Source organism: Sphaerotilus uruguayifluvii, assembly GCF_013294065.1.
Lineage (GTDB): Bacteria > Pseudomonadota > Gammaproteobacteria > Burkholderiales > Burkholderiaceae_C > Sphaerotilus > Sphaerotilus uruguayifluvii.
This window is the reverse complement of the sequence record NZ_JABSNM010000018.1, coordinates 56,353-102,679: the sequence shown is the minus strand read 5'-3', so window position 1 is coordinate 102,679 and position 46,327 is coordinate 56,353. Positions and strand designations below refer to the sequence as shown.

36 protein-coding genes, 1 tRNA gene and 1 pseudogene (1 of these 38 cut by a window edge) are annotated in these 46,327 nt (G+C 71.8%); 21 read left to right on the top strand and 17 right to left on the bottom strand.

Going from position 1 to position 46,327, the window contains the following annotated elements; all coding sequences use genetic code 11:
• Together HNQ01_RS17545 and HNQ01_RS17540 are read left to right on the top strand one after the other, a co-directional pair.
• Positions 1–84, top strand: a pseudogene (locus tag HNQ01_RS17545) (IS5/IS1182 family transposase); the annotation flags it as partial.
• Between the two features lie 488 nt (positions 85–572).
• The gene (locus tag HNQ01_RS17540) at positions 573–1,226 is read left to right on the top strand and encodes a hypothetical protein (protein WP_173806720.1); all 654 of its coding nucleotides are present in this window, start codon (positions 573–575) and stop codon (positions 1,224–1,226) included.
• Positions 1,227–1,232: 6 nt separating this feature from the next.
• Here the strand turns inward: HNQ01_RS17540 and HNQ01_RS17535 are convergent, their stop codons facing one another.
• Positions 1,233–1,898 (bottom strand): response regulator transcription factor, encoded by a 666-nt coding sequence (locus tag HNQ01_RS17535; protein WP_173806718.1) that lies wholly within the window; start codon positions 1,896–1,898, stop codon positions 1,233–1,235.
• Between the two features lie 164 nt (positions 1,899–2,062).
• Here HNQ01_RS17535 and surE point away from each other — a divergent pair, with 164 nt between their 5' ends.
• From surE to HNQ01_RS17510, 5 genes are all read left to right on the top strand, one after another.
• Positions 2,063–2,818: a 5'/3'-nucleotidase SurE gene (gene surE, locus HNQ01_RS17530; RefSeq protein WP_173806716.1), complete on the top strand. Its 756-nt coding sequence runs from the start codon at positions 2,063–2,065 to the stop codon at positions 2,816–2,818.
• A 5-nt stretch (positions 2,819–2,823) separates the two neighbouring features.
• Positions 2,824–3,780, top strand: a complete 957-nt coding sequence (locus HNQ01_RS17525; RefSeq protein WP_173806714.1) for a protein-L-isoaspartate(D-aspartate) O-methyltransferase — start codon at positions 2,824–2,826, stop codon at positions 3,778–3,780.
• A 61-nt stretch (positions 3,781–3,841) separates the two neighbouring features.
• A complete protein-coding gene (locus HNQ01_RS17520; RefSeq protein WP_173806713.1) occupies positions 3,842–4,753 on the top strand; it encodes a peptidoglycan DD-metalloendopeptidase family protein in 912 nt (303 codons plus the stop codon).
• Positions 4,754–4,856: 103 nt separating this feature from the next.
• Positions 4,857–6,317: a 23S rRNA (uracil(1939)-C(5))-methyltransferase RlmD gene (rlmD, locus tag HNQ01_RS17515; RefSeq protein WP_173806712.1), complete on the top strand. Its 1,461-nt coding sequence runs from the start codon at positions 4,857–4,859 to the stop codon at positions 6,315–6,317.
• A gap of 44 nt (positions 6,318–6,361) precedes the next feature.
• On the top strand, positions 6,362–7,246 hold the full coding sequence (locus tag HNQ01_RS17510; RefSeq protein ID WP_173806711.1) for a transglutaminase-like domain-containing protein: 885 nt from the start codon (positions 6,362–6,364) through the stop codon (positions 7,244–7,246).
• A 21-nt stretch (positions 7,247–7,267) separates the two neighbouring features.
• On the opposite strand, the gene HNQ01_RS17505 is transcribed toward HNQ01_RS17510, so the two are convergent.
• The 4 genes from HNQ01_RS17505 to map form a co-directional block, all read right to left on the bottom strand.
• The gene (locus HNQ01_RS17505; protein WP_173806710.1) at positions 7,268–7,642 is read right to left on the bottom strand and encodes a VOC family protein; all 375 of its coding nucleotides are present in this window, start codon (positions 7,640–7,642) and stop codon (positions 7,268–7,270) included.
• A 69-nt stretch (positions 7,643–7,711) separates the two neighbouring features.
• Positions 7,712–8,437: a helix-turn-helix transcriptional regulator gene (locus HNQ01_RS17500; RefSeq protein ID WP_173806709.1), complete on the bottom strand. Its 726-nt coding sequence runs from the start codon at positions 8,435–8,437 to the stop codon at positions 7,712–7,714.
• 20 nt (positions 8,438–8,457) lie between these two features.
• Entirely contained in the window at positions 8,458–11,106 is a 2,649-nt protein-coding gene (locus HNQ01_RS17495) for a [protein-PII] uridylyltransferase (RefSeq protein ID WP_473964406.1), read from the bottom strand.
• A 59-nt stretch (positions 11,107–11,165) separates the two neighbouring features.
• Entirely contained in the window at positions 11,166–11,978 is an 813-nt protein-coding gene (gene map / locus HNQ01_RS17490; protein WP_173806708.1) for a type I methionyl aminopeptidase, read from the bottom strand.
• 75 nt (positions 11,979–12,053) lie between these two features.
• On the opposite strand from map, the gene HNQ01_RS17485 reads away from it, so the two are divergent.
• Positions 12,054–13,187 carry an NAD(P)/FAD-dependent oxidoreductase gene (locus HNQ01_RS17485; protein ID WP_173806707.1) on the top strand — a complete coding sequence of 378 codons (1,134 nt, stop codon included), beginning with the start codon at positions 12,054–12,056 and terminating at the stop codon, positions 13,185–13,187.
• A gap of 107 nt (positions 13,188–13,294) precedes the next feature.
• Positions 13,295–17,311: a phosphoribosylformylglycinamidine synthase gene (purL, locus tag HNQ01_RS17480; RefSeq protein WP_173806706.1), complete on the top strand. Its 4,017-nt coding sequence runs from the start codon at positions 13,295–13,297 to the stop codon at positions 17,309–17,311.
• A gap of 168 nt (positions 17,312–17,479) precedes the next feature.
• Here purL and HNQ01_RS17475 read toward each other — a convergent pair whose 3' ends face one another.
• Both HNQ01_RS17475 and HNQ01_RS17470 read right to left on the bottom strand, forming a co-directional pair.
• Positions 17,480–18,112: a TetR/AcrR family transcriptional regulator gene (locus tag HNQ01_RS17475; RefSeq protein WP_173806705.1), complete on the bottom strand. Its 633-nt coding sequence runs from the start codon at positions 18,110–18,112 to the stop codon at positions 17,480–17,482.
• A gap of 255 nt (positions 18,113–18,367) precedes the next feature.
• Complete coding sequence (locus HNQ01_RS17470) at positions 18,368–19,981, bottom strand: pseudouridine synthase (RefSeq protein ID WP_353621731.1); 1,614 nt, start codon at positions 19,979–19,981, stop codon at positions 18,368–18,370.
• On the opposite strand from HNQ01_RS17470, the gene HNQ01_RS17465 reads away from it, so the two are divergent.
• The gene (locus tag HNQ01_RS17465) at positions 19,902–20,729 is read left to right on the top strand and encodes an undecaprenyl-diphosphate phosphatase (protein ID WP_173806703.1); all 828 of its coding nucleotides are present in this window, start codon (positions 19,902–19,904) and stop codon (positions 20,727–20,729) included. The two genes, HNQ01_RS17470 and HNQ01_RS17465, sit on opposite strands and share 80 nt — an antisense overlap.
• Positions 20,730–20,785: 56 nt before the next feature.
• Here HNQ01_RS17465 and trmB read toward each other — a convergent pair whose 3' ends face one another.
• Complete coding sequence (gene trmB, locus HNQ01_RS17460) at positions 20,786–21,535, bottom strand: tRNA (guanosine(46)-N7)-methyltransferase TrmB (RefSeq protein ID WP_173806702.1); 750 nt, start codon at positions 21,533–21,535, stop codon at positions 20,786–20,788.
• 143 nt (positions 21,536–21,678) lie between these two features.
• On the opposite strand from trmB, the gene dacB reads away from it, so the two are divergent.
• From dacB to HNQ01_RS17445, 3 genes are all read left to right on the top strand, one after another.
• Positions 21,679–23,253, top strand: a complete 1,575-nt coding sequence (dacB, locus tag HNQ01_RS17455) for a D-alanyl-D-alanine carboxypeptidase/D-alanyl-D-alanine endopeptidase (RefSeq protein ID WP_173806701.1) — start codon at positions 21,679–21,681, stop codon at positions 23,251–23,253.
• Positions 23,254–23,292: 39 nt separating this feature from the next.
• Positions 23,293–23,366, top strand: a tRNA-Gly gene (locus HNQ01_RS17450).
• 64 nt (positions 23,367–23,430) lie between these two features.
• Positions 23,431–24,489, top strand: a complete 1,059-nt coding sequence (locus tag HNQ01_RS17445; RefSeq protein ID WP_173806700.1) for a transporter — start codon at positions 23,431–23,433, stop codon at positions 24,487–24,489.
• 18 nt (positions 24,490–24,507) lie between these two features.
• Here the strand turns inward: HNQ01_RS17445 and HNQ01_RS17440 are convergent, their stop codons facing one another.
• The 3 genes from HNQ01_RS17440 to HNQ01_RS17430 all read right to left on the bottom strand — a co-directional run bounded on the left by HNQ01_RS17440 (position 24,508) and on the right by HNQ01_RS17430 (position 27,071).
• Positions 24,508–25,017 carry a copper chaperone PCu(A)C gene (locus tag HNQ01_RS17440; protein ID WP_173806699.1) on the bottom strand — a complete coding sequence of 170 codons (510 nt, stop codon included), beginning with the start codon at positions 25,015–25,017 and terminating at the stop codon, positions 24,508–24,510.
• Positions 25,018–25,115: 98 nt separating this feature from the next.
• Positions 25,116–25,499 carry a hypothetical protein gene (locus HNQ01_RS17435; protein WP_173806698.1) on the bottom strand — a complete coding sequence of 128 codons (384 nt, stop codon included), beginning with the start codon at positions 25,497–25,499 and terminating at the stop codon, positions 25,116–25,118.
• Between the two features lie 54 nt (positions 25,500–25,553).
• Positions 25,554–27,071 (bottom strand): methyl-accepting chemotaxis protein, encoded by a 1,518-nt coding sequence (locus HNQ01_RS17430; RefSeq protein ID WP_173806697.1) that lies wholly within the window; start codon positions 27,069–27,071, stop codon positions 25,554–25,556.
• Positions 27,072–27,413: 342 nt separating this feature from the next.
• On the opposite strand from HNQ01_RS17430, the gene HNQ01_RS17425 reads away from it, so the two are divergent.
• Genes HNQ01_RS17425 through HNQ01_RS17415 form a run of 3 tightly spaced genes read left to right on the top strand, consistent with a single transcriptional unit; the run spans position 27,414 to position 30,638 of the window.
• Complete coding sequence (locus HNQ01_RS17425) at positions 27,414–28,817, top strand: (Fe-S)-binding protein (RefSeq protein WP_173806696.1); 1,404 nt, start codon at positions 27,414–27,416, stop codon at positions 28,815–28,817.
• Complete coding sequence (locus tag HNQ01_RS17420; RefSeq protein ID WP_173806695.1) at positions 28,804–30,345, top strand: protein adenylyltransferase SelO family protein; 1,542 nt, start codon at positions 28,804–28,806, stop codon at positions 30,343–30,345. The genes HNQ01_RS17425 and HNQ01_RS17420 overlap by 14 nt, the downstream gene beginning before the upstream one ends.
• 26 nt (positions 30,346–30,371) lie before the next feature.
• Positions 30,372–30,638, top strand: a complete 267-nt coding sequence (locus HNQ01_RS17415; RefSeq protein WP_173806694.1) for a hypothetical protein — start codon at positions 30,372–30,374, stop codon at positions 30,636–30,638.
• 19 nt (positions 30,639–30,657) lie between these two features.
• Here HNQ01_RS17415 and prmB read toward each other — a convergent pair whose 3' ends face one another.
• The 5 genes from prmB to dapC form a co-directional block, all read right to left on the bottom strand.
• Positions 30,658–31,569, bottom strand: a complete 912-nt coding sequence (gene prmB, locus HNQ01_RS17410; protein ID WP_173806693.1) for a 50S ribosomal protein L3 N(5)-glutamine methyltransferase — start codon at positions 31,567–31,569, stop codon at positions 30,658–30,660.
• Complete coding sequence (dapE, locus tag HNQ01_RS17405) at positions 31,566–32,717, bottom strand: succinyl-diaminopimelate desuccinylase (protein ID WP_173806692.1); 1,152 nt, start codon at positions 32,715–32,717, stop codon at positions 31,566–31,568. Before dapE ends, prmB begins: the two co-directional genes overlap by 4 nt.
• 35 nt (positions 32,718–32,752) lie before the next feature.
• The gene (locus HNQ01_RS17400; RefSeq protein WP_173806691.1) at positions 32,753–34,012 is read right to left on the bottom strand and encodes a PilT/PilU family type 4a pilus ATPase; all 1,260 of its coding nucleotides are present in this window, start codon (positions 34,010–34,012) and stop codon (positions 32,753–32,755) included.
• A gap of 64 nt (positions 34,013–34,076) precedes the next feature.
• The gene (gene dapD, locus HNQ01_RS17395; protein WP_173806690.1) at positions 34,077–34,916 is read right to left on the bottom strand and encodes a 2,3,4,5-tetrahydropyridine-2,6-dicarboxylate N-succinyltransferase; all 840 of its coding nucleotides are present in this window, start codon (positions 34,914–34,916) and stop codon (positions 34,077–34,079) included.
• A 67-nt stretch (positions 34,917–34,983) separates the two neighbouring features.
• Entirely contained in the window at positions 34,984–36,204 is a 1,221-nt protein-coding gene (gene dapC, locus HNQ01_RS17390; protein WP_173806689.1) for a succinyldiaminopimelate transaminase, read from the bottom strand.
• 134 nt (positions 36,205–36,338) lie between these two features.
• Between dapC and smc the strand changes: the two genes are divergently transcribed.
• The 5 genes from smc (at position 36,339) to HNQ01_RS17365 (ending at position 45,437) form a co-directional block, all read left to right on the top strand.
• Positions 36,339–39,869 (top strand): chromosome segregation protein SMC, encoded by a 3,531-nt coding sequence (gene smc, locus HNQ01_RS17385; protein ID WP_173806688.1) that lies wholly within the window; start codon positions 36,339–36,341, stop codon positions 39,867–39,869.
• Between the two features lie 63 nt (positions 39,870–39,932).
• Positions 39,933–41,147 (top strand): cell division protein ZipA C-terminal FtsZ-binding domain-containing protein, encoded by a 1,215-nt coding sequence (locus HNQ01_RS17380; protein ID WP_173806687.1) that lies wholly within the window; start codon positions 39,933–39,935, stop codon positions 41,145–41,147.
• Positions 41,148–41,196: 49 nt separating this feature from the next.
• Entirely contained in the window at positions 41,197–43,356 is a 2,160-nt protein-coding gene (ligA, locus tag HNQ01_RS17375) for an NAD-dependent DNA ligase LigA (RefSeq protein WP_173806686.1), read from the top strand.
• Positions 43,357–43,561: 205 nt separating this feature from the next.
• Positions 43,562–44,092, top strand: coding sequence for a hypothetical protein (locus HNQ01_RS17370; protein ID WP_173806685.1), 531 nt, complete (start codon positions 43,562–43,564; stop codon positions 44,090–44,092).
• Positions 44,093–44,111: 19 nt separating this feature from the next.
• Complete coding sequence (locus HNQ01_RS17365; RefSeq protein WP_173806684.1) at positions 44,112–45,437, top strand: hypothetical protein; 1,326 nt, start codon at positions 44,112–44,114, stop codon at positions 45,435–45,437.
• Positions 45,438–45,549: 112 nt separating this feature from the next.
• Here HNQ01_RS17365 and HNQ01_RS17360 read toward each other — a convergent pair whose 3' ends face one another.
• Positions 45,550–46,327: the 3' portion of a glucokinase gene (locus tag HNQ01_RS17360; RefSeq protein ID WP_173806683.1), read on the bottom strand. Its footprint extends 194 nt past the window's final position; only the last 778 of its 972 coding nucleotides appear in the window; its start codon lies beyond the right edge, outside the window; the stop codon is at positions 45,550–45,552.

The following is a 46,327-nucleotide window of genomic DNA, read 5'->3' as shown; positions in this document are numbered from 1 at the left end:
TGGAAGAACTGCGAGCGCTGGCTCAACACCAGCCTGCAGTTCGTCCATCTCGCCTTTCTGGCCTTGCTCCTCAGGAGATCGTGAACACGCTCTCAAGGTCGGAGATCGACGACATCGTCGCAGGCATCGGCCGATTGGTCGCAGGCCTGCGGAGCGCCATCGGCGCACCGCCGGAACGGCCGTAGCTTGCTGCGAGGTCACGGCTGCCCGCCATGGTCGAAGGGCCGGCCCCAGGCCGTGAGAGCGTCATTGCGATTGACGAGCAAGACCGCGAGAATGTCGTTGCTGACGGTCTCAAGACGTCCCATGCGGACAAGGGGAACAGACGGGGGAACAGCGCAGTTTCTCTCGTCAGTTTTCTTAATGAGATCAACAGCTTAGGTCGCCGTTTTGGATCCCATCAGCCACCCCACCGATAGAGATTGAAAAAGGCCCGGTCCGATGACCGGGCCTTTTTCATTTCTGTCGCCTCAGGCCGGTCAGGCCGGCGACGCTGTCACGATTCGTCACGGGTGCACAAGCCGGGGTTCATCTGGCCCCGTGACGATGGCATTCCTTGAGGAGGAATTTCCGTGAACAAGCGTTTCCCCGTGCTGCGCTCCATGACCGTCGTGGCCGCGCTGGCGGCGTCGGTGCTGCAGGCCGGCTGCATCAGTCCCCGATCCTTCGTCGATCCGACGATCCCGAAAGTCTCGTACGAGGCGGTCAGGCCGCGTCCCTCGCCGCTGGCCCTGAAGCTGGAGACCGAATTCCAGCGCAACGGCCAGGGCATGCCCCGCGTCACTCCGACGCTGCGCCTCGACGTCGAGCGGGTGCTGCTCAAGAGCGGGCTGGTCGCGCCGCAGGACCACGATGTCCCGGGCGGCACGATTCGCGTCGTCGTCAACAACCTCGCCGACCAGGGCGCGGCGGCGGCCAAGGGCTTCGGCACCGGCCTGACCTTCGGTCTGGTCGGCACGACCGTCACCGACCGCTACGAGATGACGGTCACCGTCACCCGCGCCGGCCGCAGCACGCAGAGCACGCTGGTGCGCCATGCGCTGCACACCGCGATCGGCAACACCACGCTGCCCGAAGGCATCGAGACGATGACGACCGGCGAGGCCTTCTCGCGGGTGGTCGAGCAGATGCTGCTGCGCTGCCTGAGCGACCTGCAGAAGTCCGGCCAGCTCGCCGCGCGTCCGGCGCCGCACGACGGGCTGGCGCTGCCGGCCCGCGCCGGCTGAGCCGGCTCAGCCGAGCTCGCCGCTGCCGAAGGCGGTCGGTGACAGCGCGCTGGCGAGTGCGAGCTTGCGGTAGGCGCCGCGGATCTGCTCGCTGACGGCCAGCCACTTCACGCCCATCAGCCGAGCGATCTCCTTGAGCGTGAAGCCCTTGCTGAGCTGCAGCAGCACCTCGCTCTCGCGCGGGCTGAGCGCGCGCGGATCGTCCTCGGGCAGGTCCATCGCGCGCAGGAAGGCGTGCATGCGCCGCGCCATCGACGGCGACAGCGGCGGCTGGCCGCGCACGATGCGCTGCAGCTCCTCCACCAGCACCTCGAAGCGGTCTTCCTTGAGCAGGTAGCCGCTGGCGCCGCACTGCAGCGCCGGGAAGAGGTGGTCGTCGTCCGAGTGCAGCGTCGTGGCGATGCGGATCGCCGGATAGGACGAGAGCTGCGCCAGCAGCGCCAGGCCGGCCTGCTCGGGCTGCTCCAGGTCGCACAGCACCAGCCGGAAGGCGTCGGGGCCGACCGGCGGCGGCTCGTGGGCCAGCGGGTCCGCGCCCAGCGCCCGGCGCGCCGAGCCCAGGTCATGCGCCTCGACGAAGACCAGCTCGTCGCTGAAGCTCTCGCGCACGACGCGCATCAGGAAGCTTCGGGCGACGGCGTTGTCCTCGACGATCAGCACGCGGATGGGCATGGGAAACGGTTCCTGGCAGGGGAGCGCGGGCAAGATGCGCCGCAGCATGTCATGAGGGCATTATCGTTGCTGGCACCGGGCCCGAGGCGTTCCCCGGATCCCCCGGGCCCGGGTCGGCGCCCCCGGATGCGCGGGTGGGCGCGCCGGTGCCTACAATGGCCCGCATGCGAATACTGGTGGCCAATGATGATGGATACCTTGCGCCGGGGCTGCACGCGCTGGCCGAGGTCTGCCGAAGCTTCGGCGAGGTCGACGTGGTGGCGCCCGAGCAGAACGCCAGCGGGACCTCCAATTCGCTGTCGCTGCACCGGCCGCTGTCGGCCTGGCGGGCCGACAGCGGCGTGCGGGTGGTCAACGGCACGCCCTCCGACTGCGTGCATGTCGCGCTGACCGGCCTGCTCGAGCACCGTCCGGACCTGATCGTGTCGGGCATCAACAACGGTCCGAACCTGGGCGACGACACGATCTACTCCGGCACCGTCGCGGCGGCCACCGAGGGCTATCTGTTCGGCGTGCCGGCGATCGCCTTCTCGCAGGCCGAGCATGGCTGGCGCCATCTCGACGCGGCGGCCGAGACCGCGCGACGGATCATCGCCGAGGTGCTGGCGCGGCCGCCCTCGGCCGGCTCGTGGCTGCTCAACGTCAACATTCCGGCGCGGCCGGACGCGGCCGACCTGCCGCGCCAGGTCACCCGGCTGGGCCGGCGCCACGCCAGCGAGCCGGTGGTGCGCCAGTTCAGCCCGCGCGGCGACCCGATCTACTGGATCGGTGCGCAGGGCGAGGTGCGCGAGGCGGGCGAGGGCACCGATTTCCATGCGGTGGCCGCCGGCATCGTCTCGATCACGCCGCTGCAGATCGACCTGACCGATCACGCCGGCCTGCCGGGCTGGCAGCGCTGGCTCGGCGCCGCGGCGGGCTGACGGCGATGGGCGACGGCGACGAGGACGCCTCCCGCCCGCGCTCCGGCCGCTGGCCGCTGCGCCTGGACCGGGCACGGCCGTCCGAGCGCCGGCTGGTCGAGCCCGGCACCGATTCGGCCATCCGCCATGAACGCCTGCAGGGCACGCCCAGCGTCGCCTTCCCGGTGCGACGTGCCGGCGCAGGCGAGCCGCCCCCGGCGCCCACGCTGGCGCAGGCGCGCATGCTGCGGCCGCAGCGGCCGCTGTCGGACGCGGCGCGCGAGACGCTGCAGGCTAGCCGCGCGCCGGTGGCCGGCGGCGACTCCGCGCCGCTGCGCCAGCACATGGTCGAGCGGCTGCGCCAGGCGGGCTGCCGCGACGAGGCGGTGCTCGCGGTGATGGCGCAGGTGCCGCGCCACCGCTTCGTCGACGCGGCGCTGCAGGTGCAGGCCTACGAGGACACCAGCCTGCCGATCGGCCTGGGCCAGACCATCTCCAAGCCCTCGGTGGTGGCGCGCATGATCGAGCTGATGCGCGCGCGCGCCGGCGGGCCAGGGCTGCGGCGGGTGCTGGAGATCGGCAGCGGCTGCGGCTACCAGGCGGCGGTGCTGGCCGGGCTGGCGGAGCGGGTGGTGTCGGTCGAGCGGCTGCGCGGCCTGCACGAGCGCGCGGCGGCCAACCTCGCGCCGCTGGCGCTGGCCCATCTGCAGCTGGTCTTCGGCGACGGCCGGCTCGGGCATGCGCCGGCGGCGCCCTTCGACGGCATCATCGCCGCCGCCGGGGGCCATGACCTGCCGCCGGCCTGGATCGAGCAGCTCGCGCGCGGGGGGCGGCTGGTCGCGCCGGTGCATGACGCGGTGCTGAAGTCGCAGGTGCTGATCGTCGTCGACCGGCTCGCCGATGGCAGCATCGTGCAGAGAGTGCACGAGCCGGTGCGCTTCGTCCCCTTAGAATCCGGGATCAGCGAATTCGGACACTCCTGAGGTGAGGCTCCAAGCCCGTCCGGACTCCTCCTCTGTGGCTGCGGGCCCTTCTCCACACTCCATGACGACTCCATATTCCCAGGTTCCGGGCATCAGGGTGCTGCTCGGAAGCGCCATCGCGCTGGCTCTGACCGGCTGCGCCTCCCACCTGCGTCCGCCGGCGCCGCTCGAGAACCGGACGCCTTCATCGTCCGCGGCCAGGCCGGCCGAGCCCGAGCGCCTGCCGCCCGGCCACGAGAACGCCGGCAAGCCGGGCTACTACACCGTCAAGCCCGGCGACACGCTGATCCGGATCGGCCTGGAGACCGGCCAGAACTGGAGAGACCTGAGCCGCTGGAACCAGCTCGAGAATGCCGACCGCATCGAGGTGGGCCAGGTGCTGCGGGTCGTGTCGCCGAGCCAGGATCCGACGCAGGCCGCCTCGCGCCCGGTGGTGACGCCGCGCATCGAGCCCAAGCCGATCGCTCCGCCGCCGCCGGCCCCGGCCGCCGGCGCGACCGCCGCCAGCGGCGCGGCCTCCGCCGCATCGGCGCCGGCGGCGACGCCCGCCCCGCCGCCGCCGCCGGCGCCGCCCGCTCCGGCCCCGCAGGGCCGTGACGGCGACGACGACGTCAACTGGATGTGGCCGGCGCAGGGCTCGATCGTCTCGAGCTTCGAGGACACCCGCAACAAGGGCGTCGCGATCGCCGGCAAGGAAGGCGATCCGGTCTACGCCGCCGCCGACGGCCGGGTGGTCTACGCCGGCTCGGGCCTGCGCGGCTACGGCAACCTGATCATCATCAAGCACAACGACACGCTGCTGACCGCCTACGCGCACAACAAGACGCTGCTGGTGCGCGAGGACCAGGTGGTGCGCCGCGGCCAGAAGATCGCCGAGATGGGCTCGAGCGACACCGATCGCGTCAAGCTGCACTTCGAGGTCCGTCGCAAGGGCAAGCCGGTCGATCCGACCAAGGTGCTGCCGTCGCGCTGAGCCCGGCCGCCTCCGTCGCCGCCTTTTCTCCCTTCCGACCGCCGCTCCGGCATCCGCATGCCGGTCGCGGCGGTCGCGCTTTCATTTCCCCGCAATTCCTCCCATGACCGACATCAACGAATGGCTGAAGGTCGATGCGCTCGACCTCGAGGCCCAGGGCGTGGCCCGCAACAGCGAAGGCAAGGTCGTCTTCATCGAGGGCGCGCTGCCCGGCGAGACGGTGCGCGTGAAGACCGGCCGCCGCAAGAACAACTGGGAGCAGGCCGAGCTGGTCGAGATCGGCCGCGAGAGCTCGCAGCGCGTGACGCCGGCCTGCCCGCACTTCGGCCTGCACGCCGGCGCCTGCGGCGGGTGCAAGATGCAGCACTTCGACGCGGCGGCGCAGGTCGCGGTCAAGCAGCGCACGCTGGAGGACAACCTCTGGCACCTCGGCAAGGTGCGCCCGGAGCGGGTGATGCGCCCGATCGAGGGCCCGACCTGGGGCTACCGCTACCGCGCGCGGCTGTCGGTGCGCCATGTGGTCAAGAAGGGCACGGTGCTGGTGGGCTTCCACGAGCGCAAGTCGCGCTACATCGCCGACATGAGCGAATGCCGCATCCTGCCGCCGCACATCAGCGCGATGCTGCTGCCGCTGCGCGAGCTGGTGATGTCGATGGACGCGCGCGAGACGCTGCCGCAGATCGAGCTGGCGCTGGGCGAATCGCCCGAGGGCCTGGTCAATGCGCTGGTGCTGCGCCATCTGGAGCCGCTGGGCGCGGCCGACCTGCAGCGCCTGCGCGACTTCGCCGCCCTGCACCGCGTGCAGTGGTGGCTGCAGCCCAAGGGCCCGGACACGGTGCACCTGCTCGACGCCGGCGAGGGCGCCGGGCCGCAGCTCGCCTACACGCTGCCCGAGTTCGGCGTGACCATGCCCTTCAAGCCGACCGACTTCACCCAGGTCAACCACCACATCAACCGGGTGCTGGTGGCGCGCGCGCTCAAGCTGCTGGACGCCCAGCCCGACGAGCGAGTGATCGACTGGTTCTGCGGCCTGGGCAACTTCACGCTGCCGATCGCCACCCAGGTGCGCGAGGTGCTGGGCATCGAGGGCAGCGAGGCGCTGGTGCAGCGCTCGCGCGAGAACGCGATCGTCAACCAGCGCGACAACGCCACCTTCGCCGCGCGCAACCTGTTCGAGCTGTCGGCGCAGGACCTGGCCGCCTACGGCTCGGCCGCGCGCTGGCTGGTCGATCCGCCGCGCGAGGGCGCGTTCGCGCTGGCCAAGGCCCTGGCCGAGGTGCGCCAGAACCCGATCGCGGGCTACGAGCCGCCGGCGCGCATCGTCTACGTCAGCTGCAACCCCTCGACGCTGGCACGCGACGCCGGGCTGCTGATGCACCAGGCCGGCTACCGCTGCGCCGCCGCGGGCGTGGTCAACATGTTCCCGCACACCGCGCACGTCGAGTCGATCGCGGTGTTCGAGCGCATCGACGGCTGGACGCTGCCGGCGCCGGTGCCGGTCGAGGCCGAGCCGGAGGGCGCCGTTCCCGAAGGCGTCGCGTCCGAGACGGCCGGTCCGGCATGAGCATCGTTCTTGCTTGATCCGGCGGACCCTTCACGGAAAGATTCATGATCCGCCTGCGGCTGTCCCTCGAGCTCGACTACCTCGTCCTGTCGCCGACCTGCGACTTCGTCTTCAACATCCACGCCGCGCACACCAGCCGCCAGACGGTGCGCGAGGAGGCGCTGACGCTCGACCCGTGCCAGCGCGCCGAGGTGCAGCTCGATCCGGTGCACGGCAGCCGCTTCATGCGCCTGCACGCCGCGGCCGGGCCGCTCAAGGTGGCCTACCAGGCCACGGTCGACATCCGCCACCACATGGAGGATCCGGCCAGGATCGGCGAGGTGCCGGTGTCGCGGCTGCCGGTGCATGTGCTGCCCTACGTCTACCCGAGCCGCTACTGCCAGTCCGACCGGCTGCTGCGGCTGGCCTTCGCCGAGTTCGGTCACCTGCCGCCGGGCTACGCGCGGGTGCAGGCGATCCGCGACTGGGTGCACCGCCGCGTGGCCTTCCAGTCCAGCAGCACCGACTCGACCACCTCGGCGCTGGACACGCTGGTCGAGCGGGTGGGCGTGTGCCGCGACTTCGCGCACCTGATGATCGCGCTGTGCCGTGCGATGAACATTCCGGCGCGCTTCGCCACCGGCATCGACTACGGCGCCGACCCGGCGCTGGGGCCGACCGACTTCCACGCCTATGTCGAGGTCTATCTCGGCGACCGCTGGTACATCTTCGATCCGTCGGGCACGGCCATTCCGATGGGCTTCGTGCGCTTCGGCACCGGGCGCGACGCGGCGGATGCGGCCTTCGCGACCATCTTCGGCGGCGTGCAGTCGCCGCCGCTGCCGCCGCGCCTGCGCATCGAGGCGCTGACCGGCGAGCCGGATCTGGCGCTGCCGGTGCACTGCACCCAGGCGCTGTCGACCGACGACGGCCCGCCGGACCGGCGCTGAGCCGGGCCTGGGCCCGGGCGGTCAGCCCGCCGGCGAGAACACCCTCAGCCGGTGGCCGTCCGGATCGCTGGCGGTGAAGGTTAGGCCGAAGTCCATGCGCGTCGGCGCCTGCAGCATGGCCCGGCCGCGCGCGCACCAGTCGGCATGGCAGGCGAGCACGGCCGCGTCGCTCTCGAGCGCGAAGCCCAGCTCCGAGCCGCCGGGCAGCGTGGCCGGCGGCTGCACGCCGGCGGCGCTCCACAGGCCCAGCCGCAGGCCCGAGTCCAGCGCGAACATCGCGAAGGTCGGCGAGGCCTCGACCGGCGCCCGGCCGAGCAGGTCGGCGTAGAAGGCGGCGCTGGCGGCAGCGTCGCGGACATGGAGGATGACGAAGGCGGGATCGGTGACGAAGGACATCGCGGGGCTCCGGGTGGGCGGGTCGACCGGTGCAGGACCGGCATGTCTCCATCGTCGGGGCGCGGCGTGTCAGATCCTGTCAGCAGCGATGCCTTCCTGCTCGCGCCAGAGCTTCAGCAGCGCCTGGCGCCGGCGCGGGTAGCGCTCGGGCAGCAGCTCCGCCGCGCTCATGCGGTCGGTGCGGAAATGGCGGATCCCGCCCCGCAGCTCGCACCAGGCCACCGCCACCTGCACCCGGTCGAAGAAGCCCAGTGCGAACGGCCAGAGCGTGCGTTCGCTGTCCCGGCCGGCGGCGTCGCGGTAGCGCAGGTGCAGCTTGCGTTCGGTGCGGATGGCCTGGCGCAGCAGCGTCAGCATGGCCGGGTCGGCGGCGGGCGCCCCGGGCGCTTCGGGCGCTTCGGGCGCGGGGCCGGCCGGGCCGACCAGCAGCGCGCTGCTGTCGAGCTCGTGGCGCAGCGGCGCCGGCAGCACCGCGGCGATGCGCGCCAGCGCGTCGCGTGCGGCCGCGCCCAGGCGCGGATCGCCGCGCTCGGCCACCCAGCGCGTGCCCAGCGACAGCGCCTCCAGCTCCTCGACGGTGAACATCAGCGGCGGCAGCAGGAAGCCCTCGCGAAGCAGGTAGCCCAGGCCGGGCGCGCCGTCGATGCGCGCGCCCTGCGCCTGCAGCGTGGCGATGTCGCGGTAGAGCGTGCGCAGGCTGATGCCCAGTCCGGCCGCCAGCTCGGCCCCGCTGACCGGATGGCGGTGGCTGCGCAGCCGCTGCAGCAGGTCGAGCAGGCGGGCCGCGCGGGTCATCGGGGCGGGCGCCGGGCGGCTCAGCCCAGCGCGTCGAGCAGTTCCGTCTCGAACTCGATCTGGCTGCGGTTGTGCTGCAGCACCGCGCCGTCGACCAGGAAGGTGTCCTCGACGCGCTCGCCCAGCGTGCTGATCTTGGCCAGCTGCAGGTTGACCTGGTGGCGCGCCAGCACCCGCGCGACGCTGTAGAGCAGGCCGGAGCGGTCGCTGGCCGACACCGACAGCACCCAGCGCTGCGCGCGCTCGTCCGGGCGCAGCTGCACCCGCGGCGTGATCGGGAAGGACTTGACCCGGCGCGACAGCCGCCCGCGGCCCGGTTCGGGCAGCGGGCCCTCCTCGGTGAGCGTGGCCATCAGCTGGTGCTCGACCAGCGCGATCAGGTCGCGGTAGGCCTGGTCGAAGAAGGGCGTGATGACCTGGAAGGTGTCGAGCGCGTAGCCGGCACGGGTGGTGTGCACCCGGGCGTCGAGAATGCTGAACTGCGCCGCGTCGAAGTAGCCGCAGATGCGCGCGAACAGGTCCTGGCTGTCGGGCGCGTAGACCAGCACCTGCAGGCCTTCGCCCACCGGCGACAGCCGCGCGCTGACCAGCGGCGCGGGACTGTCGACCCGGCGGTTCAGCGCCCGCGCGTGCCAGGCGATCTCGTTGCTGTCGTGGCGGGCGAAGTAGTTGAGGTCGAGCGTCTTCCACAGCGCTTCCTCGGCGCCGGGCAGCATCGAGTGCAGCGCGAGCAGCTGGCGGGATTCCTGCTTGCGCAGCTCGATCTCGGCATCCATCTGCGGCTTGGCGCCGCCCAGCGCGCGCAGCGTGGCGCGGAACAGGTCCTCGAGCAGCTTGCCCTTCCAGGCGTTCCAGACCTTCGGGCTGGTGCCGCGGATGTCGGCCACCGTCAGCAGATAGAGCGCGGTGAGCCGGCGCGGGTCCTTGACATGGCGGGCGAAGGCGTCGATCACGTCCGGATCCGACAGGTCCTCCTTCTGCGCGACCCGCGACATCGTCAGGTGCTCCTTGACCAGGAACTCGACGAGCCGGGCGTCCTCCCGGTCGATGCCGTGGTCGCGGCAGAAGCGCCGCACCTCGACCGCGCCGAGCTCGGAGTGGTCGCCGCCGCGGCCCTTGGCCACGTCATGGAACAGCGCCGCGACATACAGCAGCCACGGCTTGTCCCAGTGCGCCGCCAGCTGCGAGCAGAACGGGTACTCGTGCGTGTGCTCGGCGATGAAGAAGCGGCGCACGTTGCGCAGCACCATCATGATGTGCTGGTCCACGGTGTAGACGTGGAACAGGTCGTGCTGCATCTGGCCGACGATCTTGCGGAACACCCACAGGTAGCGCCCGAGCACCGAGGTGTCGTTCATCAGCCGGAAGACATGCGTCTGGCCCTGCGGCTGCTGCAGGATCTCCATGAAGGTGGCGCGGTTGACCGGATCGGCGCGGAACTTCGCGTCCATCAGCTCGCGCGCGTTGTAGAGCGCGCGCAGCGTGCGTGCCGACAGGCCCTTGCAGCCGGGGCTGCGCTGGAAGGCCAGGAAGGTCTGCAGGATGGCGTGCGGGTCGCGCTGGTAGAGGTCGTCGCTGGCGACCTCGATCAGGCCGCCGCGGTCGAAGAAGCGCGCGTCGATCGGGCGCATCGGCGCGTCGCGCGAGCCGGCGACATGCTCCTCGATGCCCAGCATCAGGATCTGGTTGAGCTGCACCACCGCCTTGGCGGCCCAGTAGTAGCGGTGCATCAGCGCCTCGCTGGCGCGGCGCTCCGGCGTCGAGACCCAGCCGAAGCTCTCGGCCACCGCGGTCTGCAGGTCGAAGACCAGACGGTCCTCGCGCCGTCCGGCGATGGTGTGCAGCCGCGCGCGGATCAGCCGCAGCACGCCCTCGTTGCGCTGCAGCTGCGTCGCCTCGAAGCGCGTGATCAGGCCCTTCTTGGCCAGCTCGGCCCAGGAGCGGCCCAGGCCCGCGCCCTGCGAGACCCAGCGCACCACCTGCAGGTCGCGCAGGCCGCCCGGGCTCTCCTTGCAGTTGGGCTCGAGCGAATACGGCGTGTTCTCGTACTTGACGTGGCGCTGCTGCATCTCCAGCGACTTCGCGCGCAGGAAGGTCGCCGGATCGAGCACGTCGGCGGTCCAGCGCCGGAACTGGTCGAAGAGCCGGCGCGCGCCGCACAGGAAGCGCGCCTCCAGCAGCGCGGTCTGCACCGTCACGTCGGCCTGCGCCTCGGCGACGCACTCGTCGACGGTGCGCACGCTCGAGCCGATCTCCAGGCCGATGTCCCAGCAGGCGGTGATGAAGGCCTCGATGCCGGCGCGGCGCGGGTCGGGCGGCGCGGCCGGATCGTGCGCGGCGCCGTGCGGCTCGGCCATGTCCTCGGGCAGCAGCACCAGCACGTCCACGTCGGAGTACGGGAAGAGCTCGCCGCGGCCGTAGCCGCCGACGGCCACCAGCGCGGCGCCGCGCGGCAGCTCGCCCTGGTGCCAGAGCTGGGTGATGACGCCGTCCACATGCTGGCTGAGCTGGCGCACCAGCTGCGAGGCCGCTGGCACCGTGGCCGGGCCGTCGCGGAACTGGCGGATCAGCGCCTGCTTGCCGTCGCGCATCAGCCGGCGCAGCTCGGCCACCGGCAGCACATGCACGTCCTGGCGGCGCTCGCCGAGGCCGGCGGGCGGGGCGGACACCGGTCGGTTCGGGGCGGAGGGCTTCGGCGGCAGCACGGGGGGCGCGGTCACCGCGGGCCTCAGCAGCGCGTCGTCGTGATGAACGGCGGCAGCGGCGGGCTGCCGTCCGACAGCGTCAGCACCTCGTAGCCGGTCTCGGTGACGACGACGGTGTGCTCCCACTGGGCGGAGAGCGAGCGGTCCTTGGTGACGATGGTCCAGCCGTCGCCGCCTTCCTTGATCTCGCGCCGGCCGGCGTTGACCATCGGCTCGATGGTGAAGATCATGCCGGGCTTGAGCTCGTCGAGCGTGCCGGGGCGGCCGTAGTGCAGGATCTGCGGCTCCTCGTGGAACTTGCGCCCGATGCCGTGGCCGCAGAACTCGCGCACCACCGACAGGCCCTGGTTCTCGACGAAGGTCTGGATCGCGTGGCCGATGTCGCCCAGGCGTGCGCCGGGCCGGACCTTCTCGATGCCCTTCCACATGGCGTCGTAGGTGAGGGCGCACAGGCGCTTCGCGGCGATCGAGCCCTCGCCGACGACGAACATGCGGCTGGTGTCGCCGTGCCAGCCGTCCTTGATGACGGTGATGTCGAGGTTGACGATGTCGCCGCTCTTCAGCGGCTTGTCGCTCGGGATGCCGTGGCAGATCACCTGGTTCACCGAGGTGCAGATCGACTTCGGGTAGGGCTTGTAGCCCGGCGGCTGGTAGTTCAGCGGCGCGGGAATGGCCTTCTGCACGTTCACGATGTGGTCGTGAGCGATGCGGTCGAGCTCGTTGGTGGTCACGCCGGGACGAACGTGCGGCGTGAGGATGTCCAGGACTTCAGAGGCGAGGCGGCAGGCCGTGCGCATCGCCTCGATGTCTGCGGCGGTCTTGATCGTGATCGACATGGTGGGCGATTATCGCACCCGGTCGGAAAACGGGTTCGAGCCCGGGTCGGGACCCGGCCGGCATGGAGCGCACGGATGGACAGCATGGATACCCTGGTGATCGGCGCCGGCGTGGTCGGCCTGGCGGTGGCGCGCGCGCTGGCGCAGGCCGGCCGCGAGGTGGTCGTCGCCGAGGCGCGCGAGGCCTTCGGCACCGTCACCAGCGCGCGCAGCAGCGAGGTGATCCACGCCGGGCTCTATTACCCGACCGGTTCGCTCAAGGCGCGGCTGTGCGTGCGCGGGCGCGAGCTGCTCTATGCCTTCTGCGCCGAGCGCGGCATCGCGCACCGGCGCTGCGGCAAGCTGATCGTCGCCACCGCCGAGGCGCAGCTCGGCCGGCTCGACGCGCTGCAGGCCCAGGCGCAGGCCAACGGCGTGCACGACCTGCAGCGCCTGAGCGCCGCGCAGGCGTGCGCGATGGAGCCCGCGCTGGCCTGCGTGGCCGCGCTGTGGTCGCCCTCGACCGGCATCGTCGACAGCCACGGCCTGATGCTGGCGCTGCTGGCCGACGCCGAGGCCGCCGGCGCGGTGCTGGCGCTGAAGTCGCCGGTGCAGGCCATCGAAGCGATCGACGCCGGCCGCGGCGGCCACCGGGTGACGATCGCCGGCGAGACGCTGCAGGTGCGCCGGCTGGTCAATGCCGCCGGGCTGGCGGCGCCCGATCTGGCCGCGCGTCTGCAGGGGCGCCCGCCGGGCGCGCCGCGGCCGCCCGAGGCGCATTTCTGCAAGGGCAGCTATTTCACCTTCGCCGGCGGCGCACCGTTCTCGCGGCTGGTCTACCCGGTGCCGGAGGCCGCCGGCCTGGGCGTGCATGTCACGCTGGACCTGGGCGGGCAGATGCGCTTCGGCCCGGACGTCGAGTGGCTGGACATCGCGTCCGAGGCGCAGATCGACTACCGGGTCGATGCGCGCCGCCAGGCCGGCATGGCCGAGGCGATCCGGCGCTACTGGCCGGGTCTGCCCGAGGGCGCGCTGCAGCCCGGCCACGCCGGCGTGCGGCCGAAGATCTCGGGGCCGCAGGCGCCGTCGGCCGACTTCCGCATCGACACCGAGGCGGTGCACGGCCTGCACGGGCTGGTCGAGCTGCTGGGCATCGAGTCGCCCGGGCTGACCGCCTCGCTGGCGATCGGCGAACAGGTCGCGGCCGCACTGGGCGACGCACTCCACTAGAATCCCGGACTTGTCTCACGGTCCGGCTGCCGCCGCACCCGCGCTGGCCGCGGCACCGCCCAGCCCGCCGACCCCACCGCATCAACAGCCCTTCGGGACTCACACGCGTGTCTTCCTCCTCCCCCAAGCACCTCCAGCATTTCGAGGGCGGCAACGCCCTTTCCGCCTTCCGCGCCCAGGCGCTGCTGCCGCGCCTGCAGGCCGTCAGCGCCCGCATCGTCGGCGTGTCGGCCCGCCATGTGCACTGGGTCTGGAGCGATGCCGCGCTCGACGCGGCCGCCACCGACAAGCTCGCCGCGCTGCTGACCTATGGCGACGCCGCCGAGACCTCGGCCGAGGGCGAGCTGGTGGTGGTGATGCCGCGCCTGGGCACCGTGTCGCCGTGGGCCTCCAAGGCCACCGACATCGCCCACAACTGCGGCCTGGACATCCACCGCGTCGAGCGGGTCACCGAGTTCCGCCTGCAGCTCAAGTCCGGCCTGATCGACGCGCTCAAGGGCGGCGCCAGGCCGCTCTCGCGCGAGGAGCTGCAGGCCTGCGCCATGCTGCTGCATGACCGCATGACCGAGTCGGTCGCCTTCGAGCGCGAGGCCGGCCGCCACCTGTTCGACGCCCAGACGGCCGAGCCGCTGGCCCATGTCGACGTGATCGGCCAGGGCCGCGCGGCGCTGGAAGTCGCCAACAAGGACTTCGGCCTGGCGCTGTCGGACGACGAGATCGACTACCTGGTGAAGGCCTTCACCGAGCTCAGGCGCAACCCCAGCGACGTCGAGCTGATGATGTTCGCGCAGGCCAACTCCGAGCACTGCCGCCACAAGATCTTCAACGCCGACTTCACCATCGACGGCGAGCGCCAGCCGCTGTCGATGTTCGGCATGATCCGCAACACGGAAAAGCTCGCGCCGCAGTCGACCGTCGTCGCCTACAGCGACAACGCCGCGGTGATGGAAGGCGGCCCGGTCGAGCGCTGGCTGCCGCAGGGCTACACCAACGCGCCGCAGTACGGCGCGCGCGCCGAGACCGCGCATGTGCTGATGAAGGTCGAGACGCACAACCACCCGACCGCCATCTCGCCGTTCCCGGGCGCCTCCACCGGCGCCGGCGGCGAGATCCGCGACGAGGGCGCGACCGGCCGCGGCTCCAAGCCCAAGGCGGGTCTCACCGGCTTCCATGTCTCCAACCTGAACCTGCCCGGCACGAACGAGCCGTGGGAGAACGATGCCGTCGGCAAGCCCGAGCACATCGCGAGTCCCCTGCAGATCATGACCGAGGGCCCGCTGGGGGGCGCGGCGTTCAACAACGAGTTCGGCCGCCCGAACCTGGCCGGCTACTTCCGCGTCTTCGAGCAGACGGTGGCGGGCGTGCGCCGCGGCTACCACAAGCCGATCATGATCGCCGGCGGCCTGGGCACGATCAGCGACGGCCAGACGCACAAGCTGCCCTTCGGCGCCGGCACGCTGCTGATCCAGCTCGGCGGCCCGGGCATGCGCATCGGCATGGGCGGCGGCGCCGCCTCGTCGATGGCTGCGGGCACCAACACCGCCGCGCTCGACTTCGATTCGGTGCAGCGCGGCAACCCCGAGATCCAGCGCCGCGCGCAGGAGGTCATCAACCACTGCTGGGCGCTGGGCGAGACGAATCCGATCGTCGCGATCCATGACGTCGGCGCGGGCGGCATCTCCAACGCCTTCCCCGAGCTGGTCGACGGCGCCGGCAAGGGCGCGACCTTCGACATCCGCAAGGTGCCGCTGGAGGAGACCGGCCTGGCGCCCAAGGAGATCTGGTGCAACGAGAGCCAGGAGCGCTATGTCCTGGCGGTCAATCCGGACCTGCTGCCGCTGTTCGACGAGATGTGCCGCCGCGAGCGCGCGCCCTACGCGGTGGTGGGCATCGCCACCGACGACCGCGAGCTGATCCTCGAGGACGGTCCCGGCGGCGAGCGCCCGATCGACATGCCGATGGACGTGCTGCTGGGCAAGCCGCCCAAGATGCACCGTGACGTCACCCGCGTCGCGCGCACCGAGCAGCCGCTGAACCTCACCGGCGTGGAGCTCGACGAGGTGGCGCTGAGCGTGCTGCGTCACCCGACGGTGGCCTCCAAGCGCTTCCTGATCACCATCGGCGACCGCACCGTGGGCGGCATGAGCCACCGCGACCAGATGGTGGGCCCCTGGCAGGTGCCGGTGGCCGACTGCGCGGTCACGCTGGCCGACTACGCCGGCTTCCGCGGTGAGGCGATGTCGATGGGCGAGCGCACCCCGCTGGCCTCGCTCGACGCGCCGGCCTCCGGCCGCATGGCGGTGGCGGAAAGCATCACCAACCTGCTGGCCGCGCCGATCGAGCTGTCGCGCGTGAAGCTCTCGGCCAACTGGATGGCCGCCTGCGGCGAGGCCGGCGAGGACGCCGCGCTCTACGACACCGTCAAGGCGGTGGGCATGGAGCTGTGCCCGGCGCTGGGCATCGGCATCCCGGTCGGCAAGGATTCGCTGTCGATGCGCACCAGGTGGAGCGACGGCGGCGAAACGAAGCAGGTCGTGGCGCCGGTCTCGCTGGTCGTCACCGCCTTCGTCACGCTCGACGACGTGCGCGGCACGCTGACGCCGCAGCTCAGGACCGACACCCCGGCCGGCCTGGACACCACGCTGATCCTGATCGACCTGGGCCAGGGCCGGAACCGCATGGGCGGCTCGATGCTGGCGCAGGTGCTGGGCCAGTTCGGCGATACCGTGCCGGACGTGGACGATCCGGCCCAGCTCAAGGCGCTGGTGGCGGTGGTCAACGAGCTGCGCGCGGCCGGCAAGCTGCTGGCCTACCACGACCGCAGCGACGGCGGCCTGTGGGCGGCAGCCTGCGAGATGGCCTTCGCCGGTCACGTCGGCGTGAGCCTGAACGTCGACCTGCTGGTCACCGAAGGCGACGGCATCAGCGACAGCCGCGCCGACATGGGTGACTCGAAGAACTGGGCCACCCAGGTCGGCGAGCGCCGCAACGAGCTGACGCTGAAAGCCCTGTTCAACGAGGAACTCGGCGTCGTGCTGCAGGTCGCCACCGCCGACCGCGACGACGTGATCCGCACGCTGCGCGCCCATGGCCTGAGCCGCCACAGCCATGTCGTCGGCAAGACCAACGACCGCCGCGCGGTCGAGGTCTGGCGCGATGCCAAGACGGTCTTCAGCGCGCCGCTGCAGCAGCTGCACCAGGCCTGGGACGAGGTGAGCTGGCGCATCAGTGCGCAGCGCGACAACCCGGTCTGCGCCGACAGCGAGCACGCCGCCGCAGGCGCGCCGGACGACACCGGCCTGCATGTGGCGCTGAGCTTCGACGCGAGCGAGGACGTCGCCGCGCCCTTCATCGCCAAGACCCGCCCGAAGGTGGCGATCCTGCGCGAGCAGGGTGTCAACTCGCATGTCGAGATGAGCTACGCGATGGCGCAGGCCGGCTTCGACACCTTCGACGTGCACATGAGCGACCTGCAGGCGGGGCGCGCTCGTCTGGAGCAGTTCCACGGTCTGGTCGCCTGCGGCGGCTTCTCGTATGGCGACACGCTCGGCGCCGGCGAGGGCTGGGCGCGCTCGGTGCTGTTCAACCCGCTGCTGGCGGAGCAGTTCTCGGTCTTCTTCCAGCGCCAGGACACCTTCGCGCTGGGCGTGTGCAACGGCTGCCAGATGATGGCCGCGCTCAGCCCGATCATTCCGGGCGCGCAGGACTGGCCGAAGTTCACCCGCAACAAGAGCGAGCAGTTCGAGGCCCGCCTGTCGCAGGTCGAGATCCTCGAGAGCCCGTCGATCTTCTTCCAGGGCATGGCCGGCAGCCGCCTGCCGATCGCCGTCGCCCATGGCGAAGGCTTCGCGGACTTCTCGCAGCGCGGCGATGCGGCCAAGGTGCATCGCGCGATGCGCTTCGTCGACTCGGCCGGCCGTCCGACCGAGGCCTATCCGGCCAACCCGAACGGCAGCCCGGACGGTCTGACCTCGGTCACCACCGCCGACGGCCGCTTCACCGTGCTGATGCCGCACCCGGAGCGCGTCTTCCGCAACGTGCAGCTGAGCTGGACCTCGGGCGACGTGTCGGCGCGCAGCCCGTGGGCGCGCATGTTCGGCAACGCGCGTCGCTGGGTCGGCTGATGGCGGACGACGACCGGCGGGCCGCCGGTCGTCGATGCCGGATCAGCGACGGATGAACAAAGGGGCCGGCCACCTTGCGGTGCCGGCCCCTTGTTCGTTCGGTGGGGTGGGGGAGAAAGCTCTGGGGAACGGGAGCACATCCGGCCGGAGCCGGCGGAGACGGGCGGTTCAGCGCTCCGGGACGAGCGGCTGGGCCTGCGGATCGGCGGCCGGCGCGCGGTTGGCGGAGATCGCGGCGCGCACGACCTGGGCGGCCTCGTCGGCGCATTCGGGCAGCTGCTCGACGCGATCCTGCTCGATGGCCTGCAGCACGATCTCGGTCAGCGCGCCGACGATCGCGTTGGCCTGCCAGGCGGCGGCATCCGCGTCCGGCTGGCTCGGCAGGTCGGCGATCAGCTCGGCGAGCTGGCGGTGCACCTTGCGGCGCGCCTGCAGGCCTTCCGGGCCGACCGCGAGCACGTCGATGAACAGCGTGCGCATCAGCAGCGGATTGGCCGCGAGGTGGCCGAAGTAGGCCTTGACCGCCTGGTCGACCCGGGTCGTCCAGTCCTGCGACGGCTCGATGGCCCGGGTCAGCGTGTTGAGACTGCGCTGGCTGGCGTTCTCGTACAGCGCGATCAGGCACTCCTGCTTCGTGCGGAAGTGTTCATAGAAGGTGCGCTTCGAGACACGGGCCGCCGTCGCGATGTCGGCGATCGTCGTGTCGGCATAGCCCTTGGTGGCGACGCAGCGCGCCATGCCCTCGAGCAGGCGAGTGCGGTGGTCGAGTGAAGAAGAAATTATGGCTGTTTGGTCGATCATGAGGCTTCCCCTCTGCCGAATCGTACTTTAGCTTTCCTGCTTGAAAGCAGCAAAACTGATAAAAAAGGGTACTTTCCATTACCGGAGACTAACGGTACTACCGGATCAATAGCCATGTCAGCCGGTGTGACGAACTTGGCGTCAGGAAGTCTCGAGTCTCCGCGGCGGCAGGTGACGGCGATGAGGGGAAGTGGTACGAATCTTTCCCGTTTATTTGTATTTGTTTCCAGATACTGCAAAACAATCGGGTACCAATCAGGCGAAATATTCATCCCGGCGAAGGTAACGCCACTGACCGGGTGGCAGATGGCCGAGCGGCACGCTGCCGATGCGCACCCGCTTCAGGCCGACGACCTTCAGGCCGACTGCCTCGCACATGCGCCGGATCTGTCGTTTCCTGCCTTCGCGCAGCACGAAACGCAGCTGATCCTCGTTCTGCCAGCTGACCTTGCAGGGACGCAGCGCGTGGCCGTCCAGGCTCAGGCCGTGGTTCAGCAGTGCCAGATCGCCGTCGGGAAGGCGCTCGCCGCGGGTGTATTCGACCCGGACCAGATATTCCTTCTCGACATCGGATTCGTCGCCGATGAGCTGGCGCGCGACGCGGCCGTCCTGGGTCAGGACCAGAAGTCCGACCGAATCGATGTCCAGGCGTCCGGCCGGCGCGAGATTGCGCAGATGGCCCGGATGCCAGCGGATGCCTGAACGATCCTCCTGCCACTGGTTTTCCGGTCGAATCAGCAGGGCCGCCGGTTCATATCCATCCTCGGCCTGACCGCTGACATAACCCACCGGCTTGTTCAGCAGGATGGTCACGCGCCGAGCCTGTTCCTGATGCGCGCGCTCGTCGACCTCGATGCGGTCGCCGGGCTGCACGCGCTGGCCGAGCACCGCCGGCGTGCCGTTGACGCGCACCCAGCCGGCATCGATCCATTCGTCGGCCTCGCGGCGCGAGGCCAGACCGAGCGCGGTCATGCGCTTGGACAGGCGCTCGCCGTCGGCCGTGGCCGCCGGCGTGACCGGAGTCGGCCGCTGCGGCGATCCGGGCGCGGCGGCCGCGGTCTCGCTCATCCGGCGCGCCAGCTGGGCGTTCGCGACGCTGCGCAGCGGCCGTGCCGGGGCAGCGTCGTGCCGGTCGGCAGGGCGCGGGGCGCGCTCGCCTTCGCGGCGATCGTTGCGGTCGGCCCGATCGGGGCGACCGGTGCGCTCGGCGATCTGGCGCGCGACATGCGGGTTGTTGACGCTGCGCAGCGGCTGACCCTCCCGCGGCGCGGCAGGATCGCGGCGTTCGTCGGGGCGGCCGCGCATGGGCGGATCGTCGCGTCGCGCGTCACGGCGCTGCGGATGGGCCTGCTGCGGCCGATCCGGCCAGCGGGCCTGCTGGCGCTCGTCCTGGCGGACCTGCTGCCGGCCCGGGCGGCGATCCTGGCGGTCGCGCTCGCCGGGACGGCCCTCGTCGCGCTCGCGCCGGGCGTCAGGGCGCGCGGCGCGCGGGGGCGGGGCCAGTTCCTGGGCCTGGCGTGCGCGCTGTTCCTGGGCCTCGGCCAGCGTCGGGCGCTGGCGCAGCCCGCTGCTGCGCAGCGGCTTGTGGCGGGGGCTGGAGTCGGCGCCGGCGCCGGGTTTCTTTTTCAGAGTGAGCGTGACCATGTGGTGTTTCGGGGCTGGCGACCGAAGCGGGGCCGAAGGATCCGGCCACGGGCGTGTGCTATCTTGGTCGCGGTATTGAACATCAGAGTGATGCCCCGTCAATCGGGGCATTTGCTTGTCCGGGACTCGAGAAAGGAAAGATTTCGTGGATATGCTGATGCTGGCAAAAGCTGCCGTGATGGGGATCGTCGAGGGGCTCACCGAGTTCCTGCCGATCTCGAGCACCGGTCACCTGATCCTGACAGGCGCCCTGCTGGGCGGCTTCGAGGACGACAAGAGCAAGGTCTTCGAGATCGCGATCCAGACCGGCGCGATCTTCGCGGTGATCCTGGTGTACTGGCAGCGACTGTCGAGCACCGTGGCGAACCTGGGCAGCAGCCGCGATGCACGCCGCTTCGTGCTGAACGTGCTGATCGGCTTCCTGCCGGCGGTGGTGCTGGGTCTGGCCTTCGGCAAGGTCATCAAGGCGCACCTGTTCATTCCGGTGGTCGTCGCGTCGGCCTTCATCGTCGGCGGCCTGATCATCCTGTGGGCCGAGCGCCGGCCCGCCAGCGCGGTGCGTGTGCGATCGGTCGACGACATGACGCCGATGGACGCGCTGAAGGTCGGCCTGGTGCAGTGCTTCGCGATGATTCCGGGCACCAGCCGTTCGGGCTCGACCATCATCGGCGGCATGCTGATGGGCCTGTCGCGCCAGGCGGCGACCGACTTCAGCTTCTTCCTCGGCATCCCGACGCTGATCGGCGCGGGCGCCTACAGCCTGCTGAAGGAGCGCGACAAGCTCTCGATGGCCGATGCGCCGATGTTCCTCGTCGGTCTGGTGTTCTCCTTCATCGCGGCCTGGCTGTGCGTGCGCTGGCTGCTGCGCTATGTCGCGACGCACAACTTCGTGCCCTTCGCCTGGTACCGGATCGCCTTCGGTCTGCTGATCCTGGTCACCGCCTACACCGGCGTCATCAGCTGGCATGACTGATCCGGCCTGATCCCGTTTCCGGTCGTGCCCGGTCGTCGCCGGCCCGCGCGACCGGATCAGGCGGCGTCGCCCGCGCGGCGCCGGAACACCAGATCCCAGACGCCGTGGCCGAGCTTCAGGCCGCGGTTCTCGAACTTGGTCAGCGGCCGGTAGTCCGGCTTCGGGGCATAGCCCTCGGCGGTGTTGGCCAGCTGCGGTTCGGCCGACAGCACCTCCAGCATCTGCTCGGCATAGGGCTGCCAGTCGGTGGCGCAGTGCAGGTAGCCGCCCGGCGCCAGCCGGGTGACCAGACGGGCGACGAACTCCGGCTGGATCAGCCGGCGCTTGTTGTGCTTCTTCTTGTGCCACGGATCGGGAAAGAAGATGTGCACGCCGGCGAGCTGGCCCGGCGCGATCATGTGCTCGAGCACCTCGACCGCGTCGTGCTGCACGATGCGCAGATTGCCCAGCCCGCGCTCGTCGATCAGCTTGAGCAGCGCGCCCACGCCGGGCGTGTGCACCTCGACGCCGAGAAAGTCGGTGTCCTGGCGGTTGGCGGCGATCTCCGCGGTGGCCCCGCCCATGCCGAAGCCGATCTCCAGCACCAGCGGCGCGCTGCGGCCCCAGACGGCCGCGGCGTCGAGCGGCTCGGCGCGGTAGGGCAGGCAGAAGCGCGGGCCGAGCTCCTCGAGCGCGCGGATCTGGCCGGTGCCCATGCGACCGGCGCGCACCACGAAGCTGCGGATCGCGCGGCGCGGCGCACCGTCGGTGCGGGTCTCGTCGGCATCGGCGCCGGTCGGTTCGGAAGGGGGCAGGGACTCGTTCATGGAAGACAGGGCGCCGCGTGCGACACTTCGGCGCGTGAATATTTCAAGATGAAACCCTGGAAACAGGGGTTGTCGACACTGGACAAGCCGAATCCGGCGATATTGGCCTGTCCCAGGTCATGTCGGCCGGCTAGGCTCACAGGATGCGCGATTCTGCACCAAGCCCGGACCGGCCCGGGCACGACGCTGCCGCCGGACTTCTCGACCGTCGACGCTGCCTGGGCCGGCTGGCTGGCCTGGCGCTGCTGGGCGGCGTTGTCCCGGCCCGGGCGGCGAAGGTGCGCCGGCCGGCCCGGGAGACCGTCGCGGCGGGCCTGCCGGCGCCGGTCGACCTGCTGCCGGCGCCGCTGCGCCAGGTGCTCGAGGCCAGCGGCCTGCCGCCGGAGAGCTTCGGCCTGCATGCGCAGCCGCTCGACGGCGGCGAGGCGCTGCTGTCCTGGCAGGCCGCGCGGCCCTTCGTGCTGGCCTCGACCTCGAAGCTGCTGACCTCGATGGCGGCGCTGGACCTGCTCGGTCCGGCCTACTGCTGGCGCACCCGCGCCTACCTGAGCGGCCCGCTGACGCAGGGTCGCCTGCTCGGCGACCTGGTGATCCGCGGCGGCGGCGACGCGACGCTGACCAGCGCCGACCTGCTGCAGTGGTTCCGCGAGATGCAGGCGCAGGGGCTGCGCGAGGTCTGGGGCGACATCGTGCTCAACCGCGAGGCCTTCCGGCTGCGTCCGGAGGACCTCGCGACCACGCCGGAGCCGACGCCCGAGCGGCCGCATCATGTCCGGCCCGATGCGCTGGCGCTCGACGCCGGGGTGGTGCGGGTGGCGCTGCGCAGCGACGCGGGCGGGCGCACCGACATCGAGGTCACGCCGCCGCTGCACGACGTGCGGCTGGTCAACGGCCTGGGGCGCGGCGGCGGCTGCGCGGCCAGCGCGGCGCTGCGCGATGACGGATCGACCCTGCAGCCGCAGATCCACGTCAGCGGCCAGTGGTCGCCGCGCTGCGGCGCGCAGCAGATCCGCTTCGCGCCGGTCAGCATGCGCGATCTGGGCGCGCGTGCGATCGAGGGCCTGTGGCTGCAGGCCGGCGGCGTGCTGCGCGGCCGGGTCGTCGAGCATGACGGCGGCACGCCGACGCCGTGGCGTGCCACCGAGGCCGGCGCCGCTGCGGCGCCGTTCGCCGAGCACCTGTCGGCGCCGCTGTCGGTGCAGCTGCGCGAGATGAACAAGCGCAGCGACAACCTGATCGCGCGGCATCTGATGCTGAGCCTGTCGCCGGACTTCCCCGAGGCCGCGGCCACCGCCGAGGCGGCGCGGCTGCGCATGCGCGAGTGGCTGCGCCGGCGCGGCGGCGTGCGCGACGAGATGGTCGGCCTGGACACCGGCTCGGGCCTGTCGCGGCTCGAGCGCGCGACGCCGCAGGCCTTCGTGCACCTGCTGCAGCGCGCCGCGCGCGGGCCGAACTGGAAGCTGCTGCAGCGCACGCTGCCGGTGGCCGGCGTCGACGGCACGCTCGAGGGGCGCATGCGCGGCACCGCCGCCGAGGGCCGCGCCTGGCTGAAGACCGGCACGCTGCTCGACACGCGGGCGCTGGCCGGCTGCGTGCAGACCCGCAGCGGGCGCATGGTCGCGGTCACGCTGCTGGCCAACCACCCGGACTCCGGCCTGATCGCCGCGGCGGTGCCGGCCCTCGACGCCTGCGTCGAGTGGATCGCGCATCTGGCATAATCATGCGCTGCAGCGTGCTCCAGCCATGCCGGAGCCGAGGCGGGTGTAGTTCAATGGCAGAACGGCAGCTTCCCAAGCTTCATACGAGGGTTCGATTCCCTTCACCCGCTCCATGAACCCGATCCGACGCCCCGAAGGCACGCGCCTGTCGGGGCGTCGTCCTTTCCAGACTGCACCATGAGCCTTGCCGTTTCCGAGCTGCCGATCCACGCCCGCTCCTACGGTGGCGACGAGCACGGGCTGGTCTACGGCTACCTGTTCCGCCCCGAGTCCGAGCCGCTGCCGCTGGCCTCGGCCGAAGCTGCGCTGGCGGCGATCGCGCGCGGCCGAGCCGCGCAGGACGAGGCCGGCGCCGTCGTCTGGCTGCACTTCAACCTGGGCAATGCCCGCGCCGAGGCCTGGCTGCGGGCGCATGCGGCGCTGAACGAGGACTTCTTCGACGCGCTGCACCAGGGCTCGCGCGCGACCCGCATCGAGCGCGACGGCGAGGCCTTCTTCGCGGTCATCAACGACGTGACCTTCGACTTCACCTTCGAGGTCAGCGACGTCGCGACGCTGTGGATGAGCGTGGCCGAGCATCTGGTCATCACCGCGCGGCGCCAGCCGCTGCGCTCGGTCGACCGGCTGAAGAACTCGATCGGCCGGCATGTGCGCATCGAGTCGAGCACCGCGCTGCTGCACCATCTGCTGCGCGACCAGGCCGACGAACTGCAGAAGATCATCCGCCAGTCGACCGAGCGCATCGACGACATCGAGGAAGAAATGATCACCGGCGTGCACGGCAAGCACAAGGCGGAGCTGGCGCGCATGCGCCGGCTGATGGTGCGGCTGCGCCGGCTGCTGACCCCGGAGCCGGGCGCGCTGGCGCGCACGCTGGCGCGCCCGCCCGCCTGGGTCGGCCGGGAGGACCGCGACGACCTGCTGCAGGCCAGCGACGAGTTCTCGCTGGTGCTGCGCGACATCTCCTCGCTGCAGGAGCGCATCAAGCTGATGCAGGACGAGGACTCGGCCAAGGTGGCCGAGGAGAACAACCGCACGCTGTTCGTGCTGACGATGGTCACGGTGCTGGCGCTGCCGATCAACATCGTCGCCGGACTGCTCGGCATGAACGTCGGCGGCATCCCGCTGGCCGAGCATCCGCACGGCTTCTGGGTCGTGGTCGGCGTGATCACGCTGTGCACGGTGGCGCTGGCGCTCTACGCCACGCACCGCATCCGCTCGCCGCAGGGGCGCTGACGCGCCCCGGGCGGGGGGTCAGTGCTGGTGCTGATGCATCGGCGCGGCCGGCGAGGCCGCCGCGGCGTTCATCGCCCGCGCCTCGGCGCTGACCTCGACGCTGCTGCGCTTGCCGTCGCGGCCCTCGACCACCAGCGTCAGCGGCACCTTGTCGCCGGCGTTCACCGGCTTGACCACGTCGATCAGCATGACGTGATAGCTGCCCGGCTTGAGCTCCAGCGGCTTGCCCGGAACGAGGTCGAGGCCGGAGACGGCCTTCATCATCATCCGGTCGCCGTCCATGCGCATCTCGTGGATCTCGACGATCTTCGCGGCGTCGGACTTCACTTCCACCAGCCGCACCGGCTCGGTGCTGGTGATCTGCATGAAGGCGCCGGTGGCCTTCTGCTGCGCGACGGTGGCGCGCACCCAGGGTTCCTTGACGCTGACCTGGGCCTGGACGGCCAGGCTGGCGAGGGTCAGCACGGACAGCGCGGCGGCGCGCAGCAGCGGCAGGGAGGACAGGGGGCGCAGGGAGGAAGAGGACATGATGGTTCCTTCGGCGGACAGGGACAGGCCGGGCGCGCACGGGCACGGCACGGGAGGTCGGGACGTCGGCAGGCCTCCGGGGAGGCCGCAGGGCGGGCTCAGGCCAGGCCAGGAGGCGCCCGGGCGGGCAGGGGGGGGTGATGGGCCGCGGGGTCGGGCACGAAGTCGACGCGCAGCACCGCCGCCGGGGGCGGCTCGAGGTGGCGGAAGTCGGCCTGGCGGTCCGGTCCTGGCAGCAGCGCGCCGGGCGCCGGGGCGAGGCAGGCGGGGCAGTGGACTTCCGCGGCGTCGCCATGGGGGCGGGCCCCTTCGTCGTCATGCGCCGGTGTCCGGGCCGTCACGCAGAGATCGGCCAGCATCACCATGCGCACCGGGTCGGCCGCGGCGATCGCCCGCGACACGGTCGGCGCGATCGCGCCGGCCATCAGCAGGACGATCACCATGCCGACCAGGCGGGAGAGGTGATGGCGCCAGAAGGACATGTCCCGATGATAGCGGGCTGCCGCGGCGACACGAGGGCGAACCTCGTCGCCGGCTCAGGCGAGCCGGAAGCGGCTGACCGAATCGGCCAGCCGGCGCGCCTCCTCGTCCAGGCTGGCGGTGGCCTGGCTGGACTGCTCGGCCAGCGCGACGTTGGCGTCGCCCGCCTTCGCCAGCGACTCCACCGCCTCGCCGAGCTGGGCGATGCCGGAGGTCTGCGCGAAGGTGGTTTCCCAGATGTCCTTGACGAGCCGGTTCATCGCCTCGACCTGTTCGGCCATCTCGCGGATGGCCTGGCCGGTGCCGGCGGCCAGCGTGGTGCCGCAGCCGACCTGGCGGGTGCTGTCGGCCGCCAGCGTACGGATCTCGCGCGCGGCCAGCGAGGAGCGCTGCGCCAGCATGCGCACCTCGGTGGCGACGACGGCGAAGCCGCGCCCCTGCTCGCCGGCCCGCGCCGCCTCGACGGCCGCGTTCAGGGCCAGCAGGTTGGTCTGGAAGGCGATCGACTCGATGACCTCGACGATCTCGCTGACCCGGGTCGAGGAGGCCGCGATGCCCTCCATCGTCGCGCTCATCCGGTCCATCGCCTGGCGGCCGCGCTGCGCGGCCTGCTCGACGCTCTCGACCAGGCCGGCGGCCTGCTCGGCCGCCTGCGCGCTGCGGCCGATCATGCCGGTGACCTCGACGAGGTTGCTGCGCACATGGCCGAGCTCGTCGAGGTGGCCGGTGGTGCGGCCCTTCAGGTCGAGATTGCCGGCGTGGATCTGCGCGCAGGCGCTGGCCATGCGCAGGCTGCCCTGGCGCAGCTCGGCCACCATCTCGCCGAGCTGGTGGCACATGCGGTCGAGCGACTGCAGCAGCCGCGCCGGCTCGTCGCGGCCCTGGGCCTCGATGCGGCGGCTCAGGTCGCCGGCGGCGACCGACTCGGCCAGCTCGACCGCCTGGCCCAGCGGACGCACCACCGAGCGGGTCAGCCGCCAGCTCAGCAGGCCCAGTCCGAGCACCGACAGGCCGAGCAGCGCGAGCTGGATCTGCCGGCCGCGGGCCGCGGTGGCGTCGAACTCGGCCATCGAGCGGGCCCCGAGCTCGTTGCCCTGCACGACGGTCATGTCGACCGCGGCGCGGTGCTTGAGGTAGAGCGCATGCGCGGCCCCGAGCTGCTGGCGTGCGGCCTCCGGATCGCCGCCGGCCAGCGCCGCGAGCAGGGTGCGGGCGGTGCTGATGAATTCGCCGGCCGCACGGTGCTGCTCGCCGAGCAGCTCGCGCTCCAGCCCGAAGGGCGGATGGGTCTGCCACCAGTCGACCCGGGCCTGGTATTCCTTCGCGAGCCGCTCGAGCTCGCCTTGCGCATCGTCGGCATCGAGCCGGCCCTCCAGCGCCTGAGACAGCAGCAGCCGCATCTCGATCAGGTACATCGGCGGCGGCAGGATGTCGGCGACCACATCCTTGGCGACGAAGGCCCGCTCGCTGGCTTCGGACAGGCGTGCCTCGCTCCACAGCCCGGTCAGCGCACAGGCGGAGACGGCGGCGATGCCGATCGCGGCCATCGCGATCTGACGGGTCCGGACGGACATGCGGTTCAGTAGCGTCATCGGTGTACTGCGTGTGGATTCGTTTCCATTCCGGCGGCGCGGCCGGAATGCCCCGGGGAACTGTGCGGGCAACTGTGCAGGAAGACCGGTCGCGGGCAGGTCCGGAAATGATCGGTTTCCGTCCCGTTCCGACACATCCTGAAACCGGATGATTTCTTCTGGTGCATGGCACGCTCCCTGCTGCAAGGCGGTCATGTCGTGCTGCTGTCCGGGGCTTTCGATGCCTTTCCTGCCGTGCCTGTGTCCCGTCTGTCCGCGCCAGGCCGGGGGCGGCGTCGGTTTTGTCGTCAAGCCGACAGAGCGGGGCGCCCGATGAGCGAGGCGATGAAGACCGAGCTGGACTGGTCGGCCTGGGAGGGCTACGGCCAGGGCGATGCGTATGCGGCGGTGCCGCGTCAGGGCGGAGGCTTCGGCCGGGCGGCGGCGCTGTGCATCGGCAGCCGGCAGTGCCAGAAGGCGCGTGGCCAGGCCGGAGACAAGGGCGTGATGTGTCCGAGCTTTCGCATCACCGGCGAGGATCGCCACAGCACCCGGGGCCGCGCGGCGCTGCTGCGCGAGCTGCTCGACGCGCCGGGCGAGACGGTGCGGCTCGACGATCCGGCGCTGCAGGAGGCGATGTCGCTGTGCGTGGCCTGCAAGGGCTGCAAGCGCGAATGCCCGAACGGCGTCGACATGGCGGCGCTGCGCGCCGAGGTGCTGGCGCAGCGCTGGCGCCGCGAGTCGCCGCCGTGGCGCACGCGGCTGATGGCGTCGGTGCCGCGCTGGCTGCCGTGGCTGCGGTGGCTGCGCCCGCTGCTGGCCTGGCGCAACCGCAGTGCGTGGCTGGCGCGCCGGCTCGAGCGCCTGGGGGGCGTGGCGGCGGCGCGCTCGCTGCCGCTGCCGGCCACGCGCTCCTTCGACCGGCTCGAGCCGCGGACCACGATCGGGCTGCCGGACGACGCGCCGGCGCTGCGCGAGGTGGTGCTGCTGGTCGACTGCTTCAGCAACCATCTGGAGCCGCAGGTCGCGCAGGACGCGCTGCGGGTGCTGCAGGCCGCCGGTGTCCGGGTGCACCGGGTGCGGGCGCCGGCGGGCGGGCCGGCCCTGTGCTGCGGCCGGCCGGCCTGGTCGGCCGGTCGCATCGATCAGGCGCGCGACCAGGCGCGCCGGCTGCTCGAGGCGCTGGCGCCGCATCTGGCCGCCGGGCGCAGCGTCGTCGGCCTGGAGCCCTCGTGCCTGACGATGCTGCGCGACGAGTTCCTGCAGATGGGCCTGCCGGCCGATGCGGTGCAGGCGCTGTCGGGGCGGGCCCTGCTGCTCGAGGAGTTCCTGGTGCGGGTCTTCGACGGCCGCGGCGCGGTGCCGCCGTGGCAGCCGCTGGCGGCGACGGTCCATGTGCACGGCCACTGCCACCAGAAGGCCTTCGGCACGCTCAAGCACATGCGCCGCCTGCTCGGCCAGGTGCCGCAGCTGCGCGTCGACTGGATCGAGTCGAGCTGCTGCGGCATGGCCGGCGGCTTCGGCTACGAGGCCGAGCACCATGCGGCGTCGGTGGCGATGGGCGAGCTGGCGCTGCTGCCGGCGGTGCGCGCTGCGCCGGCCGAGGACCTGATCCTGGCCAGCGGCACCAGCTGCCGCCACCAGATCGCCGACGGCAGCGGCCGCCGGTCGCTGCATCTGGCGCAGCTGCTGGCGCGTGCGCTGCCCGGTGCGGCGCCGGATGCGGAGCCGCGCGGTGGCGCACGCTGAGCCGCTGCTGCCGGCCGGGCTGGTGCAGCCGGCCGTGCCGCTGCCGCTGCCCGCGCCGCGCTGGCTGTGGGCGAACGCGCCGCTGGCGGCGGTGCTCGGGCTGGAGCGCCTGGGCTGGCCCGGTGGCGAGCACGGCGCCTTTGCGCAGGCGCTGGCGGGCGCGGCGCCGTGGCCGGGCGGGCTGGAGTCGCCGCAGGCCAGCGCCTACGCCGGTCACCAGTTCGGCCGCTTCAGCGCACGGCTCGGCGACGGGCGGGTGATGACGGTGGCGGTGCTCGACGCGCCGGCCGCCGGCGGCCGGATCGAGCTGCAGCTCAAGGGCGCCGGACCGACGCCGTTCGCGCGCGGCCATGACGGGCGTGCGGTGCTGCGCTCGGCCCTGCGCGAGGCGCTGGCCTGCGAGGCGCTGCATGGCCTGGGCGTGCCGACGACCCGCGCGCTGGCGCTGCTGGCCTCGCCGCTGCAGGTCGAGCGCGACGGCGTGGCCGAGCCGGTCGCGGTGCTGGCGCGCAGCGCGCCGGACTTCACCCGCTTCGGCCATTTCGAGTTCCTCGCCCGGTCCGACGCGGCCGGCCTGGAGGCGCCCGAGCGGATCGCCGCGCTGCAGGCGCTGGCCGACCGCATGATCGAGCGCCACCATCCGGCGCTGGCCGGCCGTCCCGAGCGGCATGCGGCCTGGCTGCACGCGCTGGCGCGGCGTCATGCCGAGCTGGTGGCACGCTGGCAGGTGCTGGGCTTCTGCCATGGCGTGCTCAACACCGACAACTGCTCGGTGCTCGGGCTGACGCTGGACTACGGCCCGTTCGGCTTCCTGGAACGCTTCCGGCCGGAGCATGTCTGCAACGCCTCCGACACCGAAGGCCGCTACCGCTGGTCGGCGCAGCCGGCGGTGATGCGCTGGAACCTGCAGCGGCTGCTGCAGGCCTGCGCGCCGCTGCTGGGGGCGACGCCGCCGGCCCGGGAGGCGGCAGGCGCGGCCATCGAGGCGAGCTTCGACCGCGCGCTGGCGCAGGCGCTGCGCCGGGGCTGGGCGGCCCGGCTGGGATTGCGCGCCGCCGCGGACGAGACGCCGCGGCAGGTGGCGCAGCGCGACGATCTGGTGCTGCGCGCGCTGGCGCTGCTGCAGCGCTCGCGCGCCGACTTCACGCTGTCGTGGTGTGCGCTGGCCGACGCGATGCAGGCCGGAGAACGGCTCGAACGGCTGCCGCCGGCGCATCCCGGCGCCGCGCCGCCGCCCGATCCGGACGGCCTGCTGCGCGAGGCGCTGCTGGCCTGGCAGGCCGACTGGCAGGCGCTGGCGGCCGCGCAGGGCGGGCCGGACCGGGCGCTGCTCGAGCGGTCGAATCCGCGCGTCGTGCTGCGCAACGCCCTGGCGCAGACGGCGATCGACGCCGCCACGGCGGGCGACGTCGCGCCGCTGCAGCGGCTGATGACGCGGCTGGCCCGCCCCTTCGAGCGCGATCGCGACGACGAGCGCGACTTCGGCCCGGCGCAGGCCGCGGCGCCGGAGATCGGCTGCTCGGCCTGAACCTGCGCATTCCAGGAGCCGAGAACATGGTGATTCCCCCCGATCCGCACGAGCTGGTCGTCGCCGAGATGATCACGCACGAGCATGTCTGGCACGGCGCCGGCGCGACCTGCGACGAGGCGCGCGAGGCGCTGCTGTCGGCCTGGGCACGCCACCGCGCCGGCGTGCTGCGCCAGCATCCGCAGCTGGCCGCCAGCCTGCCCGAGGCCGCGGCGATGCCGACGCACTTCCGCATCCGCTACCGCGCCTACTGCCGAGGCGGGGGCTGGCGCGACGACGAGCGGCTGGTCTGACGCCTGCCCCGGGCGCCGCTCAGCCCGCGCCCAGCAGCGCCGCGCGCGTCAGCAGCAGCACCTGATCGTGGCCGGCGCTGGTTTCCAGCCAGATCGCCTCGAGCTGCGGGAAGGCGGCCTCGAAGTGCTCGCGCTCGTTGCCGATCTCCAGCACCAGCACCGCGTCGGGCGACATGCGTGCGGGCGCGTCCTTCAGCAGCTGGCGCACGAAGTCCATGCCGTCGCTCCCCCCGGCCAGCGCGATCTGCGGCTCGGCCAGGTACTCGGGCGGCAGCGCCGCCATCGACGCGGCGTTGACATAGGGCGGGTTGCACAGGATCAGGTCGTAGGGGCCGGCCAGCGCAGGCGAGCCCAGGCCGTCGCTCTCGACCAGGCGGATGCGCCCGGCCAGCTCGTGTCGGTCGACGTTGAGACGCGCCACCGCCAGCGCGTCCGGGGAGATGTCGGCGGCGTCGACCTCGATGTCGGGGAAGGCCATCGCCGACAGCACCGCCAGGCTGCCGTTGCCGGTGCACAGGTCCAGCACCCGGCGGGTGTCGGGCGAGAGCCAGGCGTCGAGCTCGGCGCCCAGCTCGGCGTCGGCCAGCAGCTCGGCGATGAAGGAGCGCGGCACGATGACGCGCTCGTCGACATGGAAGGGCACGCCCTGCAGCCAGGCCTCGCCGGTCAGGTAGGCGGCCGGGCGGCGGCTGTCGATGCGGCGCTGCACCAGCGCCTCGACCTGCGCGGCGGCCTCGGGAGGCACCGCGTCGTCCGCGACCTCGTCGAGCGCGTCGAGCGGGTGGCCGAGCTGCCACAGCACCAGCCAGGCGGCCTCGTCGAAGGCATTGGTCGTGCCGTGGCCGAAGCTCACGCCGGCGGCGTCGAGCCGCGCGGCCATCGCCTCGACGAGCTGCAGCGTGGTGGAAGACGGAGAAAGGGTCGAAGTCATGCGAGCAGGCGCTCCAGCGTGCGCAGGTAGATGTCCTTGAGCGGGCCGAGCGCGGAGAGTTCGCAGTTCTCGTCGATCTTGTGGATGGTGGCGTTGACCGGTCCGAACTCGACCACCTGCGGGCAGATGCGCGCGATGAAGCGGCCGTCGGAGGTGCCGCCGCTGGTGGAGAGTTCGGTCTCCAGGCCGGTGACGTCGCGGATCGCGCCGGCCAGCGCCTCGACCAGCGGGCCCGGCCGGGTCAGGAAGGGCCGACCGCTCAGGCTCCAGTCGAGCCGGTAGTCCAGGCCGTGGCGGTCGAGCACCTCGTGCACCCGCGCCTGCAGGCCCTCGGGCGTCGACTCGGTCGAGAAGCGGAAGTTGAAGTCGGCCACCAGCTCGCCGGGAATGACGTTGGTGGCGCCGGTGCCGGCGTTCAGGTTGGAGATCTGCCAGCTCGTCGGCGGGAAGTGGTCGTTGCCCTGGTCCCAGACGAGGCTGGCCAGCTCGGCCAGCGCCGGCATCGCCAGGTGGATCGGGTTCTTCGCCAGATGCGGATAGGCGATGTGGCCCTGCACGCCGCGCACCGTCAGCCGGCCCGACATCGAGCCTCGCCGGCCGTTCTTGACCATGTCGCCCAGGTGCTCGACCGAGGTCGGCTCGCCGACGATGCAGGCGTCGAGCCGCTCGCCGCGGGCCTCCAGCCAGTCGCAGACCTTGACCGTGCCGTCGCGCGCGGGGCCCTCCTCGTCGCTGGTGAGCAGGAAGGCGATCGCGCCGCGGTGGTCGGGGTGGGCGGCGACGAACTCGCGCACCGCCTCGACCATCGCCGCCAGCGAGGTCTTCATGTCGGCGCTGCCCCGGCCCCAGAGGCGGCCGTCGCGGTGCGTCGGCACGAAGGGGTCGGAACTCCACAGTTCGACCGGGCCGGTGGGCACCACATCGGTGTGGCCGGCGAAGACCAGCGTCGGGCCGTCGCCGCCGGTCCCGGAGCGCCTGGCCCAGAGGTTGCTGACGCGGAAGTCGTCCGGGCCGAAGGGCAGGTCGTGGCAGTCGAAGCCGAGCGGGCGCAGCTCGGCGGCGATCAGCGCCTGGCAGCCGGCGTCGTCGGGCGTGACCGAGCGGCGGGCGATGAGCTGCTCGAGCAGCGTGAGGGTGGGCAGGTGCATGGAAAGGCGGGGGCGGGGCCGGGCAGCGCGGGCCTTCAGCGCTGCTTGGCGGGGAAGGGCTGAGGGGTGAGCGCGGCGGCGTGGCGGCCGGGCGCGTTCACGCCGGACATCGGCACGCTGTCGGCCATCGAGCCGCGCGGCGCGGGCATGACCTCGAGCTCGATCTCGGTGAAGGACGGACCGTCCTCGGCCTCGGGCTCCTCCTCGGCGGCGCGGCGCGAGGCGGCGCTCTCGTTCTGCAGCCGCCACAGCAGGTTGGTCGGCGAGTCGGCGTTGGCGACGCCCTCGTCGCGGGTGACCAGGCCCTCGCCGATCAGGCGCGCGATGTCCTGCTCGAAGGTCTGCGAGCCCTCGGCCATCAGGCGGTCCATCGCGTCCTTGATGCCGGAGAGATTGCCCTGCTCGATCATCTCGGAGACGAGCTGGGTGTTGAGCAGCACCTCGACGGCCGGGATGCGGCCGCCCTGGGTCGAGCGCAGCAGCCGCTGCGAGACGACCGCGCGCAGGCCCGCGGCCAGGTCCGACTGCAGCGCCGGGCGCGCCTCGGGCGAGTAGAAGGACAGGATGCGGCCCAGCGCGTGGTGGCTGTTGTTGGCGTGCATCGTCGACAGCACCAGGTGGCCGGAGAGCGCATAGGACAGCGCCGCGCTCATCGTCTCGCGGTCGCGGATCTCGCCGATGAAGATGCAGTCCGGCGCCTGGCGCATCGCGTTCTTCAGGCCGATCTGCAGCGACTGCACGTCGCGGCCGACCTCGCGCTGGTTCACCACCGACTTGTGGTTGGTGAACAGGAACTCGATCGGGTCCTCGATGGTCAGGATGTGCCCGGCGACCTGGCGGTTGCGGTGCTGGATCATCGAGGCCATCGTGGTGCTCTTGCCGGTGCCGGTGGCGCCGACCATCAGCACCAGGCCGCGCTTGGCCAGCGAGAGCGTGGCCAGCACGTCGGGCAGGTGCAGCGTCTCCAGCGCCGGGATCTCGGTCGGCATGAAGCGGAACACGCCGGCGATGGTGCCGCGCTGCTTGAAGGCCGACAGGCGGAAGGTGCCCAGCCCGGCGATCGGCACGCCGACGTTGAGCTCGCCGGTCTCGTCGAGCTCCTCGAGCTGGCCGGAGCCGAGCACCTCGGCCAGCAGCTGGCGCGGCTGGTTCGGACCCAGCGGCTCCTGCGTGAGCTGCAGGATCTGGCCGTGGATCTTGATCAGCACCGGCATGTTGGCCGACAGGAACACGTCGGAGGCGCGTTTCTCGGCCATCAGCCGCAGGATGCGCTCCATGTTGCGCGTGCCGTTCATCGTCTTCTTCCCCCTTCGTGTTCCGGTGCGGCGCGGTCGACCGCGTGGTCGATCGCTCGGGCGATCAGTCGCGCAGCAGGTCGTTGATGCTGGTCTTCGAGCGGGTCTGCGCGTCGACGCGCTTGACGATGATCGCGGCGTACATGCTGTAGTCGGCGCCGTTGGCGGCCTTCTTCGGCAGGTTGCCGCTGACCACCACCGAGCCCGAGGGCACGCGGCCGTAGGAGATCTCGCCGGTGGCACGGTCGAAGATCGGGGTCGACTGGCCCAGGTACACGCCCATGCCCAGCACCGAGTGCTCCTCGACGATCACGCCCTCGACCACTTCGGAGCGCGCGCCGATGAAGCAGTTGTCCTCGATGATGGTCGGGTTGGCCTGCAGCGGCTCGAGCACGCCGCCGATGCCGACGCCGCCCGACAGGTGGACGTTCTTGCCGATCTGCGCGCAGGAGCCCACCGTGGCCCAGGTGTCGACCATGCTGCCGGCGTCCACATAGGCGCCGATGTTGACGTAGGACGGCATCAGGATCGCGCCGGGCGCGACGAAGCTGCCGCGGCGGGCGACGGCCGGCGGCACCACGCGCACGCCGGTGGCGCGCAGCTGCTCCTCCGACAGGCCGCCGAACTTGGTCGGCACCTTGTCGAAGAAGGTCAGGGCGCCTTCGCCCATCGGCACGTTGTCGTTCAGGCGGAAGCTCAGCAGCACCGCCTTCTTCAGCCACTGGTGCACGGTCCACTGGCCGACGCCCTCGCGGCTGGCCACGCGCAGGCGGCCGGCGTCGAGCTCGTTGATGGCGTGGGCGACGGCCTCGCGGATCTCGGCCGGGGCGGCGGCGACGGACAGGTTCGCGCGGTCTTCCCAGGCGGCTTCGATGACGGATTGCAGTTGGCTCAGGTCGGACATGGGGATCTCTCGGAGGGGATTCGAAGGAAGGGGAAGGGCGCGGCGGCGCCCGGGTCGGAACGCAGGGTCAGGCCGCGGTGTTGGCCCGGATGAAGGCGGCGATGCGGTGCGCAGCCTCCAGGCACTCGTCGACGCCGGCCACCAGCGCCATGCGCACCCGGCCGGCGCCGGGATTGATGCCGTGCGCCTCGCGGGCGAGGTAGCTGCCCGGCAGCACCGCGACATTGTATTGAGCCAGCAGCTCGCGGGTGAACGCGGTGTCGCTGCCGCCGCAGACGGCCTCGGGCACCTTGGCCCAGAGGTAGAAGCTCGCATCGGGCAGCGCCACGTCCATCACCTCGGCCAGCACCGGCGTGACCTGCGCGAACTTGCGCCGGTACATCTCGCGGTTCTCGACCACATGCGCCTCGTCGTCCCAGGCGGTGATGCTGGCCTGCTGCACCGTGGTGCTCATCGCGCTGCCGTGGTAGGTGCGGTAGAGCAGGAAGGCCTTCAGCAGCGCCGGGTCGCCGGCGACGAAGCCCGAGCGCAGGCCCGGCACGTTCGAGCGCTTGGACAGGCTGGTCAGCACCACCAGGCGCTCGAGGCCGCGGCCCAGGCGCCTGGCGGCCTGCAGCGCGCCCAGCGGCGGCTCGTCGCGGAAGTAGATCTCGGAGTAGCACTCGTCGGAGGCGATGACGAAGCCGTGGCGGTCGGACAGCGCGAAGAGCTGTTCCCATTCCTCCATCGGCACCACCGCGCCGGTCGGGTTGCCGGGCGAGCAGACATAGAGCAGCTGCGTGCGCGACCAGGTCTCGTCGTCGATCTGCGACCAGTCGGCGGCGAAGTTGCGCACCGGATCGCTGTTGGCGAAGACCGGCGTGGCACCCGACAGGTAGGCCGCGCCCTCGTAGATCTGATAGAAGGGATTCGGGCAGACGACGACCGGGCCGCCGCGCTCGAGGTCGCGGCTCGGGTCGATGACGGTCTGCGCCAGCGAGAACAGCGCCTCGCGCGAGCCGTTGACCGGCAGGATCTCGGTGTCGGCGTCGAGCGTGACGCCGTAGCGGCGCTCGATCCAGCCGGCGCAGGCGCGGCGCATCGCCGGCAGGCCGGCGGTGGCCGGATAGGCGGCCAGGCCGTCGAGCGAGCTGGTCAGCGCGAGCTTCAGGAACTCCGGCGTCGGATGCTTGGGCTCGCCGATGCCCAGGCTGATCGGCGCGAGATCCGGGTTCGGTCGGACATCCTTGGTCAGCGCGCGCAGGCGCTCGAAGGGATAGGGCTGAAGACGCGTGAGCAGGGGGTTCATGGGTGCCGGATTATCCGGTATCCGGCCTGTGTCCGGCTCGCGCCCGGCCCGGTCAGGGCCCGGTGCTATCATCGCGCCCGCCCCGTGATCGATGGTTGCGGGAAAATCACTTTCAGATCAAAGACTTGCGGCCGATGCGCCTGAATTCGATCAAGCTCGCGGGCTTCAAGTCCTTTGCCGATCCGACCCATTTCCAGCTGCCCGGGCAGCTGGTGGGCGTGGTCGGCCCCAACGGCTGCGGCAAGTCCAACATCATGGATGCGGTGCGCTGGGTGCTGGGCGAGAGCAAGGCCAGCGAGCTGCGCGGCGAGTCGATGCAGGACGTGATCTTCAACGGCTCGGGCAATCGCAAGCCCGCCGCCCGCGCCAGCGTCGAGCTGATCTTCGACAACGCCAGCGCGCGCGCCGGCGGCCAGTGGAACCAGTACGCCGAGATCGCGGTGCGCCGGGTGCTGACCCGCGACGGCACCAGCCAGTACTACATCAACAGCCAGCCGGTGCGCCGGCGCGACGTGCAGGACGTGTTCCTGGGCACCGGTCTGGGCCCGCGCGCCTACGCCATCATCGGCCAGGGCACGATCAGCCGCATCATCGAGTCGCGCCCCGAGGAGCTGCGCCTGTTCCTGGAGGAGGCCGCGGGCGTCTCCAAGTACAAGGAGCGCCGCCGCGAGACCGAGAACCGCCTGAAGGACACCCGCGAGAACCTCACGCGGGTCGAGGACATCCTGCGCGAGCTCGACACCAACCTCGAGAAGCTGGAGGCGCAGGCGCAGGTGGCGCAGCGCTTCCGCGACCTGCAGCAGGCCGGCACGCTCAAGCTGCACCAGCTCTGGTTCCTGAAGCACCGCGACGCCACCGGCGAGCAGCAGCGGGTGCGCGAGGCGGTGCGGGCGGCGACCAACGCGCTGGAGTCGCGTGTGGCCGAGCTGCGCGCCACCGAGGCGGCGCTGGAGTCGCTGCGCCAGTCGCACTATGAATCGAACGACGCGCTGCACGTCGCCCAGGGCCGTCTGGCCGAGGCGGCGATGCAGGTCAGCCGGCTCGAGGAGCGCATCCGCCATGTGGCCGACGCGCGCCGGCGCAGCCAGCAGCGGCTGACTGAGGCGCAGGCCCAGGCCGCGCAGTGGGTCGAGCGCCAGGCCGAGGCCCAGGCGCAGCTCGAGGACCTGGCCGGGCGCCAGATCGAGGCCGAGGAGCAGGCTGCGGTGCTGGCCGCGCAGCTGGAAGAGCAGGCCGAGGCGCTGCCCGCCGCCGAGGACCGGCTGCGCCAGGCCACCCAGCAGGCCGGCGCCGAGCGGGCCTGCGCCACCGGCGTGCAGCAGCAGATCCAGCTGCTGGCGGCGCAGTCGCGCCACCTCGACGAGCGCCGCCGCGAGATCGAGCTGCGCCGCGAGCGCCTCGGCGCCGAGCGGCGCCAGCTCGCCGCGCCGGACGCCGAGCGGCTGGCGCTGCTGCAGGCGCAGCTCGACGAGGCCCGCGACCTGCAGGCCCAGGCCGAGGAGCGGCTGGCCGCGCTGACCGAGCAGCTGCCCGAGCTGGAGGAGCAGCGCCGCGCCGCGCAGCAGCTCGCCAGCCAGGAGCAGGCGCGTCGCGCCCAGCTGGCCGCGAAGCTCGACGCGCTGCGTGCGCTGCAGGAGAAGGTGCAGCGCGGTGGCCGGCTGCCGCCCTGGCTGGCGCGCCACGGCCTGGACGGGCTGGCGGCGCTGTGGACCCGGCTGCAGGTCGAGCCGGGCTGGGAAAGCGCGCTGGAGGCGGCGCTGCGCGAGCGCCTGCAGGCGCTGGAGATCGGCCGGGTCGAGACGGTGCGCGCCTTCGAGGCCGATCCGCCGCCGGCGCGGCTGGTGTTCTGCAGTCTGGCCGAGGCTGCTCGCGCCGAGGTGCCGGCCGAGGAGGCGCCGCATCTTCCGCTGCCGACGCTGGCCTCGCGGCTGCGCCTGGGCGATGTGGCGCTCTCCGGGCTGCTGGAGGACTGGCTGGCGGGCTGCCGCACCGCGCCGGATCTGGCCGCGGCGCTTTCGCTGCGCGAGCGGCTGCGCCCGGGCGAGCTGATCCTGACGCCGGCCGGCCATGCGGTCAGCCGCCATGCGGTGGCCTTCCATGCGCCGGACTCCGAGCAGTCCGGCCTGCTGGCGCGCGCGCAGGAGATCGAGCAGCTCGACCGCCAGACCCGCGCGCAGGGGCTGCTGGCCGACGGCGCGCGCGACGCGCAGGTGCGCGCCGAGGCTGCCGCCGCCGAGGCCTCGCGCCAGCTCGCCGTCGCCCGGCGCGAGGCGGGCGAGGCGCAGTCGCGCGCGCATCAGCTGCAGGTCGAGGTGCTGCGCCTGGCGCAGCAGGCCGAGCAGGCCACCCGCCGGCGCGAGCAGCTCGACGCCGAGATCGCCGAGATCGACCTGCAGGCCGAGGACATCGAGGAGCGCCGCCAGACCGATCAGGCCCGGCTGGAAGAGCTGGATCTGCAGCTGGGCGATGCGCAGGAGGCGCAGGTCGCCGCCGAGGACCGGGTGCTGGAGGCCGAGCGGCGCCTGGGCGACGCGCGCGAGCAGCTGCGCCGGCTCGAGCGTGGCGCGCAGGAGGCGCAGTTCGGCGCCCGCGCGCTGGAGGCGCGCCGTGGCGAGCTGCAGCGCGCGATCGAGACCGCCGCGCAGCAGATCCGCGCCGCCACCCAGACCGAGAGCCAGCTGCAGCTCGAGCTCGACGGCTTCGACGAGGCCTCGACCAGCGAGGGCCTGCAGGAGGCGCTGGAGCTGCGCATCGAGCGCGAGCAGGCGCTCTCGGGCGTGCGCTCGCGCCACGAGGAGCTCACGCTGCAGCTGCGCCAGCACGACGAGCGCCGCGGCGCGCTCGAGCGCGAGCTGCAGCCGCTGCGCGACGACATCACCCGGCTGCAGCTCGAGGAGCAGGCCGCCTCGCTGGGCGGCGCGCAGTTCATGGAGCAGCTGCAGGCCGCCGGCGTCGATCTGGCGCCGCTCGCCGAGGGCATCGAACGCGACGGCGTGCGCCTGCACGGCCTGCAGGCCGAGATCGACCGGCTGCAGCGCGAGATGAACGCGCTGGGCGCGGTCAACCTGGCCGCGCTCGAGGAGCTGGGCTCGGCGCGCGAGCGCAAGGGCTTCCTGGATGCGCAGAACGCCGACCTGCAGGAGGCGATGCAGACCCTGGAGGAGGCGATCCGCAAGATCGACGCCGAGACGCGCGACCTGCTGCGCAGCACCTTCGAGCGGGTCGACGCCGGCTTCGGCCAGATGTTCCCGTCGCTGTTCGGCGGCGGCACCGCCCGGCTGGTGATGACCGGCGAGGAGATCCTCGACGCCGGCGTGCAGGTCATGGCGCAGCCGCCGGGCAAGAAGAACTCGACCATCCATCTGCTGTCGGGCGGCGAGAAGGCGCTGACCGCCATCGCGCTGGTCTTCGCGATCTTCCAGCTCAATCCGGCGCCGTTCTGCCTGCTCGACGAGGTCGATGCGCCGCTGGACGACGCCAATACCGAGCGATATGCCCGCCTCGTGCGCCGAATGTCGGACCAGACGCAGTTCCTGTTCATCTCGCATAACAAAATAGCGATGGAAATGGCAGAACAGCTCATCGGGGTGACAATGCAGGAGCAGGGCGTCTCGCGCATCGTCGCCGTCGACATGGAGGCCGCCGTCTCGATGGCGGAGTCATGAGATGAGCCAGCGATGCGACTGCCGCGCAACGACACGCACTGACGACAAGGAAAACGGGGTCCGATGAATTCGCTTCAACTCTGGTTGGCCATCATCGGCGGGCTGGTGCTCGCCGGGGTGATCGGGCATGGCGCCTGGCAGACCCGCCGGGCGTCCGGCCGGGGCCGGCCCGCGAGCGCTCCCGCGCCGGCCCCGGCCGTGCCGGCCGAGCCCGACACCACGCCGCTGCCGCGGCCCGAGGAGATCGATCCGGTCTCGCTGCGCACCGTGCCGATGGCACACGAGCCCAGCTTCGCGCCGGAGCCGGCGGCCACGCAGCCGGCGGTCTTCGACAGCCTGCCGCGCGAGATCCCGATGCCGGTGGCGCCGGTCGCGGTCGAGCCGCCCGCGCCGATCGAGCAGCGCCTGGCCGAGGTGCCGGCCGCGCTGGTGCAGCCGCCGCGCCGCCAGAGCACCAGCGCGCGCATCGACGCGCTGATCGACTCGGTCGTCGAGATGCTGCCCGACGAGCCGCTGCCGGGCGAGCAGGTGCTCGCGCATGTGCCGCCGAGCCGTCGCGCCGGCAGCAAGCCCTTCCTGATCGAGGCGCGGCCGGTCGGCGGCGGCGACTGGGAGGCGCCGCTGGCCTCGGCACGCTACGACGCGCTGCGCGCCGGGCTGCAGATGGTCAATCGCAGCGGGCCGATCAACGAGATCGAGTATTCCGAGTTCGTGCAGAAGATCCAGGCCTGCGCCGATTCGCTCGGGGCGGCGGTCCGCTTTCCCGACATGCTCGAGGTGGTCGGCCAGGCGCGTGCGCTCGACCACATCGCGGTCAACCATGACGCGCAGCTGGCGATGCGGCTGCACGCCCGCCGCGGCAGCTGGCCGCTGAGCTGGGTGCAGCAGCACGCCTCGCGCCACGGCTTCGTCAACGGACCGACCCCGGGCCGGCTGGTGCTGCCGGGCCGCGGCGAGGCGGCGCCGGCGGTGCTGGAGCTGTCGCTGGACGCGCAGGCGGCGCTGGCCGACGATCCCGGCAATGTCTGGGTCGACGAGATGTCGCTGGTCTTCGACGTGCCGCAGACACCGCGCCAGGAGCAGCCCTTCAACGCCTGGTGCGCCTCCGGCCAGGCGCTGGCGATCGCGCTGGACGCCGACGTCACCGACGACAACGGCCAGATGCTCAACGCCGAGTCCTTCGCGATGATCCGCGAGGACCTCGACGGCCTGTACGACAAGCTCGAGGAGTTCGGCCTGCCCGCGGGGGCGCCGGTCACGCGCCGCCTGTTCAGCTGAGATCCGGCCGAGATCCGGCCGAGGGCGTGCCGCGCCTACACTGGCGCGCATGTCCCAGACCGATCTCTTTTCCGACGCTCCCTCCGACCTGCCTCCGCCTTGCGCGGAGCCGGCCGCCCTGCGCGCGGCCGAGCTGCGTCGCCAGCTCCACCATCACGCCCACCGCTACTACGTGCTCGACGCGCCGGAGATTCCGGATGCCGAGTACGACCGCCTGTTCGCCGAGCTGCAGGCGCTCGAGGACGCCGATCCGGGGCTGCGCACGCCCGACTCGCCCACGCAGCGGGTCATCGGCGCGGTGCTCGACGGCTTCGCATCGGTGCGCCATGCCGTGCCGATGCTCTCGATCCGCACCGAGACCGACACCGAGGCCAGCGGCGCTGTCGCCTTCGACGCGCGGCTGCGCCGCGAGCTCGAGCTGGGCGAGGACGCGCCCGCGCTGCGCTACGCCTGCGAGCTGAAGTTCGACGGCCTGGCGATCAGCCTGCGCTACGAGCAGGGCGTGCTGGTGCGTGCGGCCACCCGCGGCGACGGCGAGACCGGCGAGGACGTGACGCAGAACATCCGCACCCTCCATCAGATCCCGCTGCGGCTGCGCAAGGACGTGCACGAGGCTCCGGCGGTGCTGGAGGTGCGTGGCGAGGTCTACATGCGCCGCGACGACTTCGAGCGGCTCAACGAGCGCCAGCGCGAGCGCATCGCCCGCGGCGACAAGGGCGAGAAGACCTTCGTCAACCCGCGCAATGCCGCCGCCGGCGCGGTGCGCCAGCTCGACCCGGCGATCGCTGCGAGCCGGCCGCTGAGCTTCTTCGCCTACGGCCTGGGCGAGGTGGTCGGCTGGGACGGCCCCGAGGTCGGGGGCGAGCCCGCCACGCATTCCGGGGTGCTCGACCGGCTGGCGGGCTGGGGCCTGCCGGTCTGCGCCGAGCGCGCGGTGGTCGAGGGCGCCGAGGGGCTGGCGGCCTTCCATGCCCGCGTGGGCGCGCTGCGCGACACGCTGCCCTTCGACATCGACGGCGTGGTCTACAAGGTGGACGAACTGGCGCTGCAGCGCCGCCTGGGCTTCGTCAGCCGCGAGCCGCGCTGGGCGGTGGCGCACAAATACCCCGCGCAGGAGCAGATGACGCGCGTGCTGGCGATCGACATCCAGGTCGGGCGCACCGGCAAGCTCACGCCGGTGGCCAAGCTCGAGCCGGTCTTCGTCGGTGGCACCACCGTCAGCAACGCCACGCTGCACAACGAGGACGAGACGCGCCGCAAGGACGTGCGCGTCGGCGACACGGTGATTGTGCGCCGCGCCGGCGACGTGATTCCCGAGGTGGTCGGCGTGGTGCCGGAGCGCCGACCGCCGGACGCCGGCGAGCCCTTCGACCTCTACCTGCGCCTGCAGGGCCGCTGCCCGGTCTGCGCCAGCGACATCGTGCGGGAAGAAGGCGAGGCCGACTGGCGCTGCACCGGCGGCCTGTTCTGCCCGGCGCAGCGCAAGCAGGCGCTGCTGCACTTCGCCGGCCGGCGTGCGATGGACATCGAGGGCCTGGGCGACAAGGTGGTCGACCAGCTGGTCGACAGCGGCCTGATCCGCACGCTGCCCGAGCTCTACAAGCTGGGCGTGCTCAAGCTCGCCGCGCTCGAGCGCATGGGCGAGAAGAGCGCGCAGAACCTGGTCGACGCGCTGGAGAAGAGCCGCCACACCACGCTGGCGCGCTTCCTGTTCGGGCTGGGCATCCGCCATGTGGGCGAGTCGACCGCCAAGGCGCTGGCGCGCCACTTCGGCGGCATCGACCGGCTGATGGACGCCACGCCCGAGCAGCTGGTCGAGGTACCCGACGTCGGGCCGATCGTGGCGGCCAGCCTGCGCACCTTCTTCGACCAGCCGCACCACCGCGAGGTGGTCGAGCAGCTGCGCGCCGCCGGCGTCACCTGGGACGAACACGAGGGCGCGCCGCCGGCGCAGAGCCTGCCGCTGGCCGGCCTGACCTTCGTGCTGACCGGCACGCTGCCGACGATGGGCCGCGACCAGGCCAGGGACCTGATCGAGGCCGCCGGCGGCAAGGTCAGCGGCTCGGTCTCGAAGAAGACGAGCTATGTCGTGGCGGGCGCGGAGGCCGGGTCGAAGCTTGACAAGGCTCAGTCCCTGAGCCTGCCGATCCTCGATGAGGAAGGTTTGCTGAAGCTTGTCGCCTCGTTGCGGGCGGCGCGGTACCCGTGAAGCGCCCAATAAGTCGCAATATCGGAAAAGTGCGCTCCAGAACCCCCGAAATGAAGGGTTAGTCTGCCGCTTGTCGAGTTCCAGAATGCAACGCAACCAGCTGGACAGGACCTGTCCGCCGATCTCGCGGTGATCCATCGCAGGTTCGGCGGGCGAGCCAGCAGGGCTTACGACCCAAGTTGCATCAAGCGTGGAACCGATGGACATGAAGAAGTTGTCGATGATGGGGGCGCTGCTGGCGTTCGGCCTGCTGGCCGGTTGCGGTGGTGGTGGTGGCGGCGGTGGCGGCAGCGACACGCCGGCGAAATCGACCGGCGAGGTGCTGACCAGCGTGTCGGCCTCGACGCTGCAGATCGACCGCGGCACCACGGTGGCGGGCACCGATGCGAACGGCGACAGCGTGCGCGACGACGTCGCCACCTGGATCGCCGCCCAGGGCTACACCGCGCCGATGGGCTCGGCGGTCACGCAGCTGGCCAAGGCCTACCAGGGCGCGCTGACGGTCGGCGTGTCCGACAGCGATGCGCTGCGCAAGGCGCGCACCGCCGCCAGCGATGCGGTCGAGTGCGTGATGCAGACGGCCGCCACGATCGATGCCGGCTACAAGGCGGTCGCCGACCTGCGCCGCGTCGCGGTCAACACCGATGCCCGCGTCCAGGCCTATCTGGCCTACACCGCGGCCGTCAACGACACCGTGGTTCGGGCCCCGGACGGCAATGGCTGCGCCAGCCAGTGACATCACAGGGAGCGACACGATGAAGAGCACGAACACTTTCCTGCGTCACGCACTGGCGCTTGCGGCCGGTGCGGCGCTGATGGCCGGCCACGTCACCGGTTCGGCCGCGACCACGGGCATCTGCGATCCGGACGGCGGCTACACGGTCGCGTACTACAACGGCACGATGGCGCTGCCCGACGATGCCGACGCGCAGCGCGCCGCGATGCGCCGCGCCCGCCACGGCGTCAACACCGGCGCGATCGAGACGATCAACGGCGAGGTGGTCCACTACGAGACCTTCTACTCGGCCAACACCGCGCAGCTGCAGGCGCTGGCCACGACCTACCGCCAGTCGCTCGACGGCGCGCTGAGCGCGTACTGGGAGTATTTCTGGGACTTCCTGGGCGGCGACAACTCGGGCTGGACGGCCCTGGCGACGAAGACGGGCGACTCGCGCTTCACCGCGCTGGGCTCGTCCTTCCCGGCCCAGGTCGCCTCGCAGACGGCGGCCGCGCTGTCCGAGATGAAGACCGCGGTGCCGACCTCGACGACGCTGGGCAACGTGCAGAAGGCGCGTGTCCAGGCGCTCTACACCGAGCGCCAGAAGGTCACGCTGGTCAGCCAGGGTGAGCAGGGCGCGCTGTTCGCGGACAAGGGCTTCGCCAGCATCGGCTCGCCGACCGACGGCACGATGCTGCGTCTGGGCCTGAGCGCCCGTCCGGGCTCCGACGCTTCGGCCCTGAGCGCGAAGATGGCCGCGCTGGTCACGCCGACCAACCTGGCCAACAACAAGGGCTTCTTCACCGCGACGCTGTCGTGGTCACTGCCTGCAAGTGCATATGGTTCGCGTAACGACTTTGACCTGCACGTGATTGAGCCTACACCTCCGGTGAAAAGCAGTTCTTATGTCCAGTGGGTTCACTACTTGGACGAAAATGATCCCGCCAAAGGCGGCGGAGGCGATAGTCAAGTCACCAACTCTTTGAAGGGTTACGCTGGCTACTTGGATCGTGATGGCAAGGGGTTCACCGCTGACAGCACGACGGAGCACTACTACGCCTCTTGTGACGAGACAAAGTTGCTTGAGGGAACCTACTGGATTGCTGTCACAAAGGTGAGCGGTGTCGACCCCGCGCGGACTTCGATCACGCTGCAGATTGCCACGGCTAAGGCAGGCGAGGTGTACTCGAAGACCTTCGCCTACGACGACATCCTGGTCTTCGACCGTCAGACCTACCTGACCTTCCCAGTCAAGATCGAGCTGAAGAAGAATGCTGACGGCACCTGGGCCAAGCCGGTGGTGACGCCGTACGCACCTTCGGCCAGCTACGACAGCACCGGTCTGCCAACCACCAAACTCTGATCTTTGACCCTGTTGGATGCATATGCGCATCCGACGACCCGAAAAAAAGCCGCGGTACCCGCCGCGGCTTTTTCTTTTTGGCTTCTGGCCTCAGCGCTGCTGTCCAACCACCTCAGAGATCCTGATCCAGCGCGCGCGCCACGCCCAGCAGCGCTGGCGACACGCTGGCGTCGATCACGAAGACCGGCATCTGCGCCAGATAGGCCTGGAAGCGTCCCTTGGCCTCGAAGCGGGCGCGGAAGGGCGAGCGGTCGAGGAAGTCGCCCAGGCGCGGCACGATGCCGCCGCCGATGTAGACGCCACCCAGCGCGCCCAGCGTCAGCGCCAGGTTGCCCGCGACGCTGCCCAGCAGCGCGCAGAAGCGCGAGGCCGCCTCGACGCTGCGGGCGCATTCGCCCGAGAGCGCGCGGCGGCTGACGTCGGCCGGCGTCGACGCGGTCGCGGCCACGCCGTCGAGCTGGCAGACGGCCTCGTACAGCGCCACCAGGCCGGCGCCGCAGATCGCGCGCTCGGCCGAGGCGTGGCCGTAGCGCTCGCGCAGCACCGCGATGATCGCCTCCTCGCGCGCGTCGCCTGCCGCCAGCGTCACATGGCCGCCTTCGCCGGCCAGCGCGACCCACTGGTCGCCGGCCGGCAGCAGGCCGGACACGCCCAGGCCGGTGCCCGGGCCGATCAGCGCGATCGGGGCCTGCGGGCGGGCGCTGCCGCCGCCGACCTGGCGCAGCTCGTGCGGCTGCAGCGAGGGCAGCGCCAGCGCCAGTGCGGTGAAGTCGTTGATCACCACCAGCCGCTGCAGCCCCAGCTCGGCCTGCAGGCCCGAGATCGAGAAGCCCCAGTGGTGGTTGGTCATGCGGATCTCGTCGCCGGTGACCGGATTGGCGATGCCCATC

What these genes read in the sequence shown, in the direction of transcription:
- surE (WP_173806716.1), top strand. Translation starts at nt 2,063, where the DNA reads ATGCGAATACTGGTGGCCAATGATGATGGATACCTTGCGCCGGGGCTG.
- dapC (WP_173806689.1), bottom strand. Translation starts at nt 36,204, where the DNA reads ATGAACCCCCTGCTCACGCGTCTTCAGCCCTATCCCTTCGAGCGCCTG.
- HNQ01_RS17535 (WP_173806718.1), bottom strand. Translation starts at nt 1,898, where the DNA reads ATGCCCATCCGCGTGCTGATCGTCGAGGACAACGCCGTCGCCCGAAGC.
- HNQ01_RS17415 (WP_173806694.1), top strand. Translation starts at nt 30,372, where the DNA reads ATGGTGATTCCCCCCGATCCGCACGAGCTGGTCGTCGCCGAGATGATC.
- HNQ01_RS17510 (WP_173806711.1), top strand. Translation starts at nt 6,362, where the DNA reads ATGATCCGCCTGCGGCTGTCCCTCGAGCTCGACTACCTCGTCCTGTCG.
- HNQ01_RS17475 (WP_173806705.1), bottom strand. Translation starts at nt 18,112, where the DNA reads ATGATCGACCAAACAGCCATAATTTCTTCTTCACTCGACCACCGCACT.
- HNQ01_RS17505 (WP_173806710.1), bottom strand. Translation starts at nt 7,642, where the DNA reads ATGTCCTTCGTCACCGATCCCGCCTTCGTCATCCTCCATGTCCGCGAC.
- trmB (WP_173806702.1), bottom strand. Translation starts at nt 21,535, where the DNA reads ATGAACGAGTCCCTGCCCCCTTCCGAACCGACCGGCGCCGATGCCGAC.
- HNQ01_RS17400 (WP_173806691.1), bottom strand. Translation starts at nt 34,012, where the DNA reads ATGAACGGCACGCGCAACATGGAGCGCATCCTGCGGCTGATGGCCGAG.
- HNQ01_RS17525 (WP_173806714.1), top strand. Translation starts at nt 2,824, where the DNA reads ATGGGCGACGGCGACGAGGACGCCTCCCGCCCGCGCTCCGGCCGCTGG.
- rlmD (WP_173806712.1), top strand. Translation starts at nt 4,857, where the DNA reads ATGACCGACATCAACGAATGGCTGAAGGTCGATGCGCTCGACCTCGAG.
- smc (WP_173806688.1), top strand. Translation starts at nt 36,339, where the DNA reads ATGCGCCTGAATTCGATCAAGCTCGCGGGCTTCAAGTCCTTTGCCGAT.
- HNQ01_RS17370 (WP_173806685.1), top strand. Translation starts at nt 43,562, where the DNA reads ATGAAGAAGTTGTCGATGATGGGGGCGCTGCTGGCGTTCGGCCTGCTG.
- HNQ01_RS17445 (WP_173806700.1), top strand. Translation starts at nt 23,431, where the DNA reads ATGAGCCTTGCCGTTTCCGAGCTGCCGATCCACGCCCGCTCCTACGGT.
- HNQ01_RS17365 (WP_173806684.1), top strand. Translation starts at nt 44,112, where the DNA reads ATGAAGAGCACGAACACTTTCCTGCGTCACGCACTGGCGCTTGCGGCC.
- HNQ01_RS17435 (WP_173806698.1), bottom strand. Translation starts at nt 25,499, where the DNA reads ATGTCCTTCTGGCGCCATCACCTCTCCCGCCTGGTCGGCATGGTGATC.
- HNQ01_RS17500 (WP_173806709.1), bottom strand. Translation starts at nt 8,437, where the DNA reads ATGACCCGCGCGGCCCGCCTGCTCGACCTGCTGCAGCGGCTGCGCAGC.
- HNQ01_RS17430 (WP_173806697.1), bottom strand. Translation starts at nt 27,071, where the DNA reads ATGTCCGTCCGGACCCGTCAGATCGCGATGGCCGCGATCGGCATCGCC.
- HNQ01_RS17520 (WP_173806713.1), top strand. Translation starts at nt 3,842, where the DNA reads ATGACGACTCCATATTCCCAGGTTCCGGGCATCAGGGTGCTGCTCGGA.
- HNQ01_RS17425 (WP_173806696.1), top strand. Translation starts at nt 27,414, where the DNA reads ATGAAGACCGAGCTGGACTGGTCGGCCTGGGAGGGCTACGGCCAGGGC.
- dapD (WP_173806690.1), bottom strand. Translation starts at nt 34,916, where the DNA reads ATGTCCGACCTGAGCCAACTGCAATCCGTCATCGAAGCCGCCTGGGAA.
- dapE (WP_173806692.1), bottom strand. Translation starts at nt 32,717, where the DNA reads ATGCACCTGCCCACCCTCACGCTGCTCGAGCAGCTCATCGCCCGCCGC.
- HNQ01_RS17485 (WP_173806707.1), top strand. Translation starts at nt 12,054, where the DNA reads ATGGACAGCATGGATACCCTGGTGATCGGCGCCGGCGTGGTCGGCCTG.
- ligA (WP_173806686.1), top strand. Translation starts at nt 41,197, where the DNA reads ATGTCCCAGACCGATCTCTTTTCCGACGCTCCCTCCGACCTGCCTCCG.
- prmB (WP_173806693.1), bottom strand. Translation starts at nt 31,569, where the DNA reads ATGACTTCGACCCTTTCTCCGTCTTCCACCACGCTGCAGCTCGTCGAG.
- map (WP_173806708.1), bottom strand. Translation starts at nt 11,978, where the DNA reads ATGTCGATCACGATCAAGACCGCCGCAGACATCGAGGCGATGCGCACG.
- dacB (WP_173806701.1), top strand. Translation starts at nt 21,679, where the DNA reads ATGCGCGATTCTGCACCAAGCCCGGACCGGCCCGGGCACGACGCTGCC.
- HNQ01_RS17380 (WP_173806687.1), top strand. Translation starts at nt 39,933, where the DNA reads ATGAATTCGCTTCAACTCTGGTTGGCCATCATCGGCGGGCTGGTGCTC.
- HNQ01_RS17440 (WP_173806699.1), bottom strand. Translation starts at nt 25,017, where the DNA reads ATGTCCTCTTCCTCCCTGCGCCCCCTGTCCTCCCTGCCGCTGCTGCGC.